Here is a 57,671-nt window from a genome sequence, read left to right as displayed (position 1 = left end):
TGGTTGGAGGTTCCTAATATCGCTTAGGCTCGACTAATTTTACAAGCTAGGAATGACGTTTTTTGTTCTGATTATTTTGAGCCAATTGAAGGCGGATTATGAAATTCCTCTGCACTCGGTTGGAGGTTCCTAATATCGCTTAGGCTCTTTTGGAATGACGTTTTTTGTTCTGAAGTTATGAGTTAATTGAAGGCGGATTATGAACTTCCTCTGCACTTGGTTGGAGGTTCCTAATATCGCTTAGGCTCGACTAATTTTACAAGCTTGGGGATGACGTTTTTTTGTTCTGAAGTTATGAGTTATTGCACCTAAAGTTCAGGCTGCATTTCCCTTCGTCTAAATTCCCCTTAGTTGAGATTTATAACTCGAAGTGAACGGCAGGGACGCCGTTGCAAGGAATGTATTCATGGACGAATTTACATTCCGTCTTCGACGATATTATAAATATCAAATAAGGATTAGGGATTTGGCCGAAAGCGGCTCTTTTGGTTACTTTTCTAGCTGTTGAGAAAAGTGACTCGCCTTTAGGCGAAATAGCCGCCCGCAGGGCAAAGCAAGGCGCAGCCTGCAAAGCGAATTATGAAATTCCTCTGCACTCGGTTGGAGGTTCTGAATATCGCTTAGGCTCGACTAATTTTACAAGCTAGGGATGACGTTTTATAGAAAGAATCGTCATTCCAAAATCGCCCCAGCGATATTTGGAATCTCCAACAATCGACTCTGAAAGTAAAAATATTTTGATGCGCTATACACTGGTGTTACTAGCAACATTCAAGCATTCTTTTGTGTGAACTATGACATTCCTCTGCACTTGGTTGGAGGTTCCTAATATCGCTTAAGCTCGACTAATTTTACAAGCTAGGGATGACGTTTCCTGTTCTGAAATTATGAGGTAATTAAAAGCGACTATTCAACGTTCGTCGCTGGAATTTTATTGGCAATAAATTCTCGAATTTCAGATTCAAGCTCTTCAACGATATTATCATTATTGAAGCGTTTTTTCTGGCGAACACCATTTAAGTAAAACCCGCTGCGTTTGTTTGCACCGGCAAGACCTAAATCGGAAACCAGAGCCTCACCTGGACCATTTACAACACAACCGATAACTGACACGGTCACAGGTTCAATTACGTCTTCTAGTCGCTCTTCAAGTTGATTCATGGTGGTTACCACATCAAACTCTTGGCGAGAGCAACTCGGGCACGCTATAAAGTTAATGCCTCGTGCTCGAATACCTAACGACTTTAATATATCGAAACCCACTTTGATTTCTTCAACTGGATCAGCCGCTAGAGAGATCCGTAACGTATCGCCAATGCCTTCTGCTAACAACATTCCGAGTCCAACCGCTGATTTAACCGCACCTGAACGGAAGCCACCAGCTTCAGTAATACCAAGATGCAAAGGTTGGTCTATTTTTTGTGCAAGCAAACGATATGCACCAACGGCCAAATGAACGTCCGACGCTTTAACACTTACTTTGAAGTTGTGAAAATCGTGACGTTGTAATATTTCTACATGACGCATTGCCGATTCAACAAGTGCTTCGGGAGTTGGCTCTTTGTATTTTTCTTGAATATCTTTTTCTAATGATCCGCCATTAACACCGATCCGTATAGGGATGTTCTTTTCTTTGGCAACGTCGATTACCGCTTTAATACGCTCTTCATTACCGATATTACCTGGATTAATACGCAAACAATCGACACCGTATTCGGCAACTTTAAGTGCAATTCGATAATCAAAATGAATATCTGCAACCAAAGGGATGGTCACACGTTGTTTAATTTCTTTAAATGCTTCTGCAGCTTCCATCGTTGGAACAGATACACGGACAATGTCTGCCCCGGCATTTTGTATCGCTTCAATTTGAGCAACCGTAGCATCAACATCCAAAGTATTGGTATTTGTCATTGATTGCACAGCTATTGGTGCATCACCACCCACCGGTACATTACCAACCATAACCTGAGTGGATTTACGTCGCTTAATCGGGTTTTCGCCAAACATCGGGATCTCTTATTCTGTAAATTTAATTATTTGCTAATTCTGCTGCGTCTAACTCAAAACGAGCGACACGATTACGTGGGTAACGATTGGTATCAAACTTTTTGCCGTCGACCCAAATAGTCACACCAACTGGGTTACCAAGTAAAACGCTAAACGGTCCCTGTGCATTTAATGTCATTCTATAGCCAGCAGGTTTATTCCCTACCGCAATGCGCTCTTCGTTAATATCATATACTTCCACCCAGCATTCGTTTTCGAACAACATTTCCACTTTCATGAAACCTTCTTCGTCAACTTCGCCAACATCTGCCAAAAGCGCGGTTTGAGCAGCGGTTAATTCCATTGGCGCTGCTGCGTCTGTATTTTCTTGCGATGATTCATTAGCTGCTACAGTTGTTAAGTCATCAGCTGGTGTTGCTTCTATTGCAGGTTCAATTTCATCATCTTGTATAGCATCGGTTTGCGCTGCATTAGTATTAAACGAATTGACTAAATCTGCGTCATTTGACTCGTCCATTGATGACGCAATATTATCGACTTGTTCAACTTCCTGAGCAACCACCACTGCGTTGTTTTCATTACCACCGGCCAACGGCGCAATGTCGGTATTGTTTGAGTCTTGATACCACCAAAGAATTAGCGCGAATACCAATACACTTAATATTATCCAACTAACCAATTTTAAACGGCGTTCAAAAGCCTGTTTTTTGGTTCTTTTAGAAAAAGACTGCATTTCTTGTTTAGACATTTCTGGCATTTCAAATGCCGCAGTTGTTTTAATTGCGGTGAGTACTTCTGACTCTGCTACGCCAACTTTTTTTGCATAAGAACGGATATAACCGCGAATAAATGTCTCTGGTAAATTCTTTGGAACTCGATCTTTTTCTATAGCTTCCAATACGTTGACTGGTACACGGATTTGCTCTGCCAAATCAGCAAGTTCAATGCCTAGCTTTTCTCGCGCTGCACTTAATATTGTTCCTGCACTAAGGTTTGTCGCTGGTACTTCTGGTTCATTTGTTTGTTGTTCTGTCATTTCTTATATCGCTCCGCGTCAACCTTTAGCAGCTTTGTCCCTGCCATTACTACCCCGTCTTGGGTCAAATTATTCCAAACCAACAATTGAGAAAGCGCAACGTTCAAGTGATCAGCGATTTCAGACAATGATTGTTTGTCCTTTGTTATGTAATACACGTCAGGGTTGGCCAAATAGAGTTTTTGACCGGCCTTTAGATTACTTTCTGACGTTAGCTTATTCCAGCGTTTTAAGGCTTCAATTTTGATATTAAATTTTGTCGATATCGTATACAGATATTCATTTTTTCCAACGGTATGCTGCGGTATCGTTATACTCGGTGTTTGCACCTCTATTACCGATAACCCATTAGATTCTTCACCTAACTTTGATACGTTCTCAACCTTAGCCAAGTAATCTACAGGGTCTAAGTTAAACAGTTTCATGCCTTTTTTCAGCCAACCATCACTAGGTAAGTTGTTCCACTTCATTAGGGCTGATAGCTTAATATTGTGCTGACTTGCAAACTGTGACAATAACATGTCTTCAGTCACAACGATATATGGATTAGGATCCGCAATATAAAGGCGTTGCCCCAACTCTAGTGTCTCATTTTTTAATTCATTCCACGCCACAATTTTCAGCATTTGAACGTTAAATTTAACTGACAGTTGATACAAGTTGTCACCTTCTTGAACCTGGTACATTGGTGGTTCAATGGTACGTTCTTGTAATTTTAAAAATTGTTTTTGATTCGCAGTTGCGGCGCGGTCATTCACAACCTCCCCTGGCGCAACCTCTTCCACTAACATGGTTTCATTCGGAAGTGGGCCGACTTTTCTAAACGCTGCGGTAGATTGGGTTTGACTCGGCATCGTTATCGATTCCGTATCCGTTAGTGGCTTCGAAAACATTTCCAGCTTTTGTTTTAATTCTGCGGCTAGCGCTACACTTGAGGTTAACTCAACATTGGTATTCTGCAATGCCCCCGCACCAATTAGTCCGGTTTGAGAAAGTCGTGTATCAAACCGATTTTTAGTTGTGCGATTTTGAGGCTTTTTAATGATTTTAATTTGCGGTTGACCATTGCCAGCGGTCGCTTGATATTTTTGACGAAGCACTTCAAATTCTGAATTTTTCACTTGTCCTGTCGTAAAATATAAGGTTTCACGGGATTTGGGAAAAGCGTCTCTTAGTTTATTGGAATATTTATTCGCCTGAGAAATTCGTCCACGGCGCGTTTCCAATATATATCCGAGTAATAAAGCCCGCGAACTCGCTTCTGTTAATCGCATATAACGACCAAAAAAATCGAGGGCGGAAACAAGATCCCCTGACGCATATTTTAAACCCGCAAGCGACAAGACATTATTGGCCCGGCTAGGGTTATGTTTATATGAGGTTTCGTAATACTTTTCAGCTTTAACTAATTGGTCATTAGTTAGGGCACAGATTGCCATGTTTTCATAACTTTCTGCGGCTCTAGTATATTTTGATATATCTATCGCGCGCTTGAAAAACTTCTCAGCTTTATCAACATCTCCGGTGTTACATAAAAATGTACCGTAGTTGTTTAGCGTATCGGGGTTGTTTGGTTCTAAATCCACAGCTTCTTTGTAATATTCTTCCGCGATTAGCATTTCGCCAACCAACTGGTAATAATAACCAAGGCTGTAATTTATGTCGGCTCGGTCAGGCGAAAATTGATACGCTTTTTCAAGGTTAAATTTCGCCTGCTCAAATTTGCCGTTTTCGAGATAACTCAAACCAAGGATAAGTCTGGTTTTGGCTGCATCGTCTTTATTAAACTCTAAACTCCGAACTTTTTTCTTAGAATCGATAAAAGTTCGTTCCGTAACACAGCTTATCAGCATAAAACAGCTGAGCAATACGATAACAATTCGTCCCATAACCGCTTATTCTTATTTTTAATGAAAACTGAGGGTTAAGCCATTTTGACTGATATCGCCTCACCTTTCACCTGTTTTTTTAACATTCGCTTAGTCCGGTCAACTACGTCACCGGCTAATTGACCACAAGCCGCGTCAATATCATCGCCACGAGTACGACGGACGATACAAGTATAACCTTCTTCCTGCATGACTTTAGCGAATCTATCCACTCGAGAATTAGATGATTTTCCGTATGGCGCGCCTGGGAATGGATTCCATGGAATTAAGTTTATTTTAGACGGTGTTCCACGTAATGTTTTAGCTAATTCACGGGCATGATCCATTGAATCGTTAATGCCATCTAACATAACGTATTCAATCGTAATATCTTGGTTAGCTGTAGAACCATCAATATAACGACGACAAGCCGCTAGAAACGACTCGATATTATATTTTTTGTTTACCGGAACTAAGACGTCACGTAGTTCGTCGTTTGGTGCATGTAAAGAAATGGCGAGAGCCACATCAATTTTTTCTTTTAATAAGTCCAAAGCCGGCACAACACCTGATGTGCTAAGCGTGACACGACGTTTAGATAAACCAAAAGCGAAATCATCCATCATTAGTTCCATCGCTGGAACAACGTTATTTACATTTAATAACGGCTCACCCATGCCCATCATAACAACGTTTGTTACTGCACGATTGGTTGATAAACCATCCCAACCAATGTCTTGCACCACACGCCAAACTTGGCCAATAATTTCTCCGACCTTCAAATTACGATTAAAGCCTTGAGCCCCTGTCGAACAAAATGGACACTCTAATGCACAACCAACTTGAGAGGAAACACACAAAGTAGCGCGATTTCCATCTGGGATCCAAACCGCTTCGACTTCTTGGCCATCATCTAGCACCAATGCGTATTTAATTGTTCCATCGCTAGACACTTGGCGTACGCTAATTTCAGGTGATTTTATTACACACTTTTCTTTTAATTTGGTTCTTAAGACTTTTGAAAAATTAGTCATTTCATCAAAATCGGTTTTCCCCATTTGATAAATCCACTTCACCGCTTGGTCAGCACGAAAACCTTTTTCACCAAATTCATCCGCAAAAAACTTGCGCATGCCTTTGCGATCAAAGTCCATCAAATTTATTTTTGGAGTAGCCGGAGTGGTCGTTTCTGTCGTCATAAGAACCTCTTTGTAACTTATATCGTTGTTCTTTATTAGCAGTCTTTGCTAAAAGAAATGGATGCGTTATTACACGCGTACTAATTTTTCTAATCACTCTATGTTATCCACATTCACAAACGTTTCCAGTTGGAATGTTTAAGAGTGATTAGAAAAACAAAAAGGACTTAGTATTCCTAAGTCCTTTTAACGTATTGTTTATTTAGCAGTACTTACTTAACCATATTTCAAGTTAAGCAAAAAGTTAAATTAACGAGTACGTGCACAAATTTCGTCAGCAGAGAAGAAGTATGCAATTTCACGAGCTGCTGATTCAGGCGCATCAGAACCGTGACAAGCATTTTCATCAATTGAAGCTGCGTAATCAGCACGTAAAGTACCAGCTAGTGCTTCAGCAGGGTTTGTAGCACCCATGATTTCACGATTTTTCAATACTGCATTTTCGCCTTCTAACACTTGAACCATAACTGGACCAGAAGTCATGAAAGAAACCAAAGCACCAAAGAAAGGACGTTCGCTATGCTCAGCGTAGAAACCTTCAGCTTGCTCTTGAGAAAGGTGAACCATTTTAGACGCTACGATACGTAGACCTGCAGATTCAAAACGGTTATAAATAGCGCCGATTACATTTTTTGCAACTGCGTCAGGTTTGATGATAGAAAAAGTACGTTCTAAAGCCATGTTAAACTCCGTAAGTTTTAAATATAAAATTCGTTTAAACCGGTTCTAGTATCCGATTTTGGGCGCGCATTATACGTTAACAAATTGAAAAAGCATATGGTGAGTTACACAAAGCGCAAAAATTAATCAAACTAATTTAGTGCTGGCTCAAATCGACTTCGACTTCTATACTGATCCAGCAATATAAGCGCCTAAAATTTATGGTTTTTTGATGGGATTTTAATGTCACAACCTCTTTTTATCACTGATTTGTTACAACAACTCAAATCTGAATATGTTGAAGTCATCGACGATGCAACCTCATTTTACTCTAAATTTAGCGAGTTACAGGGCTTCTTTCTGCGTGAAAAAGAAAAGCTTGAGGAGGTTAATAACCAACTTAAAACAATTTTGGGCTACAAACAAAAAAATGGTAATTACCCAAAGATAAAAGACCAAGCCGACGTTGAAGTCTACTTATCTGAATTAAACCAAATCAAGAAAAAAGCCGATGAGAACATAGCTCAATTGTGGCCAAAAATTCAAAAAGGCTTTGAACAACGTAGAACAATACTCGACAAATTGGCCGGAGCATTAGTTGACGCAGCAGTTAAAGAACGAGACGCAGGTAAGTTTTTAACTACTATCGTGCTCCGCGCACCACTCTCTGGTGATCCAAGCCGTTGCCCAAACAATGAAAAAAATCGACCTCTTTATACGTCAGCATTAACGATACAACTTGTATCGCAACTTGCTCAGAAAGAACTGCTAGACAACAAATTTATTCAATTAAATTTACCCAATTGGTCCCAGAGCGATGAACAAGTAACAACATCAGACGATGATGATGACGAAGCACTAGAAGGTTATAAAGCCAATGTTTTAATGCCTATTGTTAAAGCCTGTTTATTGCAAAGCATCGGGAGTTACAGCCCAGAAGCTGAGGCATTGTATGAAGGTAATCGATACCGGCAGGTTGATGAAAAAACGCGAAAAAGCCAAGCTAAAGCCATTTATGAAAATACTCTAACATACCTTAAATGGGGATTAGGGAAACCGAATCGCAACGAATTTGACGACGACTCTTTATTTGAAAAAGCACTGCAACGACATCAAATTATGGAAGAGATTTTGGTTAATTATTCAAACCCTGCGCACTTGTTGGGTAATCTCATTCGTGTGCCAATGATTTATGCGTCTTTTATTTTATCGACCAAACCTAAATTTGACTTCCCAACCATGTTTAAAGCCTACGACGTACTTAGTAGCGCCATTGACAAAAAAGTAGTGCGTAAAGATGTTGCCAATATATTGAAAAAAATGGTTGGACGTTTTCCATTAGGTTGCGGCCTATATTTCATATCCAAAGAAACCAATTTGCCAGAACGCGGAGTTGTTACGACGCTTAACCCGTCAGCGCCCAATAATGCAATAGTTAAGCAATTAACCAAGCGGCAGGTACAATTTGACGACATTACCCAAGTAGAAGTGACACCAGCGTACAATATACTGTACGAAGCAGCGAGATCCAGCTCAGATTTTGGACCTGCTTATTTCAAAAAACAATTTCCAGACGGACTGTATTGGAACCCTGGACCTTTATGGGAACGAGATATTGATCATGCAAAATTTTGGCGGCGGGATAATAAAGTCAGAAAAAACTAATATTCAGTAACGACTGTGGGCTAACAATCTAGCCCATATCCACTTTGCCCCGCATTTGCTTTAGACCACTTCGCTTAGTCTTACTATCCATTCGCCTTTTTTGCGATGCGCGGGTAGGTTTTGTTGCTCGACGCGCCTTTGCAACAACAGACACACTCTTAATCAATTCCACTAACCGTTCTAACGCGTCATCTCGGTTTTGCTCTTGAGTCCGATATTGCTGCGCTTTTAGAACAATAACGCCTTCTTTTGTTAAGCGTTTGTCTTTTAGCGCTAACAAGCGCTCTTTATAGAAGTCTGGTAAAGAGGAGGCTGCGACATCAAATCGAAGGTGAATTGCCGAGGAAACTTTATTTACGTTTTGCCCGCCAGCGCCTTGAGCACGGATCGCATTTAACTCAATCTCATCAAGGGACAAACTGACATTGTTAGAAATGACTAACATCTTATTATTTAAAAAACTCGTTTTCTTGTTGGGCCAACATGTTTTCAATGCGATCGAGATCGGCTTCTGACATTGCTGACGCTAACGGTGATTCTGGAATAGATTTTTCTTCGTTGGCCCACTCACCTAAATCAATAAGCTGGCATCGTTTACAACAAAAAGGACGAAATTCTGATTCGGGCCCCCACACAACGTCTTTTACGCAGGTTGGACATTTAACTACGGTTGTCATAATTCACTCTTATTAACTAACATTTTGCTAATTCGAAATGAATTGTATCATTCACAGCCGTTTTAACCGAACTTTTATCAGGTTGCATAAAACTGATTGAAAATCGTCTATGACTGCCACTAACCGTTGGAAAAACCCCTAGGGACAAGTCGTAGCGTATACGCAATAAACTCACGTTATCGCCGCTGGAATCTTGATAAAATCCATTTACAGCACTTTTTTGCTCAAAACTATAGGACTCACGAATAAACATAAGTGAAAAGTCCAGCGCTTGTTTTAGTGGCAACAAGATATTAAGCCATTCTTGGACATTATTATCACGTTCTTGTTTTGTTTGTAGACGCCAATAGTGAAGTTGCGGTAATTCAAAATCACATGCGCCACCAGCAATAGAAAAACGTTGGCGTAAGCTGGCTAAAAATTTATCTTCTTTGAGTTGCTGACATGCTTTAGTCATATTGACGACGTCATTTTGCAATCGAATCGCCTCTGCTAACTTTTCCTGTAACGATTCATTTTGAACCTCAGGATGCGCCGCCCACTTAACCATACTTTTTTCTAATAAATCCAAATAATGAGTCAAGGTACTGCGAACGTCATTTCGTTCAAGTAGCTCAATGCAGTCAAAAATATTGCGGAAAAAGGAAAGTAGGTTGGGATAATTATTGGTGGATTGAAATGAATCGAGTTGCTGGAACAAGAGTTCGAGTCGCAAAAGCACTCGGACTTTTTCATTTAATGGGTGTTCGAATACAACAAAGTTCATTTTATTCTTATTATTGTTTGATAATATTTACTAGTACTTTCTAGTAGTTTAAACACATATCGCAGAAAAATTATACACTTTTATCTAAATTTACCGATTTTACGATGTTAAATTATTAAATTTTTTGCCCAAATATGTGCGGCTTTAACCTGCTCATTTAACATGAGTAAACTGCCTGAATTGTCGATGATAAAGTCAGCTTTATTTTTTCTCTCATGCCGTGACAGCTGGCTGTTAATAATGGCTTCTATTTGCGATGGTTCAACGCCATCCCTGTCACTCGCTCGACGCATTTGTACTGACTCATCAACATCAACAACAATAACCTTATCAACATATTTCTCAAGTCCATTTTCAAACAACAAGGGCGCAGATAACAGGACATAGTCTGAGGTAGCCGCGTCTAATTGTGCCAACAATTCAGCTCTAATAGCTGGGTGCATAATTGCATTTAGGGCTAACTTTTGAGCATTATCAGAAAAAATTTGTTGGCGTAACATCGCTCGATTTAGTGAGCCATCCGCCAGAATAATGCCTTTCCCAAACTGCTTAACAATAAGGTCTAATACTGGAGAGCCTACTTTAACAATATCTCTGGCGACGATGTCCGCATCGACCACATCAATACCAAGTTGCTGAAAAATGTTTGTTGCAGCCGTTTTGCCGCTGCCGATCCCGCCAGTTATTCCTATAATTAGCTTTTTCGGCTGGCTCATACAAAAACTCTTAAATACCATGCAAGGATACCATCACCCCACAACATGGTTATCCAACCAGCTATCGCGATATATGGTCCAAAAGGGATATGGGTCGTACGATCAGCCTTTGAAAATGCCATCATAGAAAGACCGATAACAGCCCCGACAGCGGACGATAGTAATATGACCATTGGCAACTGAATAACGCCAACAACACCACCAACAACCGCCATTAGCTTAAAGTCGCCATAACCCATGCCATCTTTTCCTGTGACTAACTTAAAGCCCCAAAAGACAACCCACAAAAACATATACCCAGAGGCCGCGCCAATAATTGCGTCTTTAGGAGATAGAAACACGCCCCAAATTGAGCTAATAATTACTAACCAAAGCGCAGGTTGGGTAATTTGATCTGGCAATAACATGTGATCAATATCGATAAAAATGAGGGCAACAAACAACCAAGTCAAAAGGATTAATACTGGCGCTTGAGGTGAAAACCCAACTACCATGACCACAGTTAATGACGCAATTGCAGTCAACAACTCTATTGCAGGGTACCTTAGGGAAATCGGCGTATTGCAGTTTCCACACTTTCCTTTCAATAATAAATAGCTAATGACTGGAATATTCTGCCATGGCTTAACTTTGTGTTTACATTTTGGACAGTGGGATTCCGGGACAGCTAAATTAAACGGCGTCGCTTCCTTTGCTTTCGTTTTTTTCAATTCATCGGCGAGTAATTCGCGGCAATCACAGTCCCATTCATTTTGCATCATCACCGGCAGTCGATAAATAACGACATTTAAAAAGCTGCCAACGAGAAGAGAGAGGACAAAAGTGAAACCATATAAAAACAGCGGAAAAGTTTCTAAAGCATCTAAAATTTGATCAAACATATATTTCTTATCAATTATTTTTGTAACGGTACAAAGGCCAAAGTCTAAGCAATTAACTCAGTGTAACAACCAGACTAAACCGCATTACCCATTTGGAATATAGGCAAATACATTACCACGATGAGACCACCTATTACGGTACCTAAAAAGACCATAATAAAGGGCTCGATAAGGGCAGTAATACCGTCAACAGCGTCGTCGACTTCTTGCTCATAAACATTGGCTACCCGCTCTAGCATAGTATCTAGGGCACCTGATTCTTCACCAATGGATACCATTTGCGTAACCATATCGGGAAACAAATTAGTGGCTCGCATCGATACGTGCATCAAGTTACCAGCGGATACGTCGGCTTTAATTTCCTGGATGGCTTTTTTATAAACAGCATTACCAGAGGCACCTGCCGCAGAGTTTAATGCTTCATGTAATGGGACACCGGCAGCAAAGGTGGTTGATAAGGTTCGAGCGTAACGTGCTATCGCCCCTTTGTTGACAATATTGCCAACTATCGGTGCTTTTAATAACAAGGCATCCATTGAAGCTGCAAATTTTGCATTGGTTCGTAGCGCCCGTTTGAATAAAAATACCGCAATGATGATCCCCGCAACCACGACAGCCCAATAATCTTGCGCTACTTCAGACGCGGCAATCGCGGTCATTGTTGGACCAGGCAAGTCAGCACCAAAACTTTTAAAGATGTCTTCAAAACTTGGAATTACCACAACGAGGAGAATACCGACAACAATAAACGAGATACTTAATATTGCGATTGGGTAGGTCATCGCTTTTTTAATTTTAGATTTCAAAGCTTCTGATTTTTCTTTATATAAAGCAATTCGGTCGAATATACCGTCTAATGCCCCGGATTTTTCACCCGATTCAACTAAGTCACAATACAAGTCGTCAAAATATTTAGGCTGGGTCCGCAATGCATCTGCAACACTAGAACCGGCCTGCACTTGACCAAGTACATCCTGAACCAGCTTAGACATACTTTGTTTATCGGCACCTTTAGCAATCATATCTAAAGACTGAACCAAAGGTACACCGGCGGTTAACATTGTGGCGACTTGTCGAGTAAATACGGCAATGTCTTTTGCATCAATTGGTTTACCACCTGAACCAAATAAAGGCTGTGGTTTTTTACGGACTTTGGTTGGGGTTATGCCTTGTTTTTTTAGATTCCCCTTGGCTTCACTGGCGCTAGCAGCATAGATTTCACCTTTGATTTTACCACCTCGGCGGTTCAAACCTTGGTAGGTAAAAACGATCTGCTTTCTGATTACTTTGTTATTTGTCGCCATTTACTTGCCTTAACCAATTACTGTTGAGTTACCCGGTTTACTTCCGCCAAACTTGTAATGCCATTTGCTGCTTTTAATAAACCAGATTGCCGCAAATTGTTGATACCTTCAAGTTTGGCTTGATTTGCAATATCTAACGAATTTCCACCGGACATAATTATGGTTTTCATTTGCTCAGACAGTTTCATTACTTCGTAAATACCGACCCGACCTTTGTAGCCTTGGGTGCATTCATTACATCCAACCGGCTTAAATAAGGTCATATCTTTAATTTGTTCAGGTTCAAAACCAATTTTTAACAATTCACTTTCTGGTAGCTCTATTTCCGGCTCTTTACAACGATTACAAAGCTTACGTGCTAATCGCTGGGCAATTATAAGTGATACTGAACTCGCAATGTTATAGGACGGAACCCCCATATTAGACAAACGTGTTAGCGTTTCGGGAGCAGAATTAGTATGCAGTGTGGATAAGACCAAGTGACCCGTTTGAGCCGCCTTAATTGAAATCTCGGCAGTTTCTAAATCTCGAATCTCACCGACCATTACGATATCGGGATCTTGACGTAAAAAGGCTCGTAATGCCGTCGCAAAATCTAAACCAGCCTTTGGATTCATTTGCACTTGGTTCACACCTGTCAAATTAATTTCAACCGGATCTTCCGCTGTTGAAATATTTCGTTCAGGGGTATTGAGAATATTGAGTCCGGTATACAAAGATACGGTTTTACCAGAACCCGTTGGCCCAGTAACTAAAATCATGCCCTGTGGTTGTGCTAAAGCTTCTAAATAGAGTTGTTTTTGCTCTTCCTCATAACCAAGTACATCGATACCTAACATTGCGCTAGACGCATCGAGGATACGCATAACCACTTTTTCGCCCCACAAAGTAGGAAGTGTGCTGACACGAAAATCGATGGATTTTTTGGCGGATACCTTTAGCTTAATTCGACCGTCTTGAGGTTTGCGTTTTTCAGCAATGTCCAAATTAGAAATAACTTTTATACGGGCCGATAAACGACTGGATAATGCGGAAGGTGGACGGGCAACTTCAGACAAAATACCGTCAATACGAAAGCGGATACGGTATTCTTTTTCATAGGGTTCGAAATGTAAATCCGACGCCCCTTTACGAATGGCGTCCAATAATATTTTATTGATATAAACAACGATTGGCGCATCGTCTTTTCCATCATTGCCATCGTCTTGTTCAGTTTCAACCGACTCTGTTTCTAAGTCAGCCAACTCCAACATATCCGATTCATTAACGCCAAGCCCTTCTTCTAAAGACGAAAATACTTGGTGAATAACTTCATTTAACGCTATTGGATCACAAACCACAAACTCAGTTTGCAGTCCGGTATTAAATTCAAAGTCTTCCTGTGCCGCAATATCAGACGGGTCTGCGGTCGCTAAATAGAGGGTTCGACCATTTTTAACTAAAGGTAATACTTGGTGTTTGGATACGAGTTTTTCGTTTTTGAGCTCATCAGGAATTTGCGAAACATCGTAATAGGCTATATCAATGCGCGGCACACCAAAGCGTTGGGATGCAAATAACATTAGGTTTTCAGGCGTGATCACCCCTTCTTTAACCAGTGCTTCCGCAGTTGATTGATAGGCGGATATACTCGTTTTCAGTTTCTCGACGGCTTCATCGGAAATTAACTGATGTGCTAAGAGTTGTCGAATTAAGGCACCGTTAAACGAATGTTGCATAAAACTGAGATTTCTTCCTGAATTAGTATCATTTAATTATGTCGAGGAAATCGCTTTGTCGCAACGTTTAACTAATGTTATGACAAAAAAAGAAAGGAAATATTCACTTTTTTAGCTGAAAGTTAAGATAGCGAAAATACTTTGACAAAAATATAAATCAATTTTGAAAAAACCATAAAAAAACGGGGACTTAAAGTCCCCGTTTAATAATAAATAGTAACCTACCTATTTATTATGATAATTAGTCTTCACTATCATCTTCTTCAGATGCTGTAACTGTGAAACCTTTTGGTGTAGGTAACTTAGTTACGTCACTTGATAATACTGTCCAAGTTACGGCACCGTTTGTTGCACTAACTGTAGCTTCAAATGTCAAAGATTCAGCTTGAAAGTCTTTAGGTGCCGTGTCGCTGTTATAAAGCATTACGATTTGTAGTGCATTTTCACCACCACCAGTAAGCGTGGCTGACGTAAAATCAGAACCCGATACAGAAGTTGTAGCAGTATAGTCAGCACCAGATGGGTCAACAAAACCAATATCTGCTAATTCTGCAAATGAACTTGGGTTTTGGCCATTCAATGCTACGTATTCTTCAACGGCATTTTTAATTGGACGCAATGCTGATGTAGATGAAGTTGTGGCTTCCGTACGTAAAACGTAAGTCTGGTATTGCGGAACCGCAACCGATGCCAGAATACCGATAATTGCAATTACAATCATCAGTTCAATTAGAGTAAAACCCTTTTGTTGGCGGTTTTTCATTTTATTACTCCTAGTAAGTTGTCATGAAGTTATTGTCTTTAACCTACAGCCATTGTGACTCTTTTACTTCAAATTACAAGCTACGAATTTGTTTCATATCAAATTTTACGCATCCGTACTGCAATCTAAAGGTCCAATAGTGTGATCTAATTATTAGCAATTTTCTCAAAATTACAAAAAACGTTAAAAGCTTGTTAGTGCCATAACTTGATTTACAAGATGCGTACTCATAAGAAATACAAGACTTAATCAAATCGCATCGACAAATCTATCGCATCCACATGCTTAGTTAAGCCACCAATTGAGATATAGTCAATATTTAACTGCGCATATGCTTTAAATTTTTCACCATCCATGTTACCAGACGCCTCAAGTTTAACTTTTCCATTGCTTAATTTTCTTGCTTGCGCTGTCATTTCAACAGTGAAATTATCCAACATGACGATGTCCGCCCCCGCATCCATTGCCAATTGAAGCTCATCTAATGACTCCACTTCCACTTCCACTTTAGCTGATGGATTGAGTTGTTTAGCGGTAGTCACTGCGGCATCAATAGATCCAGCGGCAAAAATATGATTTTCTTTAATTAAATACGCATCAAATAAACCAATTCGGTGATTCTGCCCACCACCACAGGTAACCGCGTATTTTTGCGCTAACCGTAAACCAGGGATGGTTTTACGCGTATCCAAAATTTTAGTTGTGCTTTGCATCGCGGCAATTTCATTAACGTAATGTTGGGTAGACGTTGCGGTCGCAGATAACATTTGCAAAAAATTTAACGCTGTACGCTCTGCTGTCAATATTTCACGGGCTGGGCCTGAGAATGTGAATAAGGTTTGATTGGCAACTACGTTGTCACCGTCTTTGACTTGCCACTCAATAGTCGTATTTTTAGCAATTTGGGAAAAGGTTTCATTCACCCATTCAACCCCGCAAACAACCGCATTTTGACGCGTAATCACTTTACCTGTGGCCAGTTGTTCCGATGGAATTAATTGTGCGGTAATATCTAAATCGGCAGACAGACCATTTAGGTCTTCTTGCAGCGCAGCGGTAACTTGAGCAGGAATGTGTTGCTGATACATAGTTTGAAAATTCTCTTTTATTGTATTTGCTTAAGGGTCAATCGTCCCTCTCTTTGCGTAAACTCAACTTGTTTTAATGCGTTCATGCCAAGTAATAACTCGTCGCCCTGCATACCAGGTACAATCGTCGCGCGCATATTGCCAAACTGCAACTTGCCGATAGTTAAGTTATCAATCGTAGTCATATACGCCTTAGCTGTGCCATTGGCAGTATTAACCGATACAGGCTGACCATATTTAAGGCCAATTGCATCAGCAACCCCTTTCGGTACTGCGACATTTGTCGCGCCAGTATCGAGTAAAAAGGTCACTGGGTAGTTATTTAACAGGCCATTTACAACATAATGACCCATTCGGTTTTGGTCTAAAACTAAAGTAGCCATTTGACCGTTAATATAGCTCTCGGGGTTTTGATTTGGATTTACGCGCTCTGATAATTTGCCATCAAAAAACTGATAACCTAAGACGAGAAACAATCCCCAGAAGATAAATGCAAACGTTTTGCCTATTTTAACGGGTTGCGACATGGCTTATTTTTTCTTCTTAGTTTTCTTCTTAGCCGACTTAGCTAACGCTTTGGCGACTTTTTTCTTATGCGGCTTTTTCTTTTTAGCCGGAACTGCAGATTCTTTGTATTTAGGTTCGATGCCTGCAATTTTTCTATGCTTAAACGTTTGTTCTGTATAACGTTCAATTTTTTTCATGATCAGCATGTCGTGTGCAGCAATAAAACTGACGGCATAGCCTTTTGCTCCAGCGCGAGCCGTGCGGCCAATTCGGTGAACATAGACATCCGCTGTTCGCGGTAAATCAAAGTTAAAGACGTGAGTCACATCGATAATATCAAGACCACGCGCTGCAACATCGGTTGCGACCAATACAGGGGATTTACCCGACTTTAATTTATCTATTGCTTTGAGACGCTTGTCCTGGGGCATCTCACCTTGCAAGTACGCTGCGTAAATACCCATAGCTTGCAACTGATTTACAACAAGCTCTAACCGTTCTTTGGTTTTAACAAATACGATTGACTTTTTAACATCTTCTAACGCTAAATAGTGCCCCAGCATGGCAAATTTGTGTTCATCGCTGTCGGCTAAGTGGGTCCATTCAACAATTTTACTGACTTCACTTCTTGGTGCATCCGCTTCAACAAATACCGCTTCGGCCAAAACATGATTACCAAACTCTATTATACCGCGGCCTTCTAATGTGGCAGAAAACAACATGGCCTGACGACGATTTCGAGATTCTTCTGCAATACGTAACATAAAGCTACGGAACCCCATGTCGAGCATGCGATCGGCTTCATCTAGTATTAAGACTTCAACATCTTCACAGTGGAAAGTTTCAGCATCCATATACTCAAGCAGACGACCTGGTGTTGAAATTAAAATATCGTTATTTTTTTCAAGAATATCTTTATGACTGCCGTAATTAATACCGCCGGTGATGACACCTACACGTAAATCAGTATGTTGGCTTAACGTTTTAGCAAAATCATAGGTTTGATAAGCAAGTTCTCTGGTAGGCGCAAGTACCATAACACGGGCAAAACCAGGGTTTCTGCGAGGAGAGTCTAATAAATACTGGATTGCTGGGATCAAAAACGCGGCAGTTTTACCGGTTCCTGTCGGTGCACTTGCTAACACATCGTGACCATCCAACGCCTCAGGTATTGCGGCTTGTTGTACTCGTGTTGGTTTGGCGTAACCAAGGGACTGAATACCTAAAAGTAAACGGCGGTCTAAATCGAACTCATCAAATGTCATGCAAATTCCGGCTGGAGCTATATCAAATCTTAAGGTCTGATATTATAGCGGAAAATATCGTCAAGCGGATACCTTAGAATTGGCAAAACCACACTTTCAGTTTAAACAATTTTCAATTTGGCACGATAAGTGTGCAATGAAGGTTAATACCGACGGCATTTTACTAGGTGCCTGGGCAAATATTGACGACGATAAACGCATTCTCGATGTTGGGACGGGGAGCGGTTTAATTGCTCTTATGTTAGCTCAACGCAGCACTGACCTTGGGGCTTCAATTACCGCCATTGAGTTAGACGACGACGCAGTACAACAAGCACAACAAAACTTTGAACACAGCGATTGGTATGAACGGCTAACCTGTTTAAAAAGCGACTTTAGCTTATGGGCCACACCGGAAAAATTTGACCATATTGTTTCCAATCCGCCTTATTTTAGTCACGACCTACAAAATAAGGACAACAAACGAACGCAGGCGCGTCATCAAATTACCCTCACCTTTGACCAGTTGTTAAAACGTAGCGCTGAACTCACTACTGAGAAAGGCAAATTGAGCCTAGTATTACCTGTTGCAGAAATGCAGGAATTGCTCGACATAGCTCCGACTTATCAGTGGCAGCTAAATCGGCAATGCGATATCAAACATAATGGACAAGGCAAGGTGATCCGGCAACTAGTTGAATTAAGAAAATCGGCAACGAGTATAATCAACACACTAAATTCAACACTCGTTATTCGTCAACTTGATGGCAATTATTCAAAACCGTACAAAGATTTATGTCGTGATTTTTACCTTAAATTTTAGTTTTACTAACAAATGACTCGATTATTTATAGGTAACAAAAAAGGGCCTAAAGGCCCCTTAATAAAACACTTAAACAATATTTTGAAATACTATTGTTTAAAGCTATAGGTCATGAACCCGCCGAAGTTACTACCTGAAGTTGCTTCAGCACCACTATAATTAGCAAGAGTATATTCTACCGATGTAAATCTAAAACCCCAACTAAGCTGTTCGTTTTGCTTAAAGCCTAACTCAGCAACAAACGCCGTTGCACCGTCAAATTCATAGGATTCTGAACCTGAACCGTCCATTTCTAAAGAAAATTCAACACCTGTGTGGAAAGACACACCAGCACCAAGTGTCACTTTTTCGTTTAATTGCACATATGGCAATACTGTGAATTCAAATCGGTCAAACGTGATATCAGCATTATCAGCAGTTGCCGAATCAAATTTGTATGCACCACTTAGTTTCACGCCAATAGGCTTAGAAAAACCAAACGATTCTGAGTCTATGGCGATATCTACACCACCACCCATTGTAAAACCGCCACCGGCTGAAACATCAGAAGAAGAGCCATCTTCATATTCCAACGTTCCCATATCATCGCCGCCAAACGCATATCCAAATACCATGAATGGTTTTGCATTAAACTTTTTCTCTGTAGCAGTGTCGTCACTGTTAGCTTGAGTTGTAAAAGACGCACCTGAAACAGCTAATGCCAGGGCCAAACCTAATTTTGTCAATGTTGTCATTATAATTCTCCGTGTGTACAAAATTTCCACGCGGAATTCTATCCATCTATCGCATTATTGCAACTTGTTATTTCGTGCTTATGTCGTTTCTGGCATCATCAGTCCCATAAATTATTCGCATTACAAAAAGCAACCCGTTTGTCTTCTTGTCATAATTTGGTGTAACCCATAAATGAAAAAATTAACGATTATATTACTGTTCATCCTTATTCAAACATTCAACATTATCGCCCAAGAATTAACCCTTGAACGAATTTATTCTGACCCATCATTAGCTGGCAAAACACCAAGTAAATTAACGGTCTCCCCTGATGGTAAACGTGCCACCTATATCCAACCGCGAGCTGATGACTATAATCGTTATGATCTATGGGAATACAATGTCGCAACAGGCAAGCGTTCAATGTTGGTCGATTCCGAATCTTTGTTCTCGGGGCCTGAGTCCTTATCTGATGAAGAGAAAGCACGACGTGAACGCCAACGTATTTATGGTAAGGGGATTTTAGAATATACCTGGTCAGCCGACGGCAGCGCTTTGCTATTCCCACTAAATGGCGATGTTTTTTATTATCAGCTAGGTAAAGCTAAAGCAGAGAAGCTTACGAATGGTGATGGATTTGTCACCGACGTAAAGTTTTCACCTAAAGGCAATTTTGTATCTTATGTTAAAAACCAAAATCTCTACATTATTAACCTGAAAACCAAACAAACCAAAGCACTCACCACAAGTGGTAAAGACACCATTAAATTTGCCATGGCGGAGTTTGTTGCTCAAGAAGAAATGAAACGAATGACAGGTTACTGGTGGGCACCGGATGAATCTGAAATTGCGTTAACTAAAGTCGATACATCACCGGTTAAGGTTGCAACACGTAACGAGATTTACGCCGATTCGATTAAATTATTTGACCAACGATATCCGTTTGCCGGAACCCCAAACGTAAAAATCGAACTGGGTTTACTGAAGATCACACAAAGCGAATCGCAGATCCGCTGGATTGACTTAGGTCAAGAACAAGATATTTATATCACTCGCGGTAAATGGTTACCTAACTCAGCTACATTTAGTTACCAGTGGCAAAACCGCAGTCAACATGAGTTACAGTTGCGTTTTGTTAACGCTAAAACATTGTCTCAAAAGACTGTAGTGACTGAAACTTCTGATACTTGGATTAACCTTCACGAATCATTATATTATTTTGATGACAGTTTTGTTTGGGCTTCAGAACGTGACGGATTCCAACATTTGTATCACATCGATCTAAAAGGTAACGTAAAAGCGCAGTTAACTAAGGGTGATTGGATCGTCGATAAACTAGTTGCTGTAGACAAAGCCAACGGCGATGTCTATTTCACGGGACGAAAAGATACTCCTATCGAACGCCACTTATATGTTGTTAACTTAAACAAACCACAGCAGATAAAAAAAGTATCCCAGCGAAGTGGTTTACATGACGTAACATTCTCTGAAGACGCTTCGGTTTACTTAGACTCATTTTCAACCACGACACAACCGCCTCAAGTGAGCCTACACCAGGCAAACGGAAAGCAATTAACCTGGATGGAACAAAATAAGCTCGACGCTTCACATCCACTTACACCTTATTTGAATGACTGGATTAAACCTCGTTTTGGTACGATAACCGCTGAGGATGGGCAAACACTTCATTACCGCATATTTGAGCCTAAAGGTTTTACTGGCAAGCGCCCTGTAATTAATTATGTGTACGGCGGTCCACACGCACAATTGGTGACTGATAGTTGGAGTAAACGAAATTATATCCTCCAGCATTTAGTGCAAAAAGGGTACGTGGTTTTTCAACTGGATAACCGCGGGTCTTATAACCGAGGCAAAAAATTTGAAGATCCAATCTACCAACATCTTGGTGAAGTTGAATTAACAGACCAGTTAACCGGTGTAGAATACTTAAAAACCCTCGACTATGTTGACCCAAATCGCATTGGTGTTTACGGCCACAGTTATGGCGGGTATATGACAATAATGAGCATGTTTAAAGCCGGTGATGTATTTAAAGTAGGTGTTTCAGGTGCGCCAGTAACCGACTGGACACTATATGATACTCATTACACAGAACGTTATGCAGGACATCCCGGTAAAGATGGCAAAGACTATGATGTTAGCAATGTCTTTAAATATGCCGAGGGTCTAAAAGGCGATTTACTGATTTATCATGGAATGGCCGACGACAACGTATTGTTTACGCATGCGACAAAGCTGTTTAAACATTTACAAGATTTAGGTAAGCCTTTTGATGTAATGACCTACCCAGGGAGCAAACATAGCATTCGAGGTAAAAAAACAGGCCTTCATTTAGCCAAAACTATCGTTCGATATTTTGATAAAAACCTTTGATGGCATGATGTTGTGGCGGTAAACATCCGCCACATGTTAAAAGATTGGCGTAGCAAAGTCGGATTTGATTTGTATGCGCTGCTCTCTCTAAAGACGTTAATTTTTATTACTCCTTTTTAGAAGTAATTCACTTCTTGTAACTCAGCTTTCCCCGAAAACTGATCTTTAAACTGTCCTTCACAACCAAACAAAGTCGCTAAAATAAAATTTTACGTCACTAAGGACAGTGTTATGCAAAATTTTATACTTGTATGTTGCTTTGCAGTTTTAGTTTTATTTCCGGTTTATATCTGGGCAAAACCAAAACCCGTAGACTTAATGTTAGCCAAAGTTGCTGATATCAAAAATCTATTTGCTCAGCATCAAGGTTATTGGTTAAGCGAAAAGTACGACGGGATCAGAGCGTATTGGAATGGAACAACGCTCCTTACACGCAGAGGAAACCAAATCCATTGCCCACCATGGTTTATCGAGAACTTGCCAAAAACAGCCTTAGACGGCGAATTATGGATATCCAGAGGACAGTTTGAACAAGTTTCTTCCACTGTTAGAAAAAAACACGCTGACGAATCCGAATGGCAACATGTGCGGTTTATGGTATTTGATGTACCTGAATCACATCTACCTTTTGAATTTCGACAAAACCAGTTAGCTCATTTATTGGCGGACATCAATTTACCCTGGGTGCGGCAAGTTAAACAACTAAAAGTGGAAACCGAAACGGAAGTGCAAACTATATTCAAACAAATTGTCGCTGGTGGCGGTGAAGGTGTCATGCTTAATGTTGCAAACAGCTATTACTATCACGGCCGAACAGACCGCCTATTAAAATTAAAGCCGTATCTAGACGAAGAAGCAACCGTATTAAAACACGTAGAGGGTAAGGGCAAGTATGCAGGGATGTTAGGCGCAATCGTTGTCAAAAATAAAACTGGCCACGTTTTTAAGATAGGCTCGGGGTTTTCAGACAAAGAGCGAGCGGAACCGCCTGAAATAGGGACTCAAGTCACTTATCGGTACTCTGGATATACCAATAGTGGCAAACCTCGATTTGCGACCTTTGTTCGTAAGTTTACATTTTAGTTTCAAAACACTTGATAAACAGGCAACAAAAAGGCCTCAATAATGTGAGGCCTTCAATTTAAATATAGTATTTAAAGTCATAATGTTATGCATTAAAAACGCACTAACAGTTTAATGCATAAAGATGCTTTAAATTACCAAATTTTTACACGTTCTTCTTCGGTAAGGTAATGTCCATCACCTTCTTTAACGTCAAACGCTTTATAAAACTCAGGCATGTTTTGAACAATACCATTTACTCTATAACGACTCGGTGAATGTGGGTCAGTTACTAGACGTTCGCTTAATGCTTCATCGCGATATAGACGACGCCATACTTGACCCCAACCTAAGAATACACGTTGCTCGCCAGTAAAGCCGTCTAACACAGGTGATTTTTTGCCATTTAGAGATAACTGGTACGCTTTATATGCGATAGTTAAACCACCTAAGTCGCCAATGTTTTCGCCTAAAGTTAAATCGCCATTTACAAACTCACCTTCAAACACTTCAAATGCACTGTATTGTGCAGAGAACTTTTCACCGCGCTTTTTAAATTGCGCTTGGTCGGATTCTGTCCACCAGTTTCTTAAGTTGCCATCGCCATCGTACTTAGCACCTTGGTCATCAAAACCATGGCCAATTTCATGCCCGATTACAGCACCAATACCGCCATAGTTAACAGCATCTTCAGCATCTAAGTTGAAGAAAGGTGGTTGTAAAATGGCCGCAGGGAAGACAATCTCGTTCATTACAGGATTGTAATAGGCATTAACGGTTTGTGGCGTCATGTGCCATTCGCTACGATCGATAGGCTTACCTAGCTTTTCAATATTACGAGTTAATTGCCATTGATTGAAACGCATGTAGTTGCCGACCAAATCACCAGCTTTAATTTCTAATGCAGAGTAATCAGTCCATTTATCTGGGTAACCAATCTTAGGGGTAAATTTAGATAGCTTCTCTAATGCAGAAACCTTAGTTTCTTCACTCATCCACTCTAAATCTTTTATGCCAACTTCAAAGCCTTTAATCACGTTTTGAACTAATTGTTCCATGCGCCTTTTAGCTTCTGGTTTAAAGTGTTCTTTAACGTATAAACGACCCAAAAGTTCGCCAAGTACAGTATCTACACCAGAAACTGCCTTTTTCCAACGTGGACGTTGCTCTTCGATACCTTTAAGTTTTGTACCATAAAACTCAAAACTACGGTCTGCGAAGTCTTTTGATAAATAGTCAGAATATTCGCCAAGTAGTTTCATCTTGAAATATTCTTTCCAAGTTCCAACTTCAACCTTAGTAAACATTTCACCAAACGCTTTCATGTATGTATTTTGAGAAGCGATAACTTCTTTTACATCAGCCAATTTGGTTTCTTTAGCATAGGCCGCCCATGGGAATGTCCCCATGTAAGACGCAAATTCTTCAGTGCTATATTTATTGTAACGTTTGTTTGCATCTCGAGATTCAACACGTGACCATTGTTTAGCGGCTAAATCAGTTTCTAATGCCATAATGCGGCTAGCTGCGCCTTTAGGATCGGCTATGCCCGCCATTTTTAACATGTCAGTTAAATAAGTGACATACGCAATACGATTGTCTTCAGATTTTTTATCATCTTTAGAATAATAATCACGGTCAGGAAGACCTAAGCCTGATTGGAATAGGTATACAGCATATTGATCAGATTTTTTAGCGTCGTTGTTTACGTAAAAACCAAGAGGGCCAGTTACACCCAAACCATATAATTTTCCCATCATAGCGGCTAAATCAGTATGGTTGGATAAGCCGTCAATTTCAGCCATTAATGCATTTAATGGCTGCATTCCTAACTTCTCTGACTGTGCTTCATCCATATATGAATTATAAAAATCGCCCAGTTTCTGCTCATCAGAACCCACTTTAGCGTTTTTAGCTTTAGAAGCTTTCTCTATAATCGCTTTTAAATTTTCTTGGGCGTCATCATAAAGCTTTGTAAATGAACCGTAGTTTGACTTATCCGCAGGGATCTTTGTTTCTTGAAGCCATTTACCGTTTGTGTAGATATAAAAATCTTCAGTTGGGGATGCAGAGTCATCGATATTTTTAAGGTCAATGCCCGAAACGAGTTGTTTTTCAGCAACTTGCTCGGCTTGAACTTGACTATTTGTTTCACTTTTAGGAGAGCATGCTGTCAATGACAGTGCCCCCACAGCAAGTGCAACGCTCGCAGCGATTACATTAAGTTTTTTCATTGTGTTGTTCCGGAATTGTAGGCTAAAACCTGTTTTTATTTTTATACTGAATTATGTGATTGAATATAGCGCAATTCAAAATTTCAATATTCGCAATCAGATTAATGATTAACACAGTGTTGTCAATGGATGTAACAAAACCTTACAAATAAGAATGTCTAATTTGACCATTTATTAACCACCCTAGCCTTCATTGAGCTTTAAGGATGAAAGCAGAGTTAAAAAGATACAAAAAAGCCTTACAAAAGTAAGGCTTTTTTCATAAAGACTTTTAACTAAAAGTTACTTTAAGTGCTTTTCTAAGAACTTTTCTATTTTAGTATAGAGCTCTAAGCGGTTTTCTTCTTTTCTGAAGCCATGACCTTCATTCTTCTTCATGATCCATTCATCGTCACTAAGCTCGATTCCACGGTCTTCAAGAGCATCACGCAAGTCAGTCGCATGTTTTTTAACAACACGTGGATCTCTCGCCCCTTGGACAATCATTAAAGGCGCTTTGATTTTATCAACATGCGCAAGTGGTGACATACGTTTCATTAATGCTTCGTCATCAGGATCACCAATTCGAGTTTTCATTAGCTCTTTTTGTGGTTCCCAATGCTTTGGCATTGATTCAAATAATAACGCTACGTCTGTTACACCAACATAGTTGATCCCACATTTATAAACATCAGGCGTGAAGGTTAATCCTGCCATCGTTGCATAGCCACCATAACTGGCACCATAAATACAAACTTTATCTGGATCAGCAATGCCCTCTTTAACAAGATAATTTACCGCATCTGTAAGGTCATTTTGCATTTCTGCCCCCCACTTACCGCCATAGCCGGCTTTTTGAAATGCTAAACCATAACCGCCTGAACCACGGAAATTAACTTGTACCGTTGCATAACCGCGACTGGCAAAAAATTGGTGCTCAGGATTAAAACCCCAAAAGTCTCGAATACCATAAGGACCGCCATGTGGATTAACAATCAGTGGTACTTTACCTTTGGCCCCTTTAGGTATTGTTAAATAACCGTGAATTGTTAAGCCATCACGACTCGTGAATTTAATCGGTTTCATTGATGACATTTTTTCTGGATCTAACCACTGCATAGTTGGAACCAATGGTTTTAGGCTGTTGTTTCCTTTATTAAATAAATAATAAACACCAGGATCGTTGTCATTGGATACATAAACAATATTCAGTTTTTCATCTTCAGACATGCTAGTAATTGCAACACGTTTACCCTTGAATGCACCTTCTAAAGACGTCATTAAAGTTGCAAAATCTTTATCGAAATAAGCCACTTCTGGGTACTCGTAAAAATAACTCACACCTAACAGCTTTTTCTGCTTACGCGACATCATTAAGCCTGCAACGTCAACTTCGTCGTGAGCAAAAATCAGTTCACCTAATTTATCTTTGACTGGATCGTAGGTATATAGAGCGCCCTTATCTCGGCCAACATTAGACGAAACGTACATTGTCTTATTGTCGAACGCAAAACCTAGCGGCGTGATATTTTCATCATCAACGTTAAACTCTTTGATTACTCGAAACTCTTCTTCGTTGGCTTCTTTGTATAAGAACTTTCCTGTGAGGCCCTTAATCGAATACGCACCGCGAACTGCACCATTATGGTCTAAGATCCAACTTTGCACATCACCTGGGTTTCGAGCAATCATATCCATCTTGCCGTTACGCTCACCACGTTCGCTCCATTTACTATCTAGTGGAACTTTGTATAAATCTGGGGATACTACGCGACGACCATTATATTGGACAATTATGTGGTCTGGATCGTCTGGCAAGGTATGCACAGTTGCAGCAGAACGAATCCCTGACGAATCAACGATTGCACCGACCAACTTAACGACTTTTGGTTTTCTTTTTGTCGTGTTAATTGTGTAAATACTAAACGCTTCATTACCATCGCTATCTAACGTAAAAACAATATCTTGATCATTAGCCCAAAAGAAGCTGCCCACATCTTGCTCTTTGAAACCAGTGATTGGCTTAACTTTAGTAAGATTGTTGGTTTCCATAATTACAATATTTCGGCGCGTGTTCACTGGTGATAAAACAGCGACATATTTACCATTAGGGGATAGTTGAAGTCCTGAGAATTCTGGGTTTTTGAAAAAATCTTCAACGGGGATCTGATCTGATTTGGCAATAGATTGCCCTGATAAAAGGAGTAGAAACATTACTCCAATATTCAATAAAAATTTCATAGTGTTTATTCCAACTGTTATTTTTTAGTTTTTAGTTTTTAGTTTTTAGTTTTTAGTTTTTTCGAAAGGGCAATAATGTTGAATTTTAGAATAGTAGAACTACAGCGATTATTAAAGGGTAACGTAAATTTCTATGTGCCCTCAGGCCGCCAATTAAGTCCATCATGTAAATAATTTGATACTGAGAACACTAAATCCCTACAATTAAAGTAGTTGAAAATTATAGAATTACGCGATCTATTTAGCGTTTGAAGTGTTGATATCCACTTCTGAAACGTTGAAATAATGCCTCTAATCGCTCACCCAATTCCACCTCTTCATTTTCCTTAAACAGTGCAATAGCAACTTCAACCGTACTTAGATGATGATCATGGTAGGCCTCACGCAATTGATAATCACCTCGTGAGGCGTCATTTAATTGTAAAACAGGCAGATGTTGCAAATAAGGTGATTTGATAAACATCTTTTTAGCCTGACGCCATGTGCCATCCAAAAATACAAATAATGGCCGTCGACCTTTTCTCGCCTCTAGATTCGGCAATTCAGACAGTTGTCGGCTTGTTTCAACATTATCGTGAGGGAAGATAATCACGGGAAACCATTTAGGATCGTCTAATAATTCAATTAACTTAGGATCGCATTCTGTACGCTCCCAACGAAACGCGAAGTTATCGGTGACCAGATCACAAATGAGTTGCCCTGTATTTGACGGTTTAAAATACTCAGCATGATACATCAACATGCAAACGCCTATTTCACCCGGAATCGGTTCGCTACCGCAAATGCATTTTGACTCACCCAGCAAACAGGCTGAGCAACGTTTTAACGAAGCCCCGCGGGCTTTAAATTCGCGTGTCGACAACTTTAATTGTGCGGTTCTTAACACTTGGACTGAATTAATGTGCTCAACCCCATTACACATTGGTTTCAACATTATTTATCGGCTTCCGCGTTTCTGCGTTTGGCTTCTAATGTCGCCTTTTCATACAAGCTCTGTGTCTCAACTAAAATACTATCCGCCGATTCTGGAGAGGCAAGCAACCACTTCGATGGCAAGACCTTACTATTCATTGTTGGGAATAATTTAACCTTATCGTCGCCTTTATCATTGATATAAGACAATGATGCAATAGCCAGAACAAGTACAGTTGAAACGCCAGCAATACGTTGCAGGCTCATGTTGCTCGCTAGATAAAAACTGCCGCCTAAAAATATCATTAATAGGGCATAATCGATGAGCTCAGCACCAATATAAATACTAACGTTGTCACCCCAGTTAAATAAAAGAACTGAGCCAATAGCAGCGAGAACCAACCAGCAAATAGCAAGCAGATAGCAAAAGGTCACAATAGTGAAAAACTTGACGTCCTTTTTAAATACACGCGCTGCAATGGATACCAACAAGGGAAATATAAACAACGCTAGCACGCTGAAAATGGCGGTAACGGTGAGTTTGCTCCAAATAACTTCTTGGTAGGTTTCGTAATATTTGTCGACCAACAAAATCAAAAAGTAAATCGCAATGGCTAACAAAGACCAATACCAATGATTGGCTGCTCGTGCTATGTCTTCTATTACGTTAATCTTTTTAGCGGGCGCAACAGAATGTAATGGTAATAAAACTCGAATAAATACTTTGCCAAAAACAAAAACATCCCCTGACGTTACCATTTCGACAGGTTTAAGTTGTTTATTATGTTTATCTTTTATGCCATTTACCGAGCCACTGTCGACTAACAGTAAACTGCCGTCTTCGGATAGTTTGAGTTCCGCGTGATACGGGCACACATGCTCTTCTTGTAATACCAGATCGTTGTCATATGCTCGACCAATGCGAATAGTTTCACCTTGGACTTTATGTAACGCCAGAACCTTGTTGTTTCGGGTAACAACTTCAATCATTAATTCCATGAAATACTCTCAACAAATTTAGTGAAAAAGGACTGCGCTGTAGTTTCACTAACACCCTGCAGTACATAACGACCCACTAACGTTTGGTCATTTTTATCGAGTAATAAAGAATGGAATCTTACGTCATACAAGCCTGGGTATTTTCGATAAGCCCTAACACAGCTAATGCCCTTAGACGTTGTTTTAAGTGTGTTATTAATAAGTGCTTCTTGGCAATAAAAATCGGTCACATCATCTTGGCCAGCGTTATTTCGGCTGTATTGTCGATTCAATGTTTGCGTAAATAAAGTAGCTAATTGCAACTCATTTAACTTATCAGAGTGGATCCAACTGAATCCCATTTGCGCATGACCCGTCGTCATATCACTGCTTAAATAAATCCGTTCGTTTAAAGCACAATTTGTCGAGGCTGCCGTATACAATTCTTTTTCTTTATCTTGATTTGAGTCACCCCAACAAGGCATAAAGTCGCTGAGTTCATTTGGGACTTTTGCCTGCCCTAAACTGTACAATGGCCATTCAGATTGAATTAAATCTTGGAACAATGCACTTTGGTTCTCTGTAAGCTGCTTGGTGATCCGTTCGACAAAAAACGCCTCTTCCTTTTTGACGTCTAACGTCTCTAATGCCTGCTCTCTTAAATTGAAAAGTCTGTCCACTGGTACAAGAAAACCAATTTGATTACCTGCTGACGCAACGTTAATGCCGACTACATTACCAAATTCATCAACCGTAGGTCCGCCTGACATACCAGAGTTTATTGACCCCGTAAAATGGATCCGCTTATAGAAACTTTTTGATTTAATACCATTGTATGTGCCCGGAACCACTATCATGCCTAAGTCATGCGGATTACCAAGTGAATAGATTTCCTGTCCTTTTGTTGGCGGCTCAGAAGCAAGCGGAAAATGAACAGGCCAAGGCTGTTTCGCGTCTAAAATAGCAAGATCATTAATAACATCGATATCGACGACATCAACAATATGGGTCTGCTCGTTGTTGTCCAATAACTCCAGCCGATATTGCTCTGGGGATTGAATAAAATTAGAGATAACGTGGTAATTAGTCACGATATGGCCACTTTCAGAGATAAAAAAGCCAGTACCAATCGATGATTTCTGACCAGATTCAATATTGATACATTTAATCTGCACAAGCGCTGGACTGTAATTTGAAAAGAGTGCTTCAGCTTCGTTTGCTTTGGTTTGAAAACTAAAGATAAAACTGAACAAAACCAGACAACTAACAACAAGATGTCGAAATAACTGCATTAATGAAGGTTCCTAGAAAACAAAAAAGCCGCAATATGCGGCCTTTAAAATATGGTTAGCCAGAAGCTAACTTAGAAAATCCTGATGCGTTAGTAAAGAACTACTTTTTCTTTTTCGCTTTAGGATTAGGAAGGTCAGTAATTGACCCTTCATACATCTCAGCAGCTAAGCCGATAGATTCATTTAGCGTAGGGTGAGCATGTACAGTTAACGCGATGTCTTCTGCGTCTGCGCCCATTTCAATTGCTAAACCAATTTCACCTAGCATTTCACCCGCATTGATACCAACAATCGCGCCACCTAAGATGCGGTGAGAGTCTTTATCAAAGATAAGCTTAGTGAAACCTTCTGTTCTTGCAGAAGCAATCGCACGACCTGAAGCCGCCCAAGGGAATTTAGCTGATTCGTAGTTCAAACCTTGCTCTTTCGCTTCTTTTTCAGTTACGCCAACCCAAGCCATTTCTGGATCGGTATACGCAATAGAAGGAATTGCTTGAGGTTCAAAGAAATGTTTCTTACCAGAAATAACTTCTGCTGCAACATGTGCTTCATGAACGGCTTTGTGAGCAAGCATAGGTTGACCTACAACGTCACCAATCGCAAAGATGTGATTTACGTTTGTGCGAAGTTGCTTATCTACGTTAATAAAGCCACGTTCGTCTACAGCAACACCAGCTTTCGTCGCATCACATAAGTTACCGTTTGGTTTACGACCAACAGCAACCAAAATCTTGTCATAACGTACAGGTTCAGCAGGCGCTTTTTTGCCTTCGAACGTTACGTATAAACCGTCATCTTTAGCTTCAACGCCAACAACTTTAGTTGATAACATGATGTTAAAGCGGTCTTTATTGTATTTAGAATAAACTTGAACAACGTCTTTATCAGCCGCAGGAACAAGTTGGTCTAAAAATTCGACAACTGAAACGTTTGAACCTAATGCCGCGTATACCGTACCCATTTCTAGACCGATAATACCACCACCAAGAACTAACATTTCGCCTGGTACGTCTTTAAGTTCTAACGCGCCAGTTGAATCGATTACACGGTCATCTTCTGGGATGAAAGGTAAGTTAACAGGTTCAGAACCTGCTGCGATGATTGCATTATCAAACGTAATGTTTGTCACGCCGTCAGCACCGTTAACCGCTAAAGTGTTGCTACCAGTAAATTTACCGTAACCATTAACCACTTTAACTTTACGCATTTTAGACATACCGTCTAAACCGCCAGTTAATTGAGAAACAACGCTATCTTTCCATGAGCGGATCTTATCTAGATCAATTTCAGGTGCGCCAAAAGTAACACCATGAGACGCCATATCTTTTGCATCGTCGATGACTTTAGCCACGTGCAATAACGCTTTTGAAGGGATACAACCTACGTTAAGACAAACACCACCAAGTGTGCTGCGTGCTTCAACTAAAGTTACGTCTAAACCTAAATCGGCAGCACGAAATGCCGCTGAATATCCGCCTGGACCTGCACCAAGAACCACTACTTGGGTTTTGATATCGTTACTCATTATTAACCTCTATTTGCTGGTAGGGTAATAAGAAAGGTACATACCTTTCCGAATTCATTATTCTAATTACAGAAAAACGACTTGAAAACTTTCAATCTCCAAATCAAATTTTTTCGGAGTTTAGCACTCCGATTTAAAAAAGTCCTGCACACGCAGGACTTTCTTGTTGTTTTATAACACTAACTTGCGGATATCTGTCATTACTTGACTGATGTGCACTGTAAAGCGTGCTGCTAACGCGCCGTCAATAACACGGTGGTCGTAAGATAGTGATAAAGGCAACATTAGTTTAGGTACAAAATCAGAACCATTCCACTTTGGCTTAATTTCAGATTTAGAAACACCTAAAATACCCACTTCTGGTGAATTAACGATTGGCGTAAATGCCGTACCGCCGATGCCACCTAGTGAAGATATAGTGAAACAACCACCTTGCATATCTTTCGCCGTTAACTTGCCATTACGTGCTTTATTAGAGATTTCCATTAATTCACGTGAAATTTCGTTAACGCCTTTTTTATCAACATCACGAACAACCGGAACAACTAGGCCGTTTGGTGTATCTACAGCAATACCAATATGAACATACTTCTTAAGAACAATGCTTTCGCCGTCTAAACTTAAAGAAGAATTAAATTGTGGGTACGCTAGTAATGCAGAAGCACATGCTTTCATAATAAAGACAAGTGGCGTGATCTTAAGATCAGATTTCTGTTTTTGTAACAGCGCGTTTTGTTCTTTACGGAACGCTTCGACTTCGGTGATATCAGCTTCGTCAAACTGTGTAACGTGTGGGATAGTTACCCAGTTACGATGTAAGTTAGGACCTGAAATCTTTTGGATACGTGTTAGTGGCTTCTCTTCAACTTCTCCAAATTTAGAGAAATCAACTTTAGGCTGTGCAAGCACTTGTAATCCACCGTTGCCGGCAGCAACACTTGACGCTGCAGTTGCTTTTGGACGTGACAATTCGTATTTAACATACGATTTTACATCGTCGGCTAAAATACGACCTTTACGACCAGAGCCTGTAACTTTCGTTAAATCCACACCAAATTCACTTGCTAAACGACGTACCGAAGGCGTCGCGTGAATTTGTTTACCTGAAGCAGAGCCACCAGCTTGTGATGGATGCGCTAGGGCAACAGGTGGTGCTTTTTTCGCTGGCGCAGCTGGTGCCGGAGCACTCGTTGCTGGCGCTGCCGCTGCTACTGGAGCAGGTGTCGCACTTTTAGTTTCAATAACGGCAATCAACTTGCCTTGAGAAACTTTGTCACCATTGGCGACTTTTAGTTCTTTAACGATACCCGCAAATGGTGCAGGTACATCCATTGTCGCTTTATCTGTCTCAAGTGTAATTAACCCTTGCTCAGCTTCAACTTCGTCGCCTACGGCAACAAGTATGTCGATAACGTCAACTTCTTCGTCAGTACCAATATCCGGAACTTCTACGTCTTTCGCTTCTGCAACAGCAGCAACTTGAGCAACTGGTGCAGGAGCTGCTTCAACCGGAGCAGGTGCCGCAACTGGCGCTGCTGATTGTGTAGGTGCCGCAGCAACAGGCGCAGCCGCAGAACTTGTTTCTAGTAACAACACAAGTGACCCTTGGGTGACTTTACCGCCAACAGCAACTTTAATTTCTTTAACAACACCGTCTTCAGGGCAAGGCACGTCCATTGTTGCTTTGTCTGTTTCAAGAGTGATTAATCCATCTTCTTTTGAAACAGAATCACCAACAGCAACCAACAAGTCAATAATCTCAACTTCGTCGTCAGTGCCGATATCAGGTACAGCAACTTCAATTACTGCACTTGTTGTAGCAACTGGTGCCGCTTCAACCGCCGGAGCGGGTGTTGGAGCTGCTTCTGGCGCAGCCACTGGCGCTTCAACAACTGGCGCTGCAGTTTCTGCAGGAGCAGACGCACCTACTTCAACCGTAATTAATAAACCGCCTTCAGAAACCTTATCGCCTTCTGCAACTTTAATTTCTTTAACCGTCCCTGCAAATGGTGCCGGGATGTCCATTGTCGCTTTGTCTGTTTCGACAACGACAATCGAATCTTCTTCAACAATTGCATCGCCTACAGCAACACAAAGTTCAATTACTTCAACTTCATCGCCGCCCACATCTGGGACTAGAATGTCTTTTAAATTAGCCATCTAAATTTTCTCCTAAGCCGTGATTAAGCGTAAAGTGGGTTAAGTTTCTCAGCGTCAATGCCTAAATCAGCAATCGCTTGAGTAACAACTTTGGCTTCAATATCACCGCTACGTGCCAATTCACTTAGTGCTGCAACAACGACATAGTTGTGGTCAACTTCAAAGTGACGACGTAAGTTTTCACGGCTATCTGAACGACCAAACCCATCTGTTCCTAATACACGGTAAGGTGCTGGTACATAAGCGCGAATTTGATCAGCGTAACTCTTAATGTAATCGGTAGCAGCAATGACTGGACCAGTACCTTGCTCTAACAATTCAGTAACATACGCTTTTTGAACCGGAGCTTCTGGATTTAGCATGTTGAAACGGTCAACATCTTGGCCTTCACGTGCAAGTTCATTAAATGATGGCGCACTGAATACTTCAGCAGATACACCATATTTTTCAGCCAAAATTTCAGCTGCTTTACGAACCTGTAATAAAATCGTACCTGAACCTAATAGACGAACATTCGCTTTCGCTTTTTTAGGTTTAACATCGTCAAGCTTATAAATACCTTTGATGATGCCCTCTTCAACGCCTTCAGGCATTGCAGGTTGAACATAGTTTTCGTTCATGACAGTCAAGTAATAGAACACATTCTCGTTGTCACCGTACATACGACGCATACCGTCTTGTACAATAACCGCTAACTCATAACCATATGTTGGGTCATAAGTAATACAGTTAGGCACTGTACCAAAGTGAGAATGAGTATGACCATCTTGGTGTTGTAAACCTTCACCATTCAATGTTGTACGTCCCGCAGTACCACCGACCAAGAAACCACGAGCCTGTGAATCACCAGCGGCCCACACCATGTCACCGACACGTTGGAAACCGAACATTGAGTAATAGATGTAGAACGGGATCATTGGTTCATTGTTGTTTGAGTATGACGTTGCCGCAGCAAGCCAGTCAGACATAGCACCAAGTTCGTTAATCCCTTCTTGTAATACTTGACCTTTCTTATCTTCACGATAATAAGCAACTTGGTCTGCATCTTGAGGCGTATATTTTTGGCCTTCGTGGGCATAAATACCAACTTGGCGGAATAAACCTTCAAGACCAAATGTACGTGCTTCGTCAGGAATGATTGGCACAATACGTTTACCGATTTGTTTGTCTTTAATAACTGCAGACAAGATTCGGCCAAACGCCATAGTCGTTGAAATTTCACGACCGTTTGAACCTTTAGTAATTGCTTCAAATGCCTTTAAGTCAGGCATATTCATTTCGACGTCTGAATTACGACGACGAGCAGGTAGGTAACCACCTAATGCTTCACGACGACCATGCATGTACTTATATTCTTCACTGCCCTCTGGGAAAGTGACATAAGGTACATTCGGTAAATCTTCGTCAGAAATGTCTAGGTGATGGCGGTCACGGTAAGCTTTTAATGCTTCGAGGTCCATTTTCTTAACACCGTGAGCGATGTTTTTACCTTCACCAGCGTCACCCATGCCATAACCTTTAACCGTTTTGGCTAAGATAACTTGTGGACGACCTTTGGTATTTTTAGCACGGTCATAAGCAGCGTAAACTTTAACTGGATCATGGCCACCACGATTCAAGCGCCAGATATCAGCGTCTGACATGTTTGCAACCATAGCCGCCGTTTCAGGTGTTTTACCAAAGAAATTATCACGAGTGTACTTGCCACCTTTCGCTTTATAATTTTGGTATTCACCATCTACTGTGCTTTCCATTATTTCTAATAACTTGCCGTCTTTATCGCGAGAAATTAGTGGATCCCAGTAAGAACCCCAAATAACTTTAATCACTTCCCAGCCTGCGCCACGGAATGTGCCTTCAAGTTCTTGTATAATGCTGCCGTTACCACGAACAGGACCGTCAAGACGTTGTAAGTTACAGTTGATAACAAAAGTTAAGTTATCTAACCCTTCACGAGCTGCCAGGCCAATTGCACCTAGTGCTTCTGGTTCATCACATTCACCGTCGCCCATAAAGCAATATACACGTTGCTCTGAACAATCTTTGATACCACGGTCTGTCAAATATTTTAAGAAACGAGCTTGATAAATAGCTGCAATTGGACCTAAGCCCATAGAAACCGTTGGGAACTGCCAGAAATCAGGCATCAACTTAGGGTGTGGGTAAGACGACAAACCATCTGAATCAGCTTCTTGACGGAAATTATCTAGCTGCTCTTCAGTTAAACGACCTTCAACAAATGCACGAGAGTAAATACCCGGAGATACGTGGCCTTGAATGTAAAGGAAATCGCCGCCTTTATTGTCTTTGTCAGCTTTGAAGAAGTGGTTGAAACCTACATCGTATAACATCGCAGACGATGCAAAAGATGAAATATGCCCACCTAACTCTAAATCTTTTTTCGAACCACGAACAACCATCGCCAATGCGTTCCAGCGGATTGCTGAACGAATACGTGACTCTAACGTTCGGTCACCTGGCATTTGCGGCTCTTGCCCAGCGGGGATCGTATTTAGATACGCAGTAGTTGGCGAGTAAGGTAAATGTGCGCCATTGCGTCGAGCTTTGTCGATAAGTGCTTCCAATATTTGGTGAGCACGTTCCGCCCCGTCTTGCTCCAGAACTGCTTCAATCGACTCAAGCCATTCTTGAGTTTCTTGTGGATCAATATCCTGATTCAAATTTAGGTTCTCTGACATAGTTTCAGGTTCCTGTAGTTATTTGTCATTGTTAATATCTGGGATTATGAAGCTTAGTCGCAATATGCATAATTGTAATGCTATTTGCTGCTTAAAAGACGCCTCACAGACCCCTGAATTCGGTTATGTTCATGATCCAGCTTTAACAAAGACTGTTCAATAAACGCCAAATGTTGACCACTGGCCAACCTTGCTTGTTCCGGCTCACCATCTAAGATAGCTTGCATCAATTTTTCTCTATGCTGACTTAACTGACCACGTATTTCATTGTGACCACTAAAAACCAGCAAGTTTTCTTTTACGTTATGTAAAATTAGTTCTCTAATGCCCCGCAACAAATGTAACAGCAGGACATTATGTGAAGCTTCAGCAATCGCGAGATAAAAATCGACAACGGCTTTAGCTAATGCTTCCAAGTCTTCACTACTTTCTTGGCTTACAACAGTTTGATACACCGCTTGAATACGCTTTTTATCTTCATCGGTGCCACGCAGCGCTGCGTAATATGCGATGACACTTTCAAGTGCACATCGAAATTCGAGTAGGTCGTAATGTGATTCTGGGCTATTTGCTAGTAATTCAAATAATGGTTCAGCTAAAGGTGCGTCAAGTTGGTTGCAAACAAATGTGCCACCGCCTTGTTTACGAGTAACAATACCCCTAGCTTCTAGCTTTTTAATGGCATCTCTAACAGAAGGACGGGATACACCGTACTGAGCTGCTAGATCTCGCTCCGATGCGAGTTTACTACCTGCGCCATAGGTTCCGTCAATGATCAGCTTTTCTAATTGCGCTGCCACTTGTTCAGAAACTTTAGTTGCCACTACTTTAGCCACAAATACATTCCATTAATTGACCATTCAAGCCACTTGGTAAATTGGTCTTACCATTATAAGACGAAGAATAATATCAATTATGAATAAAAATGTAAACCTTTCCAAATGAGGCTAGACCACTGCCATGGTAACCAAATTTAAATTAATATATTCAACAACTTACAAAATCCCTTTTAGACAATGTAGCCATACAAGGTCAATAAAGCGACAACCACAACAAACAGTGCCATGTTACGTTTCGCAAGTTTCACCATGTTTTTTTCATTGCTTTGAGGATGACCACCTTCTGCGGCATGGGCGACTTCCGTAATCATTTGATATGCCGGTACGCTAAAATTAGCAGCTAATTTTAGATAGGATTCTAAGCCATTTGAAAAATGGCCAACAAACATAAACCCAACACTGACAAATCGAGCCGGCAGCCAGAACATCCACTCATTCCAAGCTTTTAACGTAGATATAACATTATCAGGCAATCTGTTTTTGAGTGATTTACTTTCAAATAAATAAAGTGCGGTGGCGTAAAAAACGATGCCGGGAAGACCAAAGATAACAAAGTAAAAAATAGGAGCTGCGTAATATTTAAAATTACACCAAATGAGGCTTTCTGATAATGGCTTTGGTTCAGGGACGATAGTAACCGTTTCGGCGAGCTCTTCAGTCGCTTCGGTTTGCACAACTTCCTGTTCAGCATTTTCTGGGGCGCTGTCGGAGGTATTGGTTGTGGCCTGAACATTTGTTGCAAACCCCTGTTCAGACAATTCTGATTGCAATAAATTCATCGCTTCAACGTCATTGCGATTTTCAGCATTCAAATACTGACGATAAAACGCACGTACTTCTGTATTACCGATGATCACGGCTAAAACAACTAAATTAGCCGCAAACTCTATTAAGCCAATATCAATAAAATACAGCAGCAAGCCTATCGATACAGCGGGGAGCGCAACAAAAAGTAAAATCGCAGGTGACTCTGTGTCTTTTCTGAAAAACTTAGGCAATAGTTTGTCCAAATACCAAGTTAGATAAGGAGTTACATGCCATTTAGTTCCTTGTAGTGCAACTCGCTCAGTTACCAATACCAAAAGCAATAATATTAAAGTCATCTTTTGTCCCGTATCTACTAGCAAAATGCCAATTTATAAATTTGATTTCGTTTCAGTTTGGACCAGCTCAGTTTTGTATTTTTGCCAATCAAAGCTAGCCCCAGGATCTGTTTTCCTATCCGGTGCAATATGGACGTGACCAACAATATTTTCAACTGTAATTTTGGTAAAGATTTCCCTGATTGTTTGAGTCACTTGGATCAAAGTGTGATATTGCCGTTCAGTATATGGTAAAACGTCGGTTCCCTGTAATTCAATCCCCACCGAAAAGTCATTACAGGCTTCACGTCCTTTATGCTGACTCACGCCCGCATGCCAAGCACTTTTATTAAGCGGTACAAACTGCACTATACTGCCATCACGACGAATGTATAAATGGGCCGAAACACAGATCCCATCAAGTTCTTTCAACGTAGGATAAACTTCCGTATCCAGTTTATTACAAAAAAATTCCTCGACACAACGATTATAAAAATCAGACTCTGTGCGTGCTGGAGGCAAACTGATATTGTGGATTACCAACAGATCAACATACCCATTTATTGCACTTGGCTGACATTTTCTTTCGCTAAAATTAGGCGATGGACAACGCTCTGCCCCTGCAATCCAAATATCTTGTTGCACTTGCTTCATATTAATCAACTTAAGACTGCACCGAATTATTTGCTAACACGGCTTCCACCAATTGGACAAAGTCGCCAAACTCATTAGTTAGTATAGTCCAATCACAAATATCTAGAGCTAAATGTTCTTTCGCGGTGACTTCGCAAACACTGGCTGCTGCACCTAGCTCCACAAAACCGTAGCTGCCGGCAGCGCCTTTTACTTTATGGAATTCAGACCTTAAACCGGCCAAATCTTGGTCATGGATTAATGTCTTAATCAAAGAGCATTGACTAACGAGTTGTGTTAAATAGTTTTCACGTAATGATTTCATTTGTGCTTCTGGGAGCACAAACTCTGGCTCGGTTTCCCTATCTGCTGCTAAGTATCGCTGCAGAACTTTGAAGAACTCTTGTTTTTCAACTGGTTTCGCAATTGTGCCATTACAACCCGCTTTCAGGTGCCGATCTATATCTTCGCGCATCACATTTGCTGTGAGCGCGTAAACAGGGGTGTCGACGCCAGCTTGTCTTAACAGTTGTGTCGCTTCAATGCCTCCCATAATTGGCATTTGCATGTCCATCAAGATTAGGTCGAAATCTTCGATTAGGGCTTTTTCCACAGCCTGTTCACCATTTTCAACCATAACAAAATCAACATTAACCGATTGCAAAAGTAATCCAAACAAGTATTGGTTGTCTTCAACATCCTCGGCAACAAGAACACGCCCCACCATTTTCTCAGACGTACCGGCATTTGCTTTTGGTTTATTTTCGTGCAAATCACAACTCGGTGTTACCTCAGCAAGCTCTTCGAGATTATTGATAAGAGGCGTTTCAAACTCGTCATTATCCAAAGATAATGCAAAGTTCATAACAAACTCACTGCCTTTTTCTTCTTCGCTAAAGACCCGAATATCACCACCAAGTAAATGAGTTAAACTTTTAGAAATAACTAAGCCAAGACCAGTGCCGCCGAACCGTCGAGAAATGCTCACATCGGCTTGCACAAATGGTGTAAAGATACGTTGCTGAACGTCCGCGCTCATACCAATTCCACTATCGCTAACTGTCACTTCTATTAGTTTTGTTTGTTGAATATAACGAACATCGATATGGATGAAACCTTCGGCTGTGAACTTTATCGCGTTGCTTGCTAGGTTTAACAAAACCTGTCGTAACCTTGTGGCGTCAGTTCGAACAAGACGCGGGAGCGGGAAGTGCTGATTAAATTGAAACTCTAAGTCTTTATCTGCAGCCTGTGACGACAAAATGGAGATCACATCGTTAAACAATTCAAACATGTCAAACTCTGAAACCTCAAGCTCCAGTTTTTCAGACTCTATTTTAGACAGGTCCAATATGTCATTTATCAAAGCCAACAAATGTTTACCGCTTTTTAAAACTCTAGTGAGTAAATCCATTTGGTATTTAGAACTTGGCATGTCTGCAATAACCTGTTCGGTAAAGCCCAAAATTGCAGTCAGTGGGGTACGAATCTCATGGCTAATATTAGCAACAAATGCACTCTTTAAATCATTGGCCTGTTCTGATATTTGCTTAGCAACCTCTAGGTCACGATTAGAATTTGCTAAAGCATAGTTTGTTTTCTCTAGCTCTTCGGTACGTTCTTTTACTTTATATTCTAAGCGTAGACGGCTTTCGCGTTCGTTTTCACGATAGACAACTAACTGCCTAACCATGACATTAAACGCGGCAAACAGCTCACCTAACTCATCATTATTAGGCACTTCGAGCTTCACATCCAACATCCCCTGTGCGACTTGTTGTTTCGCATTTGCTAACTTTTCGATTGGTTGTATGACATGCCTCGAAAAAACATAAAATAACAGCATTGGGGCGATAACGACTGAAATAAGGACAATCATCACCGTTAATAATGTGATATTCGATTCATGGTGGCGAACATTCGATTCACTCATGCCGTAAAGCAGCAGGTAGCGCGCATCCATGATTTTGCCAGTGAAAAACACTTTCTGGCTACCATCGTTTATATCTGAAGATTGCAGTTTTCGTGCTGAGTCTAAGAGTCGCTCAAATAACTGACTAGGCAACGTCGTGCCGACATTGTTATAAGGGTATGTAAACAACAACTTACCCTGTAAATCACTAACGATAAAACTGCTAGATGTTTTGTCTTTTGGTAAATCAAATAACTCCAACCAACTTGGTTTTAGAATTAATTGAACATAGCCCCAATGTGCATCTCCGTCTTCAATATCTTCACCGGTAGCGATCAAAGGTAGTTGAATTTCAATTTTAGGAGCTTCATTTTGCTTTGATATTAGACGCCATACCTGATCCGACAATGTTAGTCGTACGTCGTCAATATTCAATTGTATTGCAGGATTCGCGTAACCAAATATGGGCTCTAAATCTTTGGTGAATAACACTATAGATTCGGTATCGGGATAAGCGGTTGCAAATGCTTCAAAACTTTCGACAATAAATTCTTGGGCAAGGCTATAAGGTAAATCTCGAACAACACGTGTCCGCAACATTTTAATATCGCCAGACGACGAGATAAATTGTAAAGCTGACTTGGCGTTATTAATGTAGTTTTGCATCGCGTTGGAACGATACGTTACGTCGGCTTGAAGTTTGGCGTTTTCAATTTGTACCTGTGCGTCTTTTGTATAATGAAAAGACAACCATCCCAAAATAATCGTGGGGATCAGTATCAGCGGTAGCGTGACTAAAAGTGATTTTTGTTGTAAACGCATTTAAGGAAGTCCATCACCCTAATTTTATTTAAATGTTAGCCGATTACAACAAGTGTAAGGCACCTTTTAAAACTTGCCATTAAAAAACAGCTTATTACTCATATAATGTAGTTATCCAGCGTTCTTCATTAATAAATGACCAACTCCACGCTTGCCACTTTTGATCTAACCCTTGTTCAATTACTTGGGCTAATGTCATCCCTCTCGACTTCATCTCCGACACTTCTGCGAAAGTCGCCACTATCATGTCTTTTAGATTTTTTACTCCTACTCTGTCAGTTAAATTACCATGTCCGGGAATAACTTTAGCGGTATCGTCAATTTGCGCCAAAAGTGTTTCGAGATTTTGAATATAACCTTGGACTGAGCCACCACTTTTAAGATCGATATAAGGAAAACGAGATTCAAACAGCATATCACCCAAATGCCAGACATTATGCTTTTCAAAATAAACTACGGAGTCACCATCGGTATGACCTGAACTTAAATGTTTAACATGAACCCGGTCGTCATTTACATATAATTTAACGCCGTCAGAATAAGTTATCACAGGCAGTCCCGGGCCTTTTTGCTTTACCGACATCCGCTTTCTAACATTCTCGTGAGCTAATATACTGGCTGACTTAGAAAAATAGACGTTACTACCAGTGTGATCACCGTGATAGTGAGTATTTACAACGTAGGTTACTTTATTGGGGGAATTAGGGCTTGCCACTTTAATTGCTTTTTCTATCTTATGGGCAAGTGGTTCAAATTGATCATCCACCATTAAGATGCCATCTGAGCCCGTTAAAATACCGATATTGCCACCTGTACCTGTCAATACAAATACATTACCAACAACTTGAGTTGCAGTGACTTCCACATCGTCAAAACGAGAATTCGAACATACAGCGAACGAGATTAAATTGAGTCCAGCCAATAATGCGATGATTTTTTTCATTGTAGTCACTTTAGTGCGTTAATCGCTATTGAATACTACTATAGTCTCAACAATAAAATTGTGAAGTACAATTTAAAATATCTTATATTCTCAGCATCTTAGGGAAAGCAAATAGTGAGAAGGGCCATCTAAATAAATTAACTTAGATGGCCATCAGATATTACAAAAACGAAGATAATAAAGCAGCTACTGGCGCAGCCGTAGGTTTACCATGTTGCCAATCACCATTCTCAACACCGCTACCGGCGATATCGATATGAATATAAGGCATAGGTTGAGTTGAGTTCACATCGTGCTGCTCTAGCCCAGCGACAAGTGCTAAAAATGCCATCGGAAATTGATGACCACGGGCTGTTACTGCTGACGGTCCATTGTTTGATGACAGCAAATCGTCTGCTTTGGTTCTAGGCTGAACAAAATCATAATCTTCTCTGCGTGACCGACTGGTTTCACATGGGTCACCAATCAAGTCCCCCTGTTTAACCATGTTCTCACCTAATCCCATTTTATATGCCACACCGTTCTCAACTAACGCGGTATATGGCCCTACAGCCCTAGCGGCATGGCCTGTGAGAGTCGCGACGGTAAATAAAATAGGGTTAACTTCAGTAAGCGCTTCATCTTTAAATCTAGACAATAAATCCGCCATAGCTAAACGGCCTTCCGCATCAGTGTTGCCAATACGAACTCGAACACCAGAATGACCGGTAATAATTTCATCTGATACAAATGCTTCTGCACCAATACTGTTGCGCACCGCAGCAAGTTCTGCAACCACTTTAACGCCTTTAGGTGCAAGTTCTGCAACTGACTTCATAAACCCAGCAACCGCTGCTGCACCACCTTTGTCGCGGCTCATACCCGCCATATGTCCGCCGGTTTTTAAATCAGCGCCGCCGGTGTCATAGACAATCCCTTTACCCACCAACATTAAGGTTTTAGTGATTTCACCCTCAGGTATATATTCCAATCGGATGACTCGAGGTTGATGTCTTTCTACTTCAACCGAAGCACGTGCTACGGCCCACATTAATGGATAATCGCGTTCAATCACGGCCATATCATCGACTACACTAACCTTAACATTGCTGTTAGCAAACGAGTCGACACAATATTGCGCAAACTGTGGCGGTGCCATGCGTTCAGGTTCGGTTCCACAAAGATCTCGGGCTACGTACTTGCCACTTTCGATAGCTGCAGCAAGGTTTACGTCTATATCACCTCCGACTAAGCCAATGGTCTGGACGGGCTCGATACCTTCACCATGATATTCTCTCGCCTCTAACGGCTGCCATAAGGCCTGACTAAACCCAAGATAGCTTACCGTAGTGGCATTTTTATAAGTCTCACTTTTATCTGATAAAACAACAAGTAATGGTTTCACCGACCCCATCTTAATCACTTCAACTGCTGCCAATTTTGCAGCATCAAAATAGCGTCTTACGTCATCAAAATAACGTGTTAATTGACCCGTAGGCGCAAGAACTAAGCGTTTTGGGGCTATCTCTTGCGTCACAATAGTCACAACGCTATTGCCTATACGTTGATCAAATTTAGCGTGTTGTTGAATTACAGTTTGGATGTTGTCAGGTAACTCTGCGTCAAATTGTGGTGCGATGATTACAACTGAATCCCAACTTGGATCACTAAGTGCAGTTTGTAATTCTGATATTAAGATAGGTTTTGGATAAGACATACGGCATTACTCTATTATTTTTTATATCGCTAGAGTATTGATAAACATAGGTGAATTGCAAGTCAATGACGGTCTAGATATATTTCGAACTTACCGAAGTTGTAAATCAAGTTTGCCAATTTTAATATTGTTTACTAGATTAAATAACTTACTGGTCAGTTATTTATTATCTAAATAGAGATCCTGATCTAACCCATTATCACCTGCTGATTGAAGTTGCTCCTTTAGGTAGCCTAATCGAATGCATAATGTCATCTTTGAATAACCTAGCGATGAAAATGAAACGTGCAATTTCTGAAATCGAAAAAGAACAAAGAAAAGAGCAAATTGTATTTGCCGCTTTGGACGAGTTTTATTTAAAAGGCCTTAAAGCGACAAAAATGGAAGATATCGCCATTCGCTGCGGAATATCAAAAGGCACCCTATATCTTTATTTTAGTTCAAAAAAAGCGCTTTTTGAATCCGCTGTTGAGCATATTGCTATGCATAAGGCGCAACAAATCCAATCATTAATGACAAACCACAATAGTGTAAAAGAAGCTCTCGACCAATTATTTGAGTTTATCCCCAAAGTTATTATTGATTCTCCATTACCAAAGTTAATTAAAGTTTTGATCAGTGACGCCTTTGATTTTCCTGATGTGATAAAAACCTATAAACAAAATATCATTGACCAAGTTCTGTCTACTATCACCATAGTATTACAAGCCGGAAAAGAACGAGGTGAAGTTAATATTGACGATGCAGCACTTACCGCAAAACTCATCGTTGCACCTGTCATTTTTGCCGTCGTTTGGAAAGTCTTATCCGAAGCAGAAAACTCTCCGCCACTGGCCGTTGACGTATTATTAAAACAACATCAATTGATAATTTACAAAGCTTTAGGGATAACAGAATGAACACAAACAAAAGCGTTAAGTGTATATTTTTCCTGCTTTATTTATTTCTCGCCGCTTGTTCTAAGCAACCGCCTGTATCAGCGTACACCGGTTATATAGAAGGTAATTACTTTTACGTTTCCGCTCCGGAACCTGGATGGATAATAAACTTATCAGTAAAAGAAGGCGATACCGTCAGCCCGGACTCCATCATTGCTCAACTCGATGATGAATATCAGCGTCTTGCAATTGCCCAGGCGGAAAAACAACTGGCGTCGACGGCAGCACAACTCGAAGACATACAAAGTGGTGCGCGGGAAGAAGAGTTATTAGCACAACAAAACTTATTGGAACAAAAACAACTGGCGCTTGATTTAGCGAAAAGTGAATACCTACGTTTAGAAAATTTGCATCGTAAAAACCTAGTTTCTGAAACTGAATTGGAAACATCTAAGTCCTATCAACTGCAACTTGCCGCAAACGTTTCGTCACTCAATCACACAATAAACGTTATGAAAATGGCTGCACGACCCGCTGTTATTACGAGTCATGAGCAACAACTTGAGGTAGCAAAAATTGAGCTCCAAAAGGCCCAATGGTTACATTCAAAACGAATATTGAGCGCTAAAAACAGCGGTGTTGTAGAGCAAGTTTTTCAGCGACATGGTGAGTATGTTAAACAAGGGCAACCAATTGTTTCAGTATTAATTAACGATTCCCAAAAAGTGAGGTTTTATGTCGAACAAAGCCAACTGAGTCGCATGAAAGTAGGTCAATATGTCGATATCAATCTAGATAACGATACTCAAACCCATAAAGCAAAAGTCCAGTTTATTGCACAGGAGCCAGAGTTTACACCGCCGGTTTTGTATAACCAAAGCTCTCGAAGCTCATTGGTATTTATGGTTGAGGCACAATTAGCGCCCGCCACTAAGCTACATATTGGACAACCAGTGGATGTGAGTTTCCATGAATGACTTTGCGGTTGATGTTAAATCATTAGTCAAAGAGTTTGGTAAAACTCGCGTGGTTGATGACGTCGCATTACAAATTCCAAAAGGCCAGGTGTGGGGCTTTCTCGGGCCTAATGGGTCAGGTAAAACAACGACTATCAGAATGTTATGTGGGCTATTAACACCAACTCAAGGTTCAGGAACCTGTTTAGGTCTAGACATCATAACCGAAGCTGAAAAGATAAAATTACAAACCGGTTATATGACTCAGAAATTTTCGTTCTGGGAAGATTTATCAATTCGAGAAAACCTAGATTTTGTATCTCGAATGTACAACCTGCCAAATCGTAAAGCCAAAGTTGATGACGTAATAGCAAGGCTAGATTTAACTCAAAGACAACACCAGCTAGCAGGTGATCTTTCTGGCGGGTGGAAGCAACGTTTAGCACTTGCCGCTGTGACCATGCATAATCCTAAATTATTGCTGCTTGATGAACCAACAGCGGGCGTGGATCCTAAGGCCCGTCGAGAATTTTGGGACCAAATTCATGAGCTGACAAATCAAGGGATCACCATTTTAGTTTCGACGCATTACATGGACGAAGCTGAACGATGCGACCAGATTGCCTATCTTGCCCACGGTAAACTTATCACGCAGGGAACGGTTCGAGATGTCATTGCGGCCTCTAACTTAACAACGTACGTTTCGATCAATAAAGGTGTTAGGCAATTTGCCTCGGCGCTAAAAGCGGAAGATGACATTGAAAACGTTTCATACTTTGGAGCCGCCCTGCATATTAGTAGCACAAATACAGTAGCAATCGAAAACGTTATAAAACGAGCGCCATTCGACTCACTAGATTGGCAAAAAATCACCCCTAGTTTAGAAGACGTGTTTATTTCACTTATGACATCTGTAGGCAATGATAAGCGAGACTACCAATGAACAGTTTATTTCGGATTTGGGCGATATTGTCTAAAGAGATGATCCAAATGCGCCGCGACAGAATGACATTTGCGATGATGGTCGGTGTTCCAATAATGCAATTAATATTGTTCGGTTTTGCCATCAACAATGATCCAAAAGGTTTGCCAACAGCGGTATTTATAGAAGCACCAGACCAACATTCTAGAACCATTGTTGAGGGCTTTAAATTATCCGAATATTTTGATGTTGTTACTGCAGTGAGTAACTACCAACAAGCTGATGACTTATTCTTAAAAGGTGAAATTACGTTTTTACTTGTGATCCCAGCAGACTTTACAAAAAAACTGGTCCGCCAGGAAATGCCTCAATTGTTAATATCTGCAGATGCTTCTGATCCTGCAGCTTCATCGAATGCGATTGCCAAAGCGTCTGTAATTGTTAGCAAAGCATTGAATCATGATTTTGTCGGCTCTTTAAACTTTCTGAAGTCTACTAAACCAAATGTCGATGTAATTATTCACCCAAAATACAACCCTCAAGGCATTACTCAGTACAACATCGTACCAGGATTGCTCGGTGTTATTTTAACTATGACTTCTGTCATGATCACCTCTATGGCAATGACACGAGAACGGGAAAAAGGCAATTTGGAAAATATTTTAGCTATGCCGGTTAAGCCATTTGAGGTTATGGTTGGAAAAATTGCTCCCTATGTCCTCATTGGACTCATACAGACCGCCATCATTTTATCCGCCGCCAGTTTCTTATTTGAAGTGCCCTTCCTAGGGAGTTTTATGATCCTTAACTCCGCTATCCTTATTTTTCTGTTGGCTAACTTATGTTTAGGTTTTACGTTTTCAACAATCGCAACAACACAAATGCAGGCAATGCAGATGACGTTCTTTTTCTTTTTACCGTCACTGTTGTTGTCAGGATTTATGTTCCCGTTTAGAGGAATGCCACAGTGGGCTCAACTTATCGGTGAAATGTTACCTTTAACGCATTTTTTGCGGATTGTCAGGGGAGTTATGCTAAAAGCGGCGGATTTTTCCCATCTCGCGAATGAGTTTTACGCGTTAATCGGGTTTATTGTCTTGATTGGAATTGTGGCAATTGCCAGGTATAGAACAACGTTGGATTAAGCAGCTAAAGCCATTAACCAAATAAGCTAAGCTGTTCAATAGCGTCGACCACCGAATCTTCTAGTCCAATATGAACACCCAATAGTCTAACGGCTCGTCCCTCGCCACGACTTAACGCCTCCACTAAAAGCGATTCAAACGTCGCTACATCAAATTGATTATGTTTTTGCTCTTTAGTTGTGACAACAAAGTCATTAAACTTTAACTTAACGCCTAACTTGCCAATATGTCGCTTGTCTAAATAGCTTTGGGCACGCTTTTTAAGTTCAGGTATGAGTTTTTCATGCATTATCTGCTTCAATACAGATAGATCCTTAATATCTTCACTGAAAGTCCGCTCAACACCAACGGATTTTCGAACTCGTTCAGTCTCTACCCCTCGGTTATCAATGCCTTGACAACGTGCCCATAAAACGGCGCCGTAACTTCCAAGCAATTGAGATAAAAACACTTCTTTAGAGTTTCTGACATCTTCCCCGACAAAGAGCCCAGCGTCGTGTAATTTTTTTAATGTAACTTTGCCTACACCCGATATTTTCTCTAGCGGCATGGTTTTAACAAATTCAACTACTTGGTCCGGCGTAATTACAAACTGTCCGTTTGGTTTATTCTCATCGCTCGCGACCTTTGCAAGAAACTTGACCGGTGCAATACCAGCGGAAGCGGTTAAACCCGTTTTATAAAAGATATCACGTCTTATTTGCTGGGCAATGAGGGTTGCGGAACCTTGAAACTCCGTACAATCGGAAACATCTAAATACGCTTCATCCAATGATAAAGGTTCAATTAGTGGGGTGTAATACTCGAATATCTCTCTAATTTGACGGCTAACTTCTTTATATTCAGCCATCCGGCCCGGAACTATCACTAAATTAGGACACTTTTTGAGGGCCATTGCAGTTGCCATGGCAGACCGTACACCGAATTTTCGTGCCTCATAGTTGCACGTGGCTATGACACCTCGCCTATCAGAATTTCCACCAACTGCAACAGGTAACCCCACTAAAGCCGGGTTATCTCTTATCTCGACACTGACATAAAACGCATCCATATCGACATGAATAATTTTTCGGTTGATGCTCATATTTAGAATATTGTCTGTTTAAATTTAATGCTCACTGGCCCATAGCAACAAAATACCACTGTATAAACAAACAGTCAAAGTGCAGTTTTTTTAATCTAGATTGATAAGTTTGCAATTAAGAAGTTGAAAAACGACTAAGGTAACCTACTTATTCGTATCGTTATTTAAACAACGATTAAAACGAATAAGTTTAAGGGACATTATCGCGAAATTTATTTGGAATGAACTGCAAGCCAATCAGCTTGTATAGTAAAACCGTTGAGAATTAATTTGAACGAAAATTTTTGAAGGATATGAGTGAGAATTAATAACAGTAAACGAGAGTAATACCGTACAGCCGGTTAGTTAAGATCGCTCTTGAACTAACCAGTTTAAAAAGCGTTTTGCTTCTTTGGTATTGGCCAACGTTAAATGTTTAGGGCCTGACTGATCAGAAAACACAACTTTGTTGTTGTTAACTGAAATTGAATGTAGTGGTTGCACAATTGTTAATTGCTCACCGTTATAGGTATATGACATAAATTTAATTTCTTATTATATTATTAAAAAACAGCGGCCAGTTTAGCCACCAATTATTACAGAAACATGACTAAGTAAATTCCGCACAAAATTATTCTGTGAAAAATTACAAGCATGACTAATTCGGATTATTTTACGAGTTCAATAAAGACAATACGTTTTTAATGTCAAATCAATGCATTAAAAAGTTATACAGAAAAGAAGAACTTTGGGGTAAACACAATCTTGAGTGGTTTTATAACACTCTATAAAACAAAAGGCCAAGTAAAAATTTACTCGACCTTTCAATTATTAACTATTTTTAGAAAAATCTAAAATTAGATAACAACAACGTTTGATGCTTGAGGACCTTTTTGGCCTTGTTCAATAGTGAATTGAACAGATTGACCTTCAGTCAAAGTTTTGAAACCTTCAGAAGCAATAGCACGGAAATGTACGAATACATCTTTACCGCCGCCTTCTTGAGTTAAAAATCCGAAACCTTTCTCTTCGTTAAACCATTTTACTGTGCCAGTAGTAGTAGACATAATAATCTTACCTTTTTAAATATTAAATTGAATGGTCATTTCTGACCGGTCGAGCTAAAGAAATTACTTAATTGATAGTGCCTTGGGTAAAACTGAATTCAATATAATATTAAAAAACGGGTTTACTGGTGTAACTAAAGCGGATAACAAAATAAATACTGCATCTGTAGCGCGACGTATAATAGCATAACTATTATAAAACAAAAGCCCTATTTTAGAATAAAGGATAAATAATAGACAGATTATTAGTTCATATGAATAAATGGATCTTTAGTCCCGTCAAAAAATCCATTTAATTATCCTTTTATTACAACAAATTAACCTATTTAGTTCGCGTTGACATCGGGCACTGGCTTCTCTTTGATCATTAACCACGAGACTGCCGAGATCGTCATTGAAATCGCGCAGACCACAAAGACCATGCTTTTATCATCTGCTTTATTTAGGAATAGACTCACCCCCAACGAAACCACAAGTTGCGGTAAAACCACAGACAAATTAAATAACCCCATGTACAAGCCCATCTTAGCGTTTTCGACACGCTCTGACATAATCGCAAAGGGTAAACTTACAACTGCAGACCAACCAATGCCAGCTAACGCCATGAAGAGATACATGATCATCGGTGTCGTTGCAAAAAATGCGATCAAAGCGTACGCAACTGCGGTCACCAATAATGCATAGGCATGGACTTGAATACGCCCAAACTTAATGGCTAAGGGTCCTAAAACCAAAGCGGGTAATAGTGCAGCTACGGCGTTTAAAATGGCAAAGCTGTACGAAATTGTTTGGCCTAATTCCTCCGTAGTGAGCGTCGACATTTTTTCTTGCAAAAACGCATAGCAAAAAACAAACATCGTTTGAATTCCAATCCATGAGAATGAGTGTGCCGCCAATACCTTTTTGAATCCTAAGTGCTTAGCGTCAGATTCAGAAAAGTCGTTTTCATTTTTCGATAGTGTTTCAAATACGAAATACAAGGTGATGAGCAAGGCCAATATTTCGAAATAATAGTGCTTAACTTCAAAACCAGTTAAATGTAAAACACTGGCGTAAATTGAATAAACTAAAAAGCCCCAAAGTGGCTTTATATCGCTAAGTACTTCATACCAAGAAAATTTTACATCCGCTTCTTTGTTCTCACCTTCAAGTACTTTAGGCTCTTCGATAAACAATGCGGGTATAACTGAAAATAGCAGGACGAGTGCAGCACCAAAGTAAATAAGTAGAAAATTGTTCCAAAATCCGCCGATAACATAGGCTAGTACGCCAAAGGTTCCGGAGATGGTTTGCATCCAAGTATAACCTAATGTGCGCTGCTCCCCTGCTGGAGTAACGTCAGCAATTATTGATCGTGTAGGGTTAAAGCTAACGTTTATAGACAAGTCGAGGGATAGAGCAACGGCTATAGCAACGGCCATTAAGCCAACATGACCCAAAGACTCGTTTATGATGCCGATATTCGGTAAGGCTAATAGAGATAGTGACGCTAATACGCCGCCAATAATGATAAATGGTCTTCGTCTGCCATTCCAAAACCAAACTTTATCACTAATAAAGCCAACAATAACTTGACCTAAAATACCGGCTATTGGACCGGCGGCCCAAACAATACCAATTTCATGAATATCGAGGCCATATTGTGTGCTCAGCAACCAACTCAATGCTGAAATTTGAACAGATAGTGCAAACCCCATAGCTGTGGATGGCAAGCTTAACAACATATAAAACGGTGCAGACAACTTCTTTTGGATACTCAACATTTACTGTGCTCTTGTTAAATTCATACGGTAATTTACCGTATTTCTTATAGCAGTCGACAGAAGAACTGAATTTTTGGTCATCCATACGTATGCAAAGAGGTCATGCCCAAGAGCAAAAATACATTTCATTTCAACAAGTCGAATTGACCGCAAAAACTAAAGTGACCAAAGTGGTTTTAGGCTACCAATCAAATAATTTATTTCCGAGCAGTTAGTAGGTAAACTCCCATGACGGCGAAGAACACTTTTTATCGAGAATATTAAAAACATGGCGCAACTATACTTCTACTACTCTACAATGAACGCTGGAAAATCGACGTCTTTGTTACAATCAGCTTACAATTATGTTGAAAGAGGAATGTACAGTGCCATTTTTACTGCTGCAATAGATGACCGCACCGCAACAGGCGTTGTGAGTTCTCGAATTGGCTTAAGCCAACCTGCCGATATTTTTAACAGCGACACCGATTTATTTCAGCAGATATCTAAAATCAAAGAAAATAGAGCATTGCACTGTGTGTTGGTCGACGAGTCTCAATTCCTTTTAAAAAATCAGGTACAACAACTTACCGATGTTGTCGATAAACTAAACGTCCCCGTTATGTGTTATGGAATTCGAACAGACTTCCAAGGTGAGTTATTTGAAGGTAGTAAATACTTACTATCGTGGGCTGACAAGCTTGTCGAGCTAAAAACAATTTGTCATTGTGGCAAAAAGGCCAATATGGTGGTTAGGTATGGTGAAGATGGGCACGTGGTTTCTTCAGGGGATCAAGTAGAAATTGGCGGAAATGATAAATATATGAGCTTATGCCGGAAACATTTTAAACAGGCGTTTGAAACAGGACAACTGACGTCAACAGCTTAAATCACTTCTATACTGAACTAATTTCACAACCATTGCGTTAAACCAATAAAAAAGCGCCTTTTCGGCGCTTTTCATTAAATAATTTGGTTATCTTTCCAAGCTTGCTCTTTTTCTTCTCGCGCCAATCTCTGACGTTCAAGTCGCTTATCACAAGGGTTGTCACAATTACATGCCTTAGCAATTCCTAACGCACCTAAACCACCACAACTGCCTGCAATTGTTTTCTGCTTGATCCAATAGCCTACCGACATAGCGATAAACACAATCAAAAGCAGCGCAAACGTCAATAAAAATACTTTTAACATTTTGTTAGCCTTTACCAATCAACTTTTTAAATTCCGTCGACAAAACTTCGGCAAATCCATTATCCGTTTTAATTAGAAAGTAAGCCGCGATACCATTTTTCTCTGCAAATTCAACACCGCTAACGGGACCTAAAACATTAATAGCCGTAGCGTAAGCGTCTGCACTTGCCGCAGAACTATGTAATACGGTTACCGAAGCTAACTTATGCGTTATTGGTGCTGCAGTCTCTGGGTTAATCGTATGTGAGAATCGAGTACCATTCTCTTCAAAATAATTACGATAATCACCAGACGTAGCCATACCAATATTGCCTGGACTAAATATCAACTGAGCTTCGCGTCTATTTGTCACCGGTTTTTCGACCGCTACCGTCCATAATTCTCCTGACGGTTTATGGCCTGAAAGACGCATTTCACCACCAATTTCCACTAAGTAATTGGTAATGTTATTTCGCTCTAAATATTCAGCAATTTTATCAACAGCAAAACCTTTAGCAATTGATGAAAAATCAACATAAACGTCTTTATGCTTTTTAACTGCCACATTACCTGTCAGCGAAACTTTGTCTATGCCGACAAAATGTTTAACGTTTGCAATATCTGCGTCGCTTGGGCGAGTTTCAATTCGGCCATTAGGACCAAAGCCCCACAAATTTACAATAGGCCCAACCGTTACATCAAACGCACCATTTGACTCGCGATTAATCTCGAAAGACTTTGTCAAAATTTCAACATTATCCGCTGAAAACTCAAACGGTTTACCCGCTTCTGTTTGATTAAATTTGCTTAGTTCAGAATCTGCAATATAAGTCGACATGAGTTGGTTAATTCTAATTAACTCATTGTTTACTGACTCATACAAATTAAGCTGATTGATGTCGTCTTGTGTTGGGAATAACTTAACACTAAAGGTCGTACCCATGGTTTTGCCCTGCAAAAGAACAGGCTGAACCTCAGACTCAGTTTGCTGTGTGCAAGAAACCAAAAAGGCCAGCCCTACCAGGGCTAGCCAAATTGTTTTTAACATCTTTAATGACATCAGGGGGTTAACCACCAAAGTCATCAAGAAGGATGTTTTCGTCTTCAACGCCTAAATCTTTAAGCAAGTTGATAACGGCAGCGTTCATCATTGGAGGACCACACATGTAGAACTCACAATCTTCCGGTGCTTCATGATCACGTAGGTAGTTTTCAAACAATACGTTATGAATGAAACCAGTGTACCCTTCCCAGTTATCTTCTGGTTGTGGATCAGATAAAGCAACATGCCATTCAAAGTTGTCATTTTCTTTAGCAAGCATATCGAAATCTTCTACATAGAACATTTCACGGGCAGAACGAGCGCCATACCAGAAACTCATCTTACGGTCGGTTTTTAATCGACGTAGTTGGTCAAAGATATGTGAACGCATTGGCGCCATACCAGCACCACCACCAACAAAGACCATTTCTGCGTCTGTGTCTTTGGCAAAGAATTCACCAAACGGACCTGAAATCGTTACTTTGTCACCTTCTTTAAGGCTCCAAATGAACGATGACATTTTACCCGCTGGAAGTGTTAGGTTATTAGGTGGCGGCGTAGCGATACGCACGTTCAACATAATAATGCCTTCTTCTTCTGGGTAGTTGGCCATTGAATAAGCACGGATCGTTTCTTCGTCTACTTTAGACTCAATGCTAAAGAAGTTGAAACGTTCCCAATCCGGACGATATTCGTCAGGAATGTCAAATTCAGAATATTTGATGTGATGCGCAGGTGCTGCAATTTGAATATAACCACCGGCACGGAACGGAACTGACTCACCATCAGGAATTCTTAATACAAGCTCTTTGATGAAGGTTGCTTTGTTATCATTAGAGATAACTTCACAATCCCACTGCTTAACACCAAAAATCTCAGGCTCTAATTCGATATCTAAATCTTGTTTAACCGCTACCTGACAAGATAGACGACAACCTTCTTTAGCTTCACGTTTAGTAATGTGACCTTCTTCAGTTGGAAGAATATCGCCACCACCTGAATGGACGTGCACACGACACTGACCACATGTACCACCGCCACCACAAGCTGAAGGAATAAAGATCCCTTTGTCAGCTAGGACGTTAAGTAACTTGCCGCCAGCAGAGGCTACAACTGATTTTTCAGCGTCGCCATTAATTGAAATTGTGATATCTCCGGTCGATACTAGTTTTGACTTAGCTACTAAAATAACTAACACCAAAGCTACTACGATTGCGGTAAACATCGATACGCCGAGAACGATTTCCATCGACTTTTCCTTATTTTTTATCTAAGGGCCCCATGTAAAAACACGAGGCCGACATTAACCTTAAAGCGAGATACCACCGAAGGATAAAAAGCCAAACGCCATCAATCCTGCAGTAATAAACGTAATACCCAAACCTTTTAAGCCATCTGGCACATCTGAATATTTCATTTTCTCACGAATACCTGCCAACAATACGATAGCAAGCGCCCAACCGATACCTGAACCGATACCGTAAACAACACTTTCAACGAAACCTAAGTTCTTGGCAACCATGAAAGAAACCGCACCAAAAATTGCACAGTTAACAGTAATCAATGGTAAGAAAATACCTAACGCGTTGTAAAGCGGCGGGAAGTATTTGTCTAATGCCATTTCCAAAATTTGCACGAGTGCCGCAATAACGCCAATGAAAGTAATGAAAGATAAGAAGCTTAAGTCAACAGATTGAGTAGGGTCTGTAATGCCTAAAACACCATCTAAAGCGCCTGGCGCCAAGATGCTTTGATAAATAACTTGGTTAGCTGGTACCGCTATGCCCAATACGACAATAACGGCTACACCTAAACCAATCGCAGTGCTCACTTTTTTAGAGACTGCTAAGAATGTACACATACCAAGGAAAAACGATAACGCGATATTCTCGATAAAGATCGTTTTAACCAAAAGGCTTAAATAATATTCCATTTCGATTAATCCTTCTCTACTTGTTCAGGTTTCCACTGGCGAATTGCCCAAATGATCAAACCTATGATGAAGAAAGAGCTGAATGGCAATACCAAAAGACCATTAGCTTGATACCAACCATCGTTTTGAACTAGTGGTAAAATTTCGATTCCGAAAATAGTACCAAAGCCAAATAACTCACGGAAGAATGCAACTAACATCAAGATAAAGCCATAACCTAAGCCATTACCGATACCGTCTAAGAAACTTACCATCGGCTTTTCTTTCATAGCAAAAGCTTCAGCACGTCCCATAACGATACAGTTTGTGATGATCAGGCCAACAAATACCGAAAGTTCTTTTGATAACTGATAAGAGAATGCTTTCAATACTTGGTCTACAACAATTACTAAAGACGCAATAATCGCCATCTGCACAATAATACGTACACTTGATGGGATATGGTTACGAATAGTAGAGATAAATAAGTTTGAAAACGCTGTTACCATTACAACTGCAAGAGTCATAACTAGCGCGTTTGCCATAGAACTCGTCACCGCTAGTGCTGAACATATACCAAGAACTTGTAAAGCAATTGGATTGTTATCAACAATAGGGCTAGATAAAACTTTTTTAGCATCTGAAGACATGATTACAAGCTCCCACGATTAGCGGCGATAAATGGTTTATAACCTTGTTCGCCAAACCAGAATTGCAATGTACGAGTCA

General features: G+C 40.4%; 50 protein-coding genes (1 of these 50 only partly in view). 9 read left to right on the top strand and 41 right to left on the bottom strand.

What is annotated here, in order from left to right; genetic code table 11:
• Positions 1-906 precede the first annotated feature (906 nt).
• The 5 genes from ispG to ndk form a co-directional block, all read right to left on the bottom strand.
• Complete coding sequence (gene ispG, locus KO525_RS08855) at positions 907-2,010, bottom strand: flavodoxin-dependent (E)-4-hydroxy-3-methylbut-2-enyl-diphosphate synthase (protein WP_215963425.1); 1,104 nt, start codon at positions 2,008-2,010, stop codon at positions 907-909.
• A 22-nt stretch (positions 2,011-2,032) separates the two neighbouring features.
• Positions 2,033-3,046 carry a RodZ domain-containing protein gene (locus KO525_RS08850; protein ID WP_215963424.1) on the bottom strand — a complete coding sequence of 338 codons (1,014 nt, stop codon included), beginning with the start codon at positions 3,044-3,046 and terminating at the stop codon, positions 2,033-2,035.
• Positions 3,043-4,935, bottom strand: a complete 1,893-nt coding sequence (gene pilW / locus KO525_RS08845) for a type IV pilus biogenesis/stability protein PilW (protein ID WP_215963423.1) — start codon at positions 4,933-4,935, stop codon at positions 3,043-3,045. The genes KO525_RS08850 and pilW overlap by 4 nt, the downstream gene beginning before the upstream one ends.
• 35 nt (positions 4,936-4,970) lie before the next feature.
• Entirely contained in the window at positions 4,971-6,113 is a 1,143-nt protein-coding gene (locus KO525_RS08840; RefSeq protein ID WP_215963422.1) for a bifunctional tRNA (adenosine(37)-C2)-methyltransferase TrmG/ribosomal RNA large subunit methyltransferase RlmN, read from the bottom strand.
• Positions 6,114-6,362: 249 nt separating this feature from the next.
• Entirely contained in the window at positions 6,363-6,794 is a 432-nt protein-coding gene (gene ndk, locus KO525_RS08835) for a nucleoside-diphosphate kinase (protein ID WP_215963421.1), read from the bottom strand.
• Between the two features lie 222 nt (positions 6,795-7,016).
• Between ndk and KO525_RS08830 the strand changes: the two genes are divergently transcribed.
• Entirely contained in the window at positions 7,017-8,438 is a 1,422-nt protein-coding gene (locus KO525_RS08830) for a hypothetical protein (protein WP_215963420.1), read from the top strand.
• A 28-nt stretch (positions 8,439-8,466) separates the two neighbouring features.
• Here the strand turns inward: KO525_RS08830 and arfB are convergent, their stop codons facing one another.
• From arfB to srmB, 11 genes are all read right to left on the bottom strand, one after another.
• Complete coding sequence (gene arfB, locus KO525_RS08825) at positions 8,467-8,883, bottom strand: alternative ribosome rescue aminoacyl-tRNA hydrolase ArfB (protein WP_215963419.1); 417 nt, start codon at positions 8,881-8,883, stop codon at positions 8,467-8,469.
• A gap of 4 nt (positions 8,884-8,887) precedes the next feature.
• Positions 8,888-9,115, bottom strand: coding sequence for a DNA gyrase inhibitor YacG (gene yacG, locus KO525_RS08820; protein WP_215963418.1), 228 nt, complete (start codon positions 9,113-9,115; stop codon positions 8,888-8,890).
• Between the two features lie 16 nt (positions 9,116-9,131).
• Complete coding sequence (locus KO525_RS08815) at positions 9,132-9,881, bottom strand: cell division protein ZapD (RefSeq protein ID WP_215963417.1); 750 nt, start codon at positions 9,879-9,881, stop codon at positions 9,132-9,134.
• A gap of 107 nt (positions 9,882-9,988) precedes the next feature.
• The gene (coaE, locus tag KO525_RS08810) at positions 9,989-10,597 is read right to left on the bottom strand and encodes a dephospho-CoA kinase (protein ID WP_215963416.1); all 609 of its coding nucleotides are present in this window, start codon (positions 10,595-10,597) and stop codon (positions 9,989-9,991) included.
• Complete coding sequence (locus tag KO525_RS08805) at positions 10,594-11,478, bottom strand: A24 family peptidase (protein WP_215963415.1); 885 nt, start codon at positions 11,476-11,478, stop codon at positions 10,594-10,596. Before KO525_RS08805 ends, coaE begins: the two co-directional genes overlap by 4 nt.
• Positions 11,479-11,552: 74 nt before the next feature.
• Positions 11,553-12,782 (bottom strand): type II secretion system F family protein, encoded by a 1,230-nt coding sequence (locus KO525_RS08800; protein WP_215963414.1) that lies wholly within the window; start codon positions 12,780-12,782, stop codon positions 11,553-11,555.
• A gap of 17 nt (positions 12,783-12,799) precedes the next feature.
• Positions 12,800-14,500, bottom strand: a complete 1,701-nt coding sequence (gene pilB, locus KO525_RS08795) for a type IV-A pilus assembly ATPase PilB (RefSeq protein WP_215963413.1) — start codon at positions 14,498-14,500, stop codon at positions 12,800-12,802.
• A 241-nt stretch (positions 14,501-14,741) separates the two neighbouring features.
• Positions 14,742-15,263 carry a prepilin-type N-terminal cleavage/methylation domain-containing protein gene (locus tag KO525_RS19690; RefSeq protein ID WP_215963412.1) on the bottom strand — a complete coding sequence of 174 codons (522 nt, stop codon included), beginning with the start codon at positions 15,261-15,263 and terminating at the stop codon, positions 14,742-14,744.
• 245 nt (positions 15,264-15,508) lie between these two features.
• Positions 15,509-16,351, bottom strand: coding sequence for a carboxylating nicotinate-nucleotide diphosphorylase (gene nadC / locus KO525_RS08785; RefSeq protein WP_215963411.1), 843 nt, complete (start codon positions 16,349-16,351; stop codon positions 15,509-15,511).
• A 17-nt stretch (positions 16,352-16,368) separates the two neighbouring features.
• Positions 16,369-16,878: a TIGR02281 family clan AA aspartic protease gene (locus KO525_RS08780; RefSeq protein ID WP_215963410.1), complete on the bottom strand. Its 510-nt coding sequence runs from the start codon at positions 16,876-16,878 to the stop codon at positions 16,369-16,371.
• Between the two features lie 3 nt (positions 16,879-16,881).
• Positions 16,882-18,123, bottom strand: a complete 1,242-nt coding sequence (gene srmB, locus KO525_RS08775) for an ATP-dependent RNA helicase SrmB (RefSeq protein ID WP_215963409.1) — start codon at positions 18,121-18,123, stop codon at positions 16,882-16,884.
• A gap of 136 nt (positions 18,124-18,259) precedes the next feature.
• Here srmB and KO525_RS08770 point away from each other — a divergent pair, with 136 nt between their 5' ends.
• The gene (locus KO525_RS08770) at positions 18,260-18,925 is read left to right on the top strand and encodes a tRNA1(Val) (adenine(37)-N6)-methyltransferase (RefSeq protein WP_215963408.1); all 666 of its coding nucleotides are present in this window, start codon (positions 18,260-18,262) and stop codon (positions 18,923-18,925) included.
• 89 nt (positions 18,926-19,014) lie between these two features.
• Here KO525_RS08770 and KO525_RS08765 read toward each other — a convergent pair whose 3' ends face one another.
• Positions 19,015-19,659, bottom strand: coding sequence for a hypothetical protein (locus KO525_RS08765; RefSeq protein ID WP_215963407.1), 645 nt, complete (start codon positions 19,657-19,659; stop codon positions 19,015-19,017).
• Between the two features lie 172 nt (positions 19,660-19,831).
• Here KO525_RS08765 and KO525_RS08760 point away from each other — a divergent pair, with 172 nt between their 5' ends.
• Positions 19,832-22,033, top strand: a complete 2,202-nt coding sequence (locus KO525_RS08760) for a S9 family peptidase (RefSeq protein ID WP_215963406.1) — start codon at positions 19,832-19,834, stop codon at positions 22,031-22,033.
• A gap of 231 nt (positions 22,034-22,264) precedes the next feature.
• A complete protein-coding gene (locus KO525_RS08755) occupies positions 22,265-23,116 on the top strand; it encodes a DNA ligase (RefSeq protein WP_215963405.1) in 852 nt (283 codons plus the stop codon).
• Positions 23,117-23,250: 134 nt separating this feature from the next.
• Here the strand turns inward: KO525_RS08755 and KO525_RS08750 are convergent, their stop codons facing one another.
• From KO525_RS08750 to KO525_RS08685, 14 genes are all read right to left on the bottom strand, one after another.
• A complete protein-coding gene (locus tag KO525_RS08750; RefSeq protein WP_215963404.1) occupies positions 23,251-25,329 on the bottom strand; it encodes a M13 family metallopeptidase in 2,079 nt (692 codons plus the stop codon).
• 282 nt (positions 25,330-25,611) lie between these two features.
• The gene (locus tag KO525_RS08745) at positions 25,612-27,549 is read right to left on the bottom strand and encodes a S9 family peptidase (protein WP_215963403.1); all 1,938 of its coding nucleotides are present in this window, start codon (positions 27,547-27,549) and stop codon (positions 25,612-25,614) included.
• Positions 27,550-27,790: 241 nt separating this feature from the next.
• The gene (locus KO525_RS08740; RefSeq protein ID WP_252736726.1) at positions 27,791-28,483 is read right to left on the bottom strand and encodes a tRNA-uridine aminocarboxypropyltransferase; all 693 of its coding nucleotides are present in this window, start codon (positions 28,481-28,483) and stop codon (positions 27,791-27,793) included.
• Positions 28,483-29,460 carry an FHA domain-containing protein gene (locus KO525_RS08735; protein ID WP_215963402.1) on the bottom strand — a complete coding sequence of 326 codons (978 nt, stop codon included), beginning with the start codon at positions 29,458-29,460 and terminating at the stop codon, positions 28,483-28,485. Before KO525_RS08735 ends, KO525_RS08740 begins: the two co-directional genes overlap by 1 nt.
• Positions 29,451-30,731: a serine protease gene (locus tag KO525_RS08730; protein ID WP_215963401.1), complete on the bottom strand. Its 1,281-nt coding sequence runs from the start codon at positions 30,729-30,731 to the stop codon at positions 29,451-29,453. Before KO525_RS08730 ends, KO525_RS08735 begins: the two co-directional genes overlap by 10 nt.
• Before the next feature lie 100 nt (positions 30,732-30,831).
• Positions 30,832-32,256, bottom strand: a complete 1,425-nt coding sequence (gene lpdA / locus KO525_RS08725) for a dihydrolipoyl dehydrogenase (protein ID WP_215963400.1) — start codon at positions 32,254-32,256, stop codon at positions 30,832-30,834.
• Between the two features lie 171 nt (positions 32,257-32,427).
• Positions 32,428-34,416: a pyruvate dehydrogenase complex dihydrolipoyllysine-residue acetyltransferase gene (gene aceF, locus KO525_RS08720; protein WP_215963399.1), complete on the bottom strand. Its 1,989-nt coding sequence runs from the start codon at positions 34,414-34,416 to the stop codon at positions 32,428-32,430.
• 23 nt (positions 34,417-34,439) lie between these two features.
• A complete protein-coding gene (gene aceE, locus KO525_RS08715) occupies positions 34,440-37,115 on the bottom strand; it encodes a pyruvate dehydrogenase (acetyl-transferring), homodimeric type (RefSeq protein ID WP_215963398.1) in 2,676 nt (891 codons plus the stop codon).
• 80 nt (positions 37,116-37,195) lie between these two features.
• Positions 37,196-37,951, bottom strand: a complete 756-nt coding sequence (locus KO525_RS08710) for a GntR family transcriptional regulator (protein ID WP_215963397.1) — start codon at positions 37,949-37,951, stop codon at positions 37,196-37,198.
• Positions 37,952-38,124: 173 nt separating this feature from the next.
• Positions 38,125-39,057, bottom strand: a complete 933-nt coding sequence (gene ampE / locus KO525_RS08705) for a regulatory signaling modulator protein AmpE (protein ID WP_215963396.1) — start codon at positions 39,055-39,057, stop codon at positions 38,125-38,127.
• A 33-nt stretch (positions 39,058-39,090) separates the two neighbouring features.
• Complete coding sequence (ampD, locus tag KO525_RS08700) at positions 39,091-39,690, bottom strand: 1,6-anhydro-N-acetylmuramyl-L-alanine amidase AmpD (RefSeq protein ID WP_215963395.1); 600 nt, start codon at positions 39,688-39,690, stop codon at positions 39,091-39,093.
• A 10-nt stretch (positions 39,691-39,700) separates the two neighbouring features.
• Positions 39,701-42,403, bottom strand: a complete 2,703-nt coding sequence (locus KO525_RS08695) for an ATP-binding protein (RefSeq protein ID WP_215963394.1) — start codon at positions 42,401-42,403, stop codon at positions 39,701-39,703.
• Positions 42,404-42,497: 94 nt separating this feature from the next.
• Complete coding sequence (locus KO525_RS08690; RefSeq protein ID WP_215963393.1) at positions 42,498-43,346, bottom strand: MBL fold metallo-hydrolase; 849 nt, start codon at positions 43,344-43,346, stop codon at positions 42,498-42,500.
• A 160-nt stretch (positions 43,347-43,506) separates the two neighbouring features.
• The gene (locus KO525_RS08685; RefSeq protein ID WP_215963392.1) at positions 43,507-45,042 is read right to left on the bottom strand and encodes a leucyl aminopeptidase family protein; all 1,536 of its coding nucleotides are present in this window, start codon (positions 45,040-45,042) and stop codon (positions 43,507-43,509) included.
• 278 nt (positions 45,043-45,320) lie between these two features.
• On the opposite strand from KO525_RS08685, the gene KO525_RS08680 reads away from it, so the two are divergent.
• From KO525_RS08680 to KO525_RS08665, 4 genes are read left to right on the top strand one after another with little or no spacing between them, the layout of a single operon-like run.
• Entirely contained in the window at positions 45,321-45,941 is a 621-nt protein-coding gene (locus KO525_RS08680; protein WP_215963391.1) for a TetR/AcrR family transcriptional regulator, read from the top strand.
• Complete coding sequence (locus KO525_RS08675) at positions 45,938-46,897, top strand: HlyD family secretion protein (protein ID WP_215963390.1); 960 nt, start codon at positions 45,938-45,940, stop codon at positions 46,895-46,897. Before KO525_RS08680 ends, KO525_RS08675 begins: the two co-directional genes overlap by 4 nt.
• Entirely contained in the window at positions 46,890-47,819 is a 930-nt protein-coding gene (locus KO525_RS08670) for an ABC transporter ATP-binding protein (RefSeq protein WP_215963389.1), read from the top strand. The genes KO525_RS08675 and KO525_RS08670 overlap by 8 nt, the downstream gene beginning before the upstream one ends.
• Positions 47,816-48,943 (top strand): ABC transporter permease, encoded by a 1,128-nt coding sequence (locus KO525_RS08665; RefSeq protein ID WP_215963388.1) that lies wholly within the window; start codon positions 47,816-47,818, stop codon positions 48,941-48,943. Before KO525_RS08670 ends, KO525_RS08665 begins: the two co-directional genes overlap by 4 nt.
• A 13-nt stretch (positions 48,944-48,956) precedes the next feature.
• Here the strand turns inward: KO525_RS08665 and dinB are convergent, their stop codons facing one another.
• The 4 genes from dinB to KO525_RS08645 form a co-directional block, all read right to left on the bottom strand.
• Positions 48,957-50,027 carry a DNA polymerase IV gene (dinB, locus tag KO525_RS08660; RefSeq protein WP_215963387.1) on the bottom strand — a complete coding sequence of 357 codons (1,071 nt, stop codon included), beginning with the start codon at positions 50,025-50,027 and terminating at the stop codon, positions 48,957-48,959.
• A 345-nt stretch (positions 50,028-50,372) separates the two neighbouring features.
• Entirely contained in the window at positions 50,373-50,546 is a 174-nt protein-coding gene (locus KO525_RS08655; RefSeq protein WP_215963386.1) for a hypothetical protein, read from the bottom strand.
• 317 nt (positions 50,547-50,863) lie between these two features.
• Positions 50,864-51,073, bottom strand: a complete 210-nt coding sequence (locus KO525_RS08650) for a cold-shock protein (protein WP_215963385.1) — start codon at positions 51,071-51,073, stop codon at positions 50,864-50,866.
• 326 nt (positions 51,074-51,399) lie between these two features.
• A complete protein-coding gene (locus KO525_RS08645; protein WP_215963384.1) occupies positions 51,400-52,836 on the bottom strand; it encodes an MFS transporter in 1,437 nt (478 codons plus the stop codon).
• Positions 52,837-53,104: 268 nt separating this feature from the next.
• On the opposite strand from KO525_RS08645, the gene KO525_RS08640 reads away from it, so the two are divergent.
• Entirely contained in the window at positions 53,105-53,704 is a 600-nt protein-coding gene (locus KO525_RS08640; RefSeq protein WP_215963383.1) for a thymidine kinase, read from the top strand.
• Between the two features lie 74 nt (positions 53,705-53,778).
• Here the strand turns inward: KO525_RS08640 and nqrM are convergent, their stop codons facing one another.
• The 6 genes from nqrM to KO525_RS08610 form a co-directional block, all read right to left on the bottom strand.
• Entirely contained in the window at positions 53,779-54,009 is a 231-nt protein-coding gene (gene nqrM / locus KO525_RS08635) for a (Na+)-NQR maturation NqrM (RefSeq protein WP_215963382.1), read from the bottom strand.
• 4 nt (positions 54,010-54,013) lie between these two features.
• Positions 54,014-54,994, bottom strand: a complete 981-nt coding sequence (locus tag KO525_RS08630) for an FAD:protein FMN transferase (RefSeq protein WP_252736727.1) — start codon at positions 54,992-54,994, stop codon at positions 54,014-54,016.
• A 61-nt stretch (positions 54,995-55,055) separates the two neighbouring features.
• A complete protein-coding gene (gene nqrF, locus KO525_RS08625; protein WP_215963380.1) occupies positions 55,056-56,279 on the bottom strand; it encodes an NADH:ubiquinone reductase (Na(+)-transporting) subunit F in 1,224 nt (407 codons plus the stop codon).
• Between the two features lie 60 nt (positions 56,280-56,339).
• On the bottom strand, positions 56,340-56,963 hold the full coding sequence (gene nqrE / locus KO525_RS08620; RefSeq protein WP_215963379.1) for an NADH:ubiquinone reductase (Na(+)-transporting) subunit E: 624 nt from the start codon (positions 56,961-56,963) through the stop codon (positions 56,340-56,342).
• Positions 56,964-56,968: 5 nt separating this feature from the next.
• Positions 56,969-57,592 carry an NADH:ubiquinone reductase (Na(+)-transporting) subunit D gene (locus KO525_RS08615; protein WP_215963378.1) on the bottom strand — a complete coding sequence of 208 codons (624 nt, stop codon included), beginning with the start codon at positions 57,590-57,592 and terminating at the stop codon, positions 56,969-56,971.
• A gap of 2 nt (positions 57,593-57,594) precedes the next feature.
• Positions 57,595-57,671, bottom strand: the end of a protein-coding gene (locus tag KO525_RS08610) for a Na(+)-translocating NADH-quinone reductase subunit C (RefSeq protein ID WP_215963377.1). It continues 688 nt past the right edge of the window; 77 of the gene's 765 nt are visible here — the last part of the coding sequence; its start codon lies beyond the right edge, outside the window; it ends in the stop codon at positions 57,595-57,597.

The sequence above is a fragment of the Psychrosphaera sp. B3R10 genome (assembly GCF_018861025.1).
GTDB lineage: Bacteria > Pseudomonadota > Gammaproteobacteria > Enterobacterales > Alteromonadaceae > Psychrosphaera > Psychrosphaera algicola.
The sequence above is the reverse complement of the archived record's forward strand: the minus strand, read 5'-3'. Positions and strand labels throughout refer to the sequence as shown.

Bases quoted from the DNA above. Each gene is read 5' to 3' on its own strand.
- KO525_RS08815 (WP_215963417.1), bottom strand. From the start codon at position 9,881: ATGAACTTTGTTGTATTCGAACACCCATTAAATGAAAAAGTCCGAGTG.
- KO525_RS08670 (WP_215963389.1), top strand. From the start codon at position 46,890: ATGAATGACTTTGCGGTTGATGTTAAATCATTAGTCAAAGAGTTTGGT.
- aceE (WP_215963398.1), bottom strand. From the start codon at position 37,115: ATGTCAGAGAACCTAAATTTGAATCAGGATATTGATCCACAAGAAACT.
- KO525_RS08665 (WP_215963388.1), top strand. From the start codon at position 47,816: ATGAACAGTTTATTTCGGATTTGGGCGATATTGTCTAAAGAGATGATC.
- KO525_RS08675 (WP_215963390.1), top strand. From the start codon at position 45,938: ATGAACACAAACAAAAGCGTTAAGTGTATATTTTTCCTGCTTTATTTA.
- KO525_RS08695 (WP_215963394.1), bottom strand. From the start codon at position 42,403: ATGCGTTTACAACAAAAATCACTTTTAGTCACGCTACCGCTGATACTG.
- ampE (WP_215963396.1), bottom strand. From the start codon at position 39,057: ATGACTTTAATATTATTGCTTTTGGTATTGGTAACTGAGCGAGTTGCA.
- KO525_RS08840 (WP_215963422.1), bottom strand. From the start codon at position 6,113: ATGACGACAGAAACGACCACTCCGGCTACTCCAAAAATAAATTTGATG.
- lpdA (WP_215963400.1), bottom strand. From the start codon at position 32,256: ATGAGTAACGATATCAAAACCCAAGTAGTGGTTCTTGGTGCAGGTCCA.
- nqrF (WP_215963380.1), bottom strand. From the start codon at position 56,279: ATGGAAATCGTTCTCGGCGTATCGATGTTTACCGCAATCGTAGTAGCT.
- KO525_RS08800 (WP_215963414.1), bottom strand. From the start codon at position 12,782: ATGGCGACAAATAACAAAGTAATCAGAAAGCAGATCGTTTTTACCTAC.
- ispG (WP_215963425.1), bottom strand. From the start codon at position 2,010: ATGTTTGGCGAAAACCCGATTAAGCGACGTAAATCCACTCAGGTTATG.
- coaE (WP_215963416.1), bottom strand. From the start codon at position 10,597: ATGAGCCAGCCGAAAAAGCTAATTATAGGAATAACTGGCGGGATCGGC.
- KO525_RS08645 (WP_215963384.1), bottom strand. From the start codon at position 52,836: ATGTTGAGTATCCAAAAGAAGTTGTCTGCACCGTTTTATATGTTGTTA.
- KO525_RS08755 (WP_215963405.1), top strand. From the start codon at position 22,265: ATGCAAAATTTTATACTTGTATGTTGCTTTGCAGTTTTAGTTTTATTT.
- srmB (WP_215963409.1), bottom strand. From the start codon at position 18,123: ATGACATTTGATGAGTTCGATTTAGACCGCCGTTTACTTTTAGGTATT.
- KO525_RS08780 (WP_215963410.1), bottom strand. From the start codon at position 16,878: ATGTCGCAACCCGTTAAAATAGGCAAAACGTTTGCATTTATCTTCTGG.
- KO525_RS08735 (WP_215963402.1), bottom strand. From the start codon at position 29,460: ATGGAATTAATGATTGAAGTTGTTACCCGAAACAACAAGGTTCTGGCG.
- yacG (WP_215963418.1), bottom strand. From the start codon at position 9,115: ATGACAACCGTAGTTAAATGTCCAACCTGCGTAAAAGACGTTGTGTGG.
- KO525_RS08640 (WP_215963383.1), top strand. From the start codon at position 53,105: ATGGCGCAACTATACTTCTACTACTCTACAATGAACGCTGGAAAATCG.
- KO525_RS08805 (WP_215963415.1), bottom strand. From the start codon at position 11,478: ATGTTTGATCAAATTTTAGATGCTTTAGAAACTTTTCCGCTGTTTTTA.
- KO525_RS08680 (WP_215963391.1), top strand. From the start codon at position 45,321: ATGAAACGTGCAATTTCTGAAATCGAAAAAGAACAAAGAAAAGAGCAA.
- arfB (WP_215963419.1), bottom strand. From the start codon at position 8,883: ATGTTAGTCATTTCTAACAATGTCAGTTTGTCCCTTGATGAGATTGAG.
- KO525_RS08770 (WP_215963408.1), top strand. From the start codon at position 18,260: ATGAAGGTTAATACCGACGGCATTTTACTAGGTGCCTGGGCAAATATT.
- pilB (WP_215963413.1), bottom strand. From the start codon at position 14,500: ATGCAACATTCGTTTAACGGTGCCTTAATTCGACAACTCTTAGCACAT.
- KO525_RS08685 (WP_215963392.1), bottom strand. From the start codon at position 45,042: ATGTCTTATCCAAAACCTATCTTAATATCAGAATTACAAACTGCACTT.
- nadC (WP_215963411.1), bottom strand. From the start codon at position 16,351: ATGTATCAGCAACACATTCCTGCTCAAGTTACCGCTGCGCTGCAAGAA.
- KO525_RS08690 (WP_215963393.1), bottom strand. From the start codon at position 43,346: ATGAAAAAAATCATCGCATTATTGGCTGGACTCAATTTAATCTCGTTC.
- KO525_RS08615 (WP_215963378.1), bottom strand. From the start codon at position 57,592: ATGTCTTCAGATGCTAAAAAAGTTTTATCTAGCCCTATTGTTGATAAC.
- ampD (WP_215963395.1), bottom strand. From the start codon at position 39,690: ATGAAGCAAGTGCAACAAGATATTTGGATTGCAGGGGCAGAGCGTTGT.
- KO525_RS08655 (WP_215963386.1), bottom strand. From the start codon at position 50,546: ATGTCATATACCTATAACGGTGAGCAATTAACAATTGTGCAACCACTA.
- KO525_RS08765 (WP_215963407.1), bottom strand. From the start codon at position 19,659: ATGACAACATTGACAAAATTAGGTTTGGCCCTGGCATTAGCTGTTTCA.
- KO525_RS08750 (WP_215963404.1), bottom strand. From the start codon at position 25,329: ATGAAAAAACTTAATGTAATCGCTGCGAGCGTTGCACTTGCTGTGGGG.
- KO525_RS08760 (WP_215963406.1), top strand. From the start codon at position 19,832: ATGAAAAAATTAACGATTATATTACTGTTCATCCTTATTCAAACATTC.
- KO525_RS08730 (WP_215963401.1), bottom strand. From the start codon at position 30,731: ATGCAGTTATTTCGACATCTTGTTGTTAGTTGTCTGGTTTTGTTCAGT.
- nqrM (WP_215963382.1), bottom strand. From the start codon at position 54,009: ATGTTAAAAGTATTTTTATTGACGTTTGCGCTGCTTTTGATTGTGTTT.
- KO525_RS19690 (WP_215963412.1), bottom strand. From the start codon at position 15,263: ATGAAAAACCGCCAACAAAAGGGTTTTACTCTAATTGAACTGATGATT.
- KO525_RS08650 (WP_215963385.1), bottom strand. From the start codon at position 51,073: ATGTCTACTACTACTGGCACAGTAAAATGGTTTAACGAAGAGAAAGGT.
- aceF (WP_215963399.1), bottom strand. From the start codon at position 34,416: ATGGCTAATTTAAAAGACATTCTAGTCCCAGATGTGGGCGGCGATGAA.
- nqrE (WP_215963379.1), bottom strand. From the start codon at position 56,963: ATGGAATATTATTTAAGCCTTTTGGTTAAAACGATCTTTATCGAGAAT.
- KO525_RS08850 (WP_215963424.1), bottom strand. From the start codon at position 3,046: ATGACAGAACAACAAACAAATGAACCAGAAGTACCAGCGACAAACCTT.
- KO525_RS08830 (WP_215963420.1), top strand. From the start codon at position 7,017: ATGTCACAACCTCTTTTTATCACTGATTTGTTACAACAACTCAAATCT.
- KO525_RS08740 (WP_252736726.1), bottom strand. From the start codon at position 28,483: ATGTTGAAACCAATGTGTAATGGGGTTGAGCACATTAATTCAGTCCAA.
- ndk (WP_215963421.1), bottom strand. From the start codon at position 6,794: ATGGCTTTAGAACGTACTTTTTCTATCATCAAACCTGACGCAGTTGCA.
- pilW (WP_215963423.1), bottom strand. From the start codon at position 4,935: ATGGGACGAATTGTTATCGTATTGCTCAGCTGTTTTATGCTGATAAGC.
- dinB (WP_215963387.1), bottom strand. From the start codon at position 50,027: ATGAGCATCAACCGAAAAATTATTCATGTCGATATGGATGCGTTTTAT.
- KO525_RS08745 (WP_215963403.1), bottom strand. From the start codon at position 27,549: ATGAAATTTTTATTGAATATTGGAGTAATGTTTCTACTCCTTTTATCA.